Source organism: Colwellia sp. 6M3 (assembly GCF_014077595.1).
Classification (GTDB): Bacteria; Pseudomonadota; Gammaproteobacteria; order Enterobacterales; family Alteromonadaceae; genus Cognaticolwellia.
In genome coordinates, this window is record NZ_JACGWF010000009.1 from 1 (window position 1) to 57,671 (window position 57,671).

The 57,671-nt window shown below is 38.4% G+C and carries 52 protein-coding genes and 1 riboswitch (1 of these 53 running past the window's edge); of the genes, 26 read left to right on the top strand and 26 right to left on the bottom strand.

Features of this window, described 5'->3' with window-relative positions:
* Positions 1–86: 86 nt before the first annotated feature.
* The 5 genes from ilvA to ilvG form a co-directional block, all read right to left on the bottom strand.
* The gene (gene ilvA, locus H4J50_RS03525; RefSeq protein ID WP_204100696.1) at positions 87–1,664 is read right to left on the bottom strand and encodes a threonine ammonia-lyase, biosynthetic; all 1,578 of its coding nucleotides are present in this window, start codon (positions 1,662–1,664) and stop codon (positions 87–89) included.
* Positions 1,657–3,531, bottom strand: coding sequence for a dihydroxy-acid dehydratase (gene ilvD, locus H4J50_RS03530; protein ID WP_182254490.1), 1,875 nt, complete (start codon positions 3,529–3,531; stop codon positions 1,657–1,659). Before ilvD ends, ilvA begins: the two co-directional genes overlap by 8 nt.
* A 248-nt stretch (positions 3,532–3,779) precedes the next feature.
* A complete protein-coding gene (locus H4J50_RS03535; RefSeq protein ID WP_182254492.1) occupies positions 3,780–4,703 on the bottom strand; it encodes a branched-chain amino acid transaminase in 924 nt (307 codons plus the stop codon).
* Positions 4,704–4,794: 91 nt separating this feature from the next.
* Entirely contained in the window at positions 4,795–5,052 is a 258-nt protein-coding gene (ilvM, locus tag H4J50_RS03540; RefSeq protein ID WP_108457560.1) for an acetolactate synthase 2 small subunit, read from the bottom strand.
* Positions 5,053–6,717: an acetolactate synthase 2 catalytic subunit gene (ilvG, locus tag H4J50_RS03545; protein ID WP_108457559.1), complete on the bottom strand. Its 1,665-nt coding sequence runs from the start codon at positions 6,715–6,717 to the stop codon at positions 5,053–5,055.
* 521 nt (positions 6,718–7,238) lie between these two features.
* Between ilvG and H4J50_RS03550 the strand changes: the two genes are divergently transcribed.
* Positions 7,239–8,756 carry a YifB family Mg chelatase-like AAA ATPase gene (locus tag H4J50_RS03550; RefSeq protein WP_182254494.1) on the top strand — a complete coding sequence of 506 codons (1,518 nt, stop codon included), beginning with the start codon at positions 7,239–7,241 and terminating at the stop codon, positions 8,754–8,756.
* A gap of 25 nt (positions 8,757–8,781) precedes the next feature.
* Here the strand turns inward: H4J50_RS03550 and ilvY are convergent, their stop codons facing one another.
* The gene (gene ilvY, locus H4J50_RS03555) at positions 8,782–9,675 is read right to left on the bottom strand and encodes an HTH-type transcriptional activator IlvY (RefSeq protein WP_182254496.1); all 894 of its coding nucleotides are present in this window, start codon (positions 9,673–9,675) and stop codon (positions 8,782–8,784) included.
* 170 nt (positions 9,676–9,845) lie between these two features.
* Here ilvY and ilvC point away from each other — a divergent pair, with 170 nt between their 5' ends.
* The 9 genes from ilvC to H4J50_RS03600 all read left to right on the top strand — a co-directional run bounded on the left by ilvC (position 9,846) and on the right by H4J50_RS03600 (position 17,267).
* Entirely contained in the window at positions 9,846–11,330 is a 1,485-nt protein-coding gene (ilvC, locus tag H4J50_RS03560) for a ketol-acid reductoisomerase (RefSeq protein ID WP_108457557.1), read from the top strand.
* Between the two features lie 114 nt (positions 11,331–11,444).
* Positions 11,445–11,765, top strand: a complete 321-nt coding sequence (locus H4J50_RS03565) for a pyrimidine/purine nucleoside phosphorylase (RefSeq protein WP_182254498.1) — start codon at positions 11,445–11,447, stop codon at positions 11,763–11,765.
* 359 nt (positions 11,766–12,124) lie between these two features.
* Positions 12,125–13,558: an OmpA family protein gene (locus tag H4J50_RS03570; RefSeq protein WP_182254500.1), complete on the top strand. Its 1,434-nt coding sequence runs from the start codon at positions 12,125–12,127 to the stop codon at positions 13,556–13,558.
* Between the two features lie 59 nt (positions 13,559–13,617).
* The gene (locus tag H4J50_RS03575; RefSeq protein WP_108457554.1) at positions 13,618–13,896 is read left to right on the top strand and encodes a hypothetical protein; all 279 of its coding nucleotides are present in this window, start codon (positions 13,618–13,620) and stop codon (positions 13,894–13,896) included.
* Positions 13,896–14,801 (top strand): mechanosensitive ion channel family protein, encoded by a 906-nt coding sequence (locus tag H4J50_RS03580; RefSeq protein WP_108457553.1) that lies wholly within the window; start codon positions 13,896–13,898, stop codon positions 14,799–14,801. Before H4J50_RS03575 ends, H4J50_RS03580 begins: the two co-directional genes overlap by 1 nt.
* Before the next feature lie 7 nt (positions 14,802–14,808).
* Positions 14,809–15,399 (top strand): sigma-70 family RNA polymerase sigma factor, encoded by a 591-nt coding sequence (locus tag H4J50_RS03585; protein WP_108457552.1) that lies wholly within the window; start codon positions 14,809–14,811, stop codon positions 15,397–15,399.
* Positions 15,400–15,554: 155 nt separating this feature from the next.
* Positions 15,555–16,382 carry a glucosaminidase domain-containing protein gene (locus H4J50_RS03590; protein ID WP_182254502.1) on the top strand — a complete coding sequence of 276 codons (828 nt, stop codon included), beginning with the start codon at positions 15,555–15,557 and terminating at the stop codon, positions 16,380–16,382.
* 162 nt (positions 16,383–16,544) lie between these two features.
* Positions 16,545–16,736, top strand: a complete 192-nt coding sequence (locus H4J50_RS03595) for a lipopolysaccharide assembly protein LapA domain-containing protein (protein WP_108457550.1) — start codon at positions 16,545–16,547, stop codon at positions 16,734–16,736.
* Between the two features lie 21 nt (positions 16,737–16,757).
* Positions 16,758–17,267, top strand: coding sequence for a hypothetical protein (locus tag H4J50_RS03600; protein ID WP_182254504.1), 510 nt, complete (start codon positions 16,758–16,760; stop codon positions 17,265–17,267).
* Between the two features lie 61 nt (positions 17,268–17,328).
* Here H4J50_RS03600 and proB read toward each other — a convergent pair whose 3' ends face one another.
* Positions 17,329–18,426: a glutamate 5-kinase gene (gene proB, locus H4J50_RS03605; RefSeq protein ID WP_182254506.1), complete on the bottom strand. Its 1,098-nt coding sequence runs from the start codon at positions 18,424–18,426 to the stop codon at positions 17,329–17,331.
* Positions 18,427–18,870: 444 nt separating this feature from the next.
* On the opposite strand from proB, the gene H4J50_RS03610 reads away from it, so the two are divergent.
* On the top strand, positions 18,871–19,776 hold the full coding sequence (locus H4J50_RS03610; RefSeq protein ID WP_108457547.1) for an acyltransferase: 906 nt from the start codon (positions 18,871–18,873) through the stop codon (positions 19,774–19,776).
* Positions 19,776–21,041, top strand: coding sequence for a mechanosensitive ion channel family protein (locus H4J50_RS03615; protein WP_182254508.1), 1,266 nt, complete (start codon positions 19,776–19,778; stop codon positions 21,039–21,041). Before H4J50_RS03610 ends, H4J50_RS03615 begins: the two co-directional genes overlap by 1 nt.
* Here H4J50_RS03615 and tesB read toward each other — a convergent pair.
* A complete protein-coding gene (tesB, locus tag H4J50_RS03620; protein WP_108457545.1) occupies positions 21,025–21,882 on the bottom strand; it encodes an acyl-CoA thioesterase II in 858 nt (285 codons plus the stop codon). The genes H4J50_RS03615 and tesB overlap by 17 nt on opposite strands.
* Positions 21,883–22,137: 255 nt before the next feature.
* Here tesB and H4J50_RS03625 point away from each other — a divergent pair, with 255 nt between their 5' ends.
* On the top strand, positions 22,138–22,392 hold the full coding sequence (locus tag H4J50_RS03625; protein ID WP_108457544.1) for a hypothetical protein: 255 nt from the start codon (positions 22,138–22,140) through the stop codon (positions 22,390–22,392).
* 113 nt (positions 22,393–22,505) lie between these two features.
* On the opposite strand, the gene H4J50_RS03630 is transcribed toward H4J50_RS03625, so the two are convergent.
* Together H4J50_RS03630 and H4J50_RS03635 are read right to left on the bottom strand one after the other, a co-directional pair.
* Positions 22,506–24,338 carry a tetratricopeptide repeat protein gene (locus H4J50_RS03630; RefSeq protein ID WP_182254510.1) on the bottom strand — a complete coding sequence of 611 codons (1,833 nt, stop codon included), beginning with the start codon at positions 24,336–24,338 and terminating at the stop codon, positions 22,506–22,508.
* 342 nt (positions 24,339–24,680) lie between these two features.
* A riboswitch (cyclic di-GMP riboswitch) is annotated at positions 24,681–24,763 on the top strand.
* 95 nt (positions 24,764–24,858) lie between these two features.
* Positions 24,859–26,643, bottom strand: coding sequence for a DUF885 family protein (locus H4J50_RS03635; RefSeq protein ID WP_182254512.1), 1,785 nt, complete (start codon positions 26,641–26,643; stop codon positions 24,859–24,861).
* A gap of 222 nt (positions 26,644–26,865) precedes the next feature.
* Between H4J50_RS03635 and H4J50_RS03640 the strand changes: the two genes are divergently transcribed.
* The gene (locus H4J50_RS03640) at positions 26,866–27,879 is read left to right on the top strand and encodes a GGDEF domain-containing protein (RefSeq protein ID WP_182254514.1); all 1,014 of its coding nucleotides are present in this window, start codon (positions 26,866–26,868) and stop codon (positions 27,877–27,879) included.
* Here H4J50_RS03640 and H4J50_RS03645 read toward each other — a convergent pair.
* Together H4J50_RS03645 and H4J50_RS03650 are read right to left on the bottom strand one after the other, a co-directional pair.
* Complete coding sequence (locus H4J50_RS03645) at positions 27,876–28,343, bottom strand: DUF523 domain-containing protein (protein ID WP_108457540.1); 468 nt, start codon at positions 28,341–28,343, stop codon at positions 27,876–27,878. The genes H4J50_RS03640 and H4J50_RS03645 overlap by 4 nt on opposite strands.
* Positions 28,344–28,412: 69 nt before the next feature.
* Positions 28,413–28,724 carry a DUF3630 family protein gene (locus H4J50_RS03650; protein WP_108457539.1) on the bottom strand — a complete coding sequence of 104 codons (312 nt, stop codon included), beginning with the start codon at positions 28,722–28,724 and terminating at the stop codon, positions 28,413–28,415.
* 172 nt (positions 28,725–28,896) lie between these two features.
* Between H4J50_RS03650 and H4J50_RS03655 the strand changes: the two genes are divergently transcribed.
* Positions 28,897–29,196 (top strand): cytochrome c, encoded by a 300-nt coding sequence (locus H4J50_RS03655; protein WP_108457538.1) that lies wholly within the window; start codon positions 28,897–28,899, stop codon positions 29,194–29,196.
* A 60-nt stretch (positions 29,197–29,256) separates the two neighbouring features.
* On the opposite strand, the gene recQ is transcribed toward H4J50_RS03655, so the two are convergent.
* Entirely contained in the window at positions 29,257–31,056 is a 1,800-nt protein-coding gene (gene recQ / locus H4J50_RS03660; protein ID WP_108457537.1) for a DNA helicase RecQ, read from the bottom strand.
* A gap of 289 nt (positions 31,057–31,345) precedes the next feature.
* Between recQ and rarD the strand changes: the two genes are divergently transcribed.
* Entirely contained in the window at positions 31,346–32,257 is a 912-nt protein-coding gene (rarD, locus tag H4J50_RS03665) for an EamA family transporter RarD (protein WP_108457536.1), read from the top strand.
* Positions 32,258–32,321: 64 nt separating this feature from the next.
* Here rarD and uvrD read toward each other — a convergent pair whose 3' ends face one another.
* The 6 genes from uvrD to H4J50_RS03695 all read right to left on the bottom strand — a co-directional run bounded on the left by uvrD (position 32,322) and on the right by H4J50_RS03695 (position 38,355).
* A complete protein-coding gene (gene uvrD, locus H4J50_RS03670) occupies positions 32,322–34,496 on the bottom strand; it encodes a DNA helicase II (RefSeq protein ID WP_182254516.1) in 2,175 nt (724 codons plus the stop codon).
* Positions 34,497–34,638: 142 nt separating this feature from the next.
* On the bottom strand, positions 34,639–35,364 hold the full coding sequence (locus H4J50_RS03675) for an HAD-IA family hydrolase (protein WP_108457534.1): 726 nt from the start codon (positions 35,362–35,364) through the stop codon (positions 34,639–34,641).
* 11 nt (positions 35,365–35,375) lie between these two features.
* Complete coding sequence (locus H4J50_RS03680; protein ID WP_220466088.1) at positions 35,376–36,062, bottom strand: DUF484 family protein; 687 nt, start codon at positions 36,060–36,062, stop codon at positions 35,376–35,378.
* Positions 36,063–36,075: 13 nt separating this feature from the next.
* Complete coding sequence (dapF, locus tag H4J50_RS03685) at positions 36,076–36,906, bottom strand: diaminopimelate epimerase (RefSeq protein ID WP_108457533.1); 831 nt, start codon at positions 36,904–36,906, stop codon at positions 36,076–36,078.
* A 16-nt stretch (positions 36,907–36,922) separates the two neighbouring features.
* Complete coding sequence (gene lysA, locus H4J50_RS03690) at positions 36,923–38,173, bottom strand: diaminopimelate decarboxylase (protein ID WP_108457532.1); 1,251 nt, start codon at positions 38,171–38,173, stop codon at positions 36,923–36,925.
* An 11-nt stretch (positions 38,174–38,184) separates the two neighbouring features.
* Complete coding sequence (locus H4J50_RS03695; RefSeq protein ID WP_162533827.1) at positions 38,185–38,355, bottom strand: LPS translocon maturation chaperone LptM; 171 nt, start codon at positions 38,353–38,355, stop codon at positions 38,185–38,187.
* A gap of 110 nt (positions 38,356–38,465) precedes the next feature.
* On the opposite strand from H4J50_RS03695, the gene cyaY reads away from it, so the two are divergent.
* Genes cyaY through H4J50_RS03720 form a run of 5 tightly spaced genes read left to right on the top strand, consistent with a single transcriptional unit; the run spans position 38,466 to position 43,237 of the window.
* Positions 38,466–38,783 carry an iron donor protein CyaY gene (gene cyaY, locus H4J50_RS03700; RefSeq protein WP_108457530.1) on the top strand — a complete coding sequence of 106 codons (318 nt, stop codon included), beginning with the start codon at positions 38,466–38,468 and terminating at the stop codon, positions 38,781–38,783.
* 24 nt (positions 38,784–38,807) lie between these two features.
* On the top strand, positions 38,808–39,740 hold the full coding sequence (hemC, locus tag H4J50_RS03705) for a hydroxymethylbilane synthase (protein ID WP_182254518.1): 933 nt from the start codon (positions 38,808–38,810) through the stop codon (positions 39,738–39,740).
* Positions 39,727–40,500, top strand: coding sequence for a uroporphyrinogen-III synthase (locus tag H4J50_RS03710; RefSeq protein WP_182254520.1), 774 nt, complete (start codon positions 39,727–39,729; stop codon positions 40,498–40,500). Before hemC ends, H4J50_RS03710 begins: the two co-directional genes overlap by 14 nt.
* A gap of 50 nt (positions 40,501–40,550) precedes the next feature.
* The gene (locus H4J50_RS03715) at positions 40,551–42,041 is read left to right on the top strand and encodes a uroporphyrinogen-III C-methyltransferase (protein ID WP_182254522.1); all 1,491 of its coding nucleotides are present in this window, start codon (positions 40,551–40,553) and stop codon (positions 42,039–42,041) included.
* Positions 42,041–43,237, top strand: coding sequence for a heme biosynthesis HemY N-terminal domain-containing protein (locus H4J50_RS03720; RefSeq protein ID WP_182254524.1), 1,197 nt, complete (start codon positions 42,041–42,043; stop codon positions 43,235–43,237). Before H4J50_RS03715 ends, H4J50_RS03720 begins: the two co-directional genes overlap by 1 nt.
* 47 nt (positions 43,238–43,284) lie before the next feature.
* Here the strand turns inward: H4J50_RS03720 and arfA are convergent, their stop codons facing one another.
* Positions 43,285–43,488: an alternative ribosome rescue factor ArfA gene (gene arfA, locus H4J50_RS03725; RefSeq protein WP_182254526.1), complete on the bottom strand. Its 204-nt coding sequence runs from the start codon at positions 43,486–43,488 to the stop codon at positions 43,285–43,287.
* A gap of 166 nt (positions 43,489–43,654) precedes the next feature.
* Here arfA and H4J50_RS03730 point away from each other — a divergent pair, with 166 nt between their 5' ends.
* Positions 43,655–44,341: a DUF2982 domain-containing protein gene (locus tag H4J50_RS03730; RefSeq protein ID WP_182254528.1), complete on the top strand. Its 687-nt coding sequence runs from the start codon at positions 43,655–43,657 to the stop codon at positions 44,339–44,341.
* 56 nt (positions 44,342–44,397) lie between these two features.
* On the opposite strand, the gene H4J50_RS03735 is transcribed toward H4J50_RS03730, so the two are convergent.
* The 6 genes from H4J50_RS03735 to H4J50_RS03760 form a co-directional block, all read right to left on the bottom strand.
* Positions 44,398–45,030 carry a TetR/AcrR family transcriptional regulator gene (locus H4J50_RS03735; protein WP_182254530.1) on the bottom strand — a complete coding sequence of 211 codons (633 nt, stop codon included), beginning with the start codon at positions 45,028–45,030 and terminating at the stop codon, positions 44,398–44,400.
* Between the two features lie 90 nt (positions 45,031–45,120).
* The gene (locus H4J50_RS03740) at positions 45,121–48,240 is read right to left on the bottom strand and encodes an efflux RND transporter permease subunit (RefSeq protein ID WP_182254532.1); all 3,120 of its coding nucleotides are present in this window, start codon (positions 48,238–48,240) and stop codon (positions 45,121–45,123) included.
* An 11-nt stretch (positions 48,241–48,251) separates the two neighbouring features.
* The gene (locus H4J50_RS03745) at positions 48,252–49,439 is read right to left on the bottom strand and encodes an efflux RND transporter periplasmic adaptor subunit (protein WP_182254534.1); all 1,188 of its coding nucleotides are present in this window, start codon (positions 49,437–49,439) and stop codon (positions 48,252–48,254) included.
* Between the two features lie 400 nt (positions 49,440–49,839).
* On the bottom strand, positions 49,840–50,076 hold the full coding sequence (locus tag H4J50_RS03750) for an RNA-binding protein (protein ID WP_108457521.1): 237 nt from the start codon (positions 50,074–50,076) through the stop codon (positions 49,840–49,842).
* Between the two features lie 100 nt (positions 50,077–50,176).
* The gene (locus tag H4J50_RS03755) at positions 50,177–50,875 is read right to left on the bottom strand and encodes an exonuclease domain-containing protein (protein ID WP_108457520.1); all 699 of its coding nucleotides are present in this window, start codon (positions 50,873–50,875) and stop codon (positions 50,177–50,179) included.
* 15 nt (positions 50,876–50,890) lie between these two features.
* Entirely contained in the window at positions 50,891–52,738 is a 1,848-nt protein-coding gene (locus H4J50_RS03760; protein ID WP_182254536.1) for a putative nucleotidyltransferase substrate binding domain-containing protein, read from the bottom strand.
* Between the two features lie 316 nt (positions 52,739–53,054).
* Here H4J50_RS03760 and H4J50_RS03765 point away from each other — a divergent pair, with 316 nt between their 5' ends.
* From H4J50_RS03765 to H4J50_RS03780, 4 genes are all read left to right on the top strand, one after another.
* On the top strand, positions 53,055–53,306 hold the full coding sequence (locus tag H4J50_RS03765; RefSeq protein WP_108457518.1) for a DUF4212 domain-containing protein: 252 nt from the start codon (positions 53,055–53,057) through the stop codon (positions 53,304–53,306).
* Entirely contained in the window at positions 53,306–55,045 is a 1,740-nt protein-coding gene (locus H4J50_RS03770; protein WP_108457517.1) for a sodium:solute symporter family protein, read from the top strand. The genes H4J50_RS03765 and H4J50_RS03770 overlap by 1 nt, the downstream gene beginning before the upstream one ends.
* Positions 55,046–55,272: 227 nt before the next feature.
* On the top strand, positions 55,273–55,713 hold the full coding sequence (locus tag H4J50_RS03775; RefSeq protein ID WP_108457516.1) for a hypothetical protein: 441 nt from the start codon (positions 55,273–55,275) through the stop codon (positions 55,711–55,713).
* Positions 55,714–55,812: 99 nt separating this feature from the next.
* Positions 55,813–57,671, top strand: the 5' portion of a protein-coding gene (locus tag H4J50_RS03780) for a PAS domain-containing hybrid sensor histidine kinase/response regulator (protein WP_182254538.1). 1,582 nt of this gene lie beyond the right edge of the window; only the first 1,859 of its 3,441 coding nucleotides appear in the window; the start codon lies at positions 55,813–55,815; its stop codon lies beyond the right edge, outside the window.

The following is a 57,671-nucleotide window of genomic DNA, read 5'->3' on the forward strand; positions in this document are numbered from 1 at the left end:
CAATATAGGTTTTTTGATATAAAAAAAGCAGTTTTAATCATAAATTAAAACTGCTTAATGTCACAATAAGTAAGTATTTGGGGCGATTAGGTCAGAAACGCCTTATATGCTTCATTGTTGGTTTCTTCCTGGCATTCATAATCTAATGCTTTTAAATGCGTAAAGAAATCAACTTCTTGTGATTTTTTCACTTCAAAACCGGCCAATACTTGCCCAAAAGCTGCGCCATGGTTGCGATAATGGAACAAGGTAATATTGTAATGTTCACCAAGCGTATCTAAAAACTTCTCTAAAGCACCAGGGTATTCTGGAAATTGAAAACGAAAAATACGTTCTTGAGCAGACAATTCGTTTTTGCCGCCAATCATGTATCTAACATGCAGTTTAGCTAGTTCATTTTCTGTAAAATCAGTTAGCTGATAACTTTGTTGAAGGCTTTCGGTGAGTTTTTCTCGGTCATTAGCTTCACCACCAAGACGTACACCGACAAAAATATTAGCATTTTGTGTTTCGTTTGAAGCATCAGCATTATCAGCATAGCGATAATTAAACTCGGTTATCACACGCCCTGCCAGTGCTTTACAAAAGTTTCTAAAGCTGCCTTTTTCTTCCGGAATTTTAACCGCAAACACGGCTTCTTTCTGTTCGCCTAATTCACAACGCTCAGATATATAACGCAAGGTATGAAAGTTCATATTTGCGCCCGAAAGAATAGCTACTAGCGACTCATCACCTGGGCTACTTTGGCAATATTTTTGTAATCCCGCTAAGGATAAAGCACCCGCAGGTTCAGATATAACCCGTGTTTGCTCAAAAATATCTTTAATTGAGGTACATATTTCATCGGTAGTCACCGTGATAACTTCATCACAGTAATGTTTAATTAAGTCAAAGGTATGCTCACCGATACGTTTAACAGCCACACCGTCGGCAAATAAACCGACTTGTGCTAGATCGACTGGCTTACCCGCGGCTAAAGCCGCTTTTAAACAAGCTGAATCTTCCGCTTCAACACCAATCACTTTAATATGAGGCTGTAGTTGTTTTAGATAAACCGCCATACCCGCTAATAAACCGCCGCCGCCTACCGGAATAAACACAACATCTGTATGTGGACGTTGTTGTAATAATTCTTTAGCTACAGTGCCTTGACCTGCGATTACATCGCTATCATCAAATGGGTGGATAACGGTTTTATTTTCAGCTTGCGCATATTCCATCGACGCTTGCTGTGCCTCGTTAAAGCTTTTACCTATTAAGCGCACTTCTGCGCCATAACGCCTAACATTATCAACTTTAATGTCGGGTGTAGTAATGGGCATCACAATAGTCGCTTTTATGCCCAACTTATGTGCTGCTAAGGCTAAGCCTTGGGCATGATTACCCGCAGAAGCCGCTATAACACCATGCAAACATTGTTGTTCAGACAAATTAGCTAATTTGTTGTAAGCACCACGTAACTTAAAAGAATGTACAGGCTGCTGATCTTCACGCTTAAGAAAAATTTGATTACCTAACCGCGATGACAACTTTGTCATCGGTGTTAATGCGGTTTCAACAGCAACATCATAAACAGGCGCAAGTAATATTCTACGCAAGTAATCTAAAGCTTGCGCTTGAGTAGCCTGTTTTTGTATTAACGCTGCTTGTTCAGCATCAGTCATTGCTGTCACCATTGTAATTACCGTCAAGTAATTCACGATTACGCACAGCGCCTTTATCGGCACTAGTGGCTAGCATGGCGTAGTTTTTCAATGCGTAGCTGATTGGACGAACTCGATTAGTTGGCTTCCAAGCATCTTTACCTTTAGCATTCATAGCATCGCGACGTTGAGTTAGCTCTTCTTCACTTACCTTTAACTCAATAGAACGGTTAGGAATATCAATATGAATAATGTCGCCTTGCTCTACTAATGCAATAGTACCGCCACTGCCAGCTTCTGGAGAAACATGACCAATTGATAAACCTGAAGTACCTCCAGAAAATCGACCGTCAGTTAACAGCGCACAGGCTTTACCTAAGCCCATAGATTTTAAATAAGTGGTTGGATACAACATTTCTTGCATGCCAGGACCACCCTTAGGGCCTTCATAACGAATAACAACCACTTCGCCAGCCACTACTTTTTTATCTAAAATACCGGCTACGGCAGCGTCTTGGCTTTCAAATACGTGTGCAGGGCCAGTAAATACTAAGTTGTCGTCACTCACACCTGCGGTTTTAACCACACAACCATCAACCGCAATATTACCAGAAAGTACGGCTAAGCCACCTTCTAATGAAAAGGCATTTTCAATGCTGCGAATACAACCGTTTTCGCGATCGTCATCTAAGGTATCCCAACGGCAATCTTGACTGAATGCTTTAGTGGTACGAATACCGGCAGGGCCAGCACGGTAAAACTTTTTAACGTCTTCATCGTCAGTGACTTTAATATCATATTTAGCGATAACATCAGCCAAGGTGGTACCTAAAATATTCGGTACATCTGTTTTTAATAAATTAGCGCGTGATAATTCACCTAAAATGGCAATTACGCCGCCAGCACGGTGAACATCTTCCATGTGATATTCTGGCGTTGAAGGTGCCACTTTACATAATTGCGGCACAATGCGTGATAACTTATCCATGTCTTCCATGGTGTAATCAATTTCAGCTTCTTGCGCGGTTGCCAATAAATGTAAAATAGTATTGGTTGAACCACCCATAGCAATGTCTAAACACATAGCATTGTGTAAAGCATCTTTACTGGCAATATTGCGCGGTAAGGCTGACTCGTCATTGTCTTGATAGTAACGCTTGGTTAGCTTAACAATTTCTTTACCCGCTCTTAAGAATAACTGCTCACGATCAGCATGAGTCGCTAACATAGAACCGTTACCGGGTAGTGCTAAGCCTAACGCTTCGGCTAAACAGTTCATTGAGTTGGCGGTGAACATACCAGAACATGAACCACATGTAGGACAGGCTGAACGCTCAACTTGATCACTTTGCTCGTCAGACACTTTAGGGTCAGCGCCTTGGATCATGGCGTCAACTAAATCAAGCTTAATAATTTGGTCTGAAAGCTTAGTTTTACCAGCTTCCATTGGGCCACCAGAGACAAAAATTACCGGTATGTTTAGACGCATAGCCGCCATTAACATGCCAGGGGTAATTTTGTCACAGTTTGAAATACACACCATGGCATCAGCACAATGGGCATTGACCATGTATTCAACAGAATCGGCAATTAAATCACGCGACGGTAAGCTATAAAGCATGCCGCTATGACCCATGGCGATACCATCGTCTACCGCTATGGTGTTAAATTCTTTTGCGACACCACCGGCTTCTTCAATAGCGCCAGCAACCAATTGCCCCATGTCTTTTAAATGTACATGACCTGGCACAAATTGCGTAAATGAGTTTACGACAGCAATAATAGGTTTGCCGAAATCACCATCTGTCATACCCGTTGCACGCCATAGTGCTCGAGCGCCAGCCATATTACGGCCTTGAGTAGAAGTTGCAGATCTTAATTTTGGCATGACTTTAGTCCCTATAAATTGTGTATATTTGGTTCGTGTAAACCGTGATAAGTGTTAAAAACTATTTTAAAAATTTACTCGATAATAAGCTTTTAGAATAACATTTATACTTTTGTGATTAATGAACGCTAAGGTTGAAGAGCATTAGCTAATTCGACTCAATTCAAGGCTAAAAGTAAGCAAGATATTAGGTATTCAATACGTACTTTTAGCGAAAAATTGAGTGAACTAGTAATAAAATAGTGCGATTAAACTTCGTCTAACCAGCCTTCAGGCACTTCAGTAGTACCGTTAAAGATACCAAAAAATGCATCTTGAAGCGCTTTAGTAATAGGTCCACGCGAACCATCACCAACAGCAATACCGTCAACTGACTTCACTGGTACCACTTCAGTTGCTGTACCACACATGAAGAATTCATCTGCTAGGTATAAAGATTCGCGAGAAATTGATTCTTCACGTACTTCGTAACCCAATTGCTTAGCAAGGAAAAATACAGTGTCACGCGTTAAACCTTGTAAGATTGAAGCCGTGCCAGGAGGCGTATAAAGCACACCTTTTTTGATGAGAAATAAGTTTTGACCTGCGCCTTCACTTACCATGTTATTTATATCTAAAGCGACACCTTCAGCATAACCATGACGAGCAGCTTCAGTAGATATTAATTGTGATGATAAGTAGTTACCACCAGCTTTTGCTGCGGTTGGCATAGTGTTAGGTGCAAGACGGTTCCAACTTGAAACACCGACTTCTACACCGTTTTCAATAGCATCAGCACCTAAGTAAGCTTCCCAACTAAAGGCAGCAATCATTACATCGGCAACCGCGTCGATAGGTGGACGAAGACCCATACCAATATCACCTAAAAACACTAATGGACGTAAATAGGCTGATTTTAAGTTGTTTTTTGATACCGCATCTTTACAGGCTTGAACCACCTGCTCTTCGGTAAAAGGGATGTTCATGCGGTATATTTTTGCTGAATCGAATAAGCGCTTAATATGTTCTTCTAAACGGAAGATACAGGTGCCTTTATGGGTGTTATAAGCACGAATACCTTCAAATACTGACGAACCGTAGTGTAGGGCATGACTCATTACATGTACCGTAGCATTCTGCCACGGCATGAGTTCACCGTTAAACCAAATTAGTTCTGCGTTCACTTTAGCCATTTTCTATTCCTAAATTTTGTTGCGTATCAACCAGTTTTAAAACATTAACTGATGAAATTGTATTATGTATTGTCGTAAGTGTAACTCAGCATTATGCAATGCATTGCTGCGATGCTCTATTGTCTACTTTGACCTCTTTGATGTCGATCAGTTTATTAATTTGATCAACTAAAAGTTCAATAGGACGTTCACTTCTAACCATTAATTCAATCGTACCTATATTTGTGCCTGTATTTACTTTGGCATTCATACCACTGATTAAAAAACCACGATAACGTGTGACCTGTAAAATGCGCTCAAGTACCACTTGCTTATCATCCACTGATATCGTTAATTGATAATTATTCATTTAGGTACTCTCCATCATTTTATCGTTTGCCGTATTCGGTGGCACTAATGGCCATACGTTGTCTTGTGCATCAATTTTAACTTGTAATAAATAAGGACCATCGTGTTCTAGCATTTCTTCAATAGCAGCACTTACTTCTGACTTTTTCGTGATCATTTGAGCTTTAATATCAAAAGCATTAGCGAGCATAATAAAATCAGGGTTATCAGCTAAATCAGTTTCGCTTAATCGGCCATTGAAAAATAGGTCTTGCCATTGGCGAACCATACCGAGTTTGGCGTTATCTATTAGTACTATTTTAACCGGTAATTGAAAACGTTTAATGGTCGATAACTCTTGTACATTCATCATAAACGAGCCATCACCTGAAACCGCAATAATGCAGTCTGTTGGTCGACTGACTTGAGCACCAACGGCGGCAGGTACACCAAAGCCCATAGTACCCATGCCAGCACTCGTTAAGAAATTACTTGGGTCGTCAAATACCATGTGTTGTGCTGCCCACATTTGATGTTGTCCTACATCAGTAGTTACACAACTGTTTTTAGGCATTTTGTCACTAATTTCTTTTAAAACTGCTGGCGCAAAAATTGTGTCACCTGGGTGATTATAATCCCACGCATAATCTTGGTTCATCTGTAAACAAAACGCTCTCCAAGGCTCAATCGATAATGGAATAGCTAGCGCGGGTAAATTAACTTTTAAATCACCTAATATAGAGGCATCGGCAATGCGACGTTTGTTAATTTCAGCGGTATCAATATCAAAGTGGATTACTTTTGCATGTGGCGCGAATTCGTTAAGTTTACCAGTAACCCGGTCATCAAACCTGGCACCAACGGCGATTAATAAATCACATTCTTGTACGGCTAAATTAGAGGCTTTAGTGCCGTGCATACCTAACATACCCATATAATATTTATCTTCTGGGTCAATCGCGCCTAACCCTTTTAGTGTTGACACACAAGGTAGGCCTGTTATTTTGGCAAAGTCTCGTAATTCATCAATAGCATTGGCCATACCAACACCACCACCAACATATAAAATAGGCTTTTTCGCTTGGTTTAATAATGCAATAGCGTTGCCTACGTTGGCAGGAGGTAATTTAACTTTGTTTTGTAAATTAACTAAATCATCTACACAACCGTTAACGGCTGCAATTTGAATGTCTTTTGGAATATCAACCAACACCGGCCCTTGTCTACCTTCTAATGCAATGGCAAAAGCTTGGTGTAAAACGTCGGCTAAATCATCAATATTGGTTACCTGAAAAGAATGCTTAGTACACGCTAGAGATAAACCAAAAATGTCTATTTCTTGGAAAGCATCTGAACCCATCGCAGCAGTTGCTACTTGGCCGGTTATTGCTACCACTGGAATTGAATCAGCCAACGCATCTGCAAGACCTGTGATCAGGTTTGTAGCGCCAGGACCTGATGTTGCAAGGCAAACACCAACCTTGCCTGAAGCCCTTGCATAGCCTACAGCAGAGAAAGCAGCCCCTTGTTCATGGCGACACAAAAAATGCTCAACGCCACTATCATAAAGTGCATCATAAATCGGCATTATTGCGCCACCTGGGTAGCCAAACACATGTTCAACACCATGCTGTTCTAGCACGTTAAATAATAAGCTCGCGCCGGTTAATTTTTTTTCAGTTGTCATGTGTATATTTAACTTTTTAATAACATTTTATTCATAAACTATTCACTTTAATGAAAAGTATAAAATTTTAGTAATTAATAAGTATTCTCCAAAGGTTAATAATGTTTGTGCGCTGCGCGCTGTTTAATAATTTAATAACGACAAACCCCCCGGTCCTTGCGGAGCGGGGGGTTTGTTATTTTAAGATTTTTTATTTTCTTTAGCTCAACAAATTCCCCCGCGACGATTTAAGAATCACCACGATGAGGACGTTAATAATCACTAAGATAGAATTTTGCATATTTATTAATATTATCTGTAAGTTTATTAGTTTGAGCACTAAGAGTTTTCAGCCTATTTAAATTAGTACCATAGCTCTAATATCAAGCGCAAGTGGTTTGTTAGTGTTTTTTTAGATAAATAAAAATTCCTAGTTATAACCGCTACCTGATCTTATTAAACTTTGCGTGATTATTTTTCGCACAATAAGGTTTACTTAACTACACTTTTGTTTAGATATGTAAAAATAAAAATGGATTTTTATGACCTTAGCCTGTGTTTTTAGTCGAGCTCGCATTGGGCTCGAATCTCCCTTAGTTACCGTAGAAGTACACTTAGCCAATGGATTACCTGCATTCAACATTGTAGGTTTACCTGAAACCTCTGTTCGAGAAGCTAAAGATCGTGTGCGCAGTGCCATTATAAATTGTGGTTATGAGTTCCCTGCCAAACGCATTACTGTAAACCTAGCTCCTGCTGACTTGCCTAAAGAGGGAGGTCGCTTTGATCTGCCAATTGCCATTGGTATTCTTGCCGCCGCTGCCCAATTACCAGATACCGACTTAAATCAATATGAATTTGCTGGCGAGTTAGCCTTGTCGGGGGAGTTAAGATCCATTATTGGAGAAATTCCAATGGCAATGGCCTGTAAAGAAAGTGGCCGCACATTAGTGATACCCAGTGAAAACGCAGAACAAGCAAGTTGGGTTCAACAGGTAAAAATATTAAGCCTGTCACATTTAAGCCAGCTATTTCCTCATTTTTTGAAACAACAGAGCTTACCGCTCGTAGCGACAAGAACTTTGCAGGAATATGAAACCAAAAGCGAATATGACATTGCTGATGTTGTAGGGCAGCCGCTAGCCAAGCGTGCATTAGAGCTTGCGGCAAGTGGCCGACATAATTTACTTTTTATTGGTCCGCCAGGTACAGGTAAAACCATGCTGGCGAGTCGGTTACCGGGAATTTTACCGCCGATGACTGAGCAAGAAGCGTTATCGAGTGCGGCAATTCAATCTATTTGTCATAAAAACATTAGTCCTGAGTCTTGGCTAACACGCCCTTTTCGGGCTCCGCATCATACGGCCTCGTCAGCGGCACTAGTGGGTGGCGGTAGTCATCCTCAACCGGGTGAAATTTCACTGGCGCATAACGGTGTGCTTTTTCTTGATGAGTTACCAGAGTTTGAACGCAAAGTCCTCGATGTATTACGCGAACCACTAGAATCAGGAGAAGTGACTATTTCGCGGGCGCTGGTTAAACAAACTTTTCCGGCACAATTTCAGCTAGTGGCTGCAATGAATCCTAGCCCAACCGGATTTTATAATGATAAACGCAGTACACCTGAGCAAGTATTACGTTATCTTAATCGGCTTTCAGGGCCATTTTTAGATCGTATTGACATTCAGATTGAAGTAACCCGATTACCGCGCGGTATGTGGGCTAACGATAATGGCAAAGGTGAGTCGAGTCGCACCATTCAAAAAAGGGTCAGTATTTGTCATCAAAAACAAATATCACGTCAAGGCAAAGCCAATGCGCAACTCAGCAGTGCCGAAGTGAGAAGCTTCTGCCATTTAAACGCTGATGACAGTGAATTTCTAGAGCTTGCCATTGAAAAGCTTAATCTATCAACTAGAGCGCATCATAAAATACTTAAAATCGCGCGAACATTAGCTGACATGGAGTCGTTAGAGCACATAGAGCGAAAACATTTAATTGAAGCCCTGTCGTATCGGGCGATGGATAGAATATTGCGTCACTTAACAGACGCAATATGACCGCGGCTGTAATGTACTTTACAGACTACTGATCAGACTGATATGAATGAATTGCTTCAAAAAATGCCTGAATCAAAGGTTTATCTCTACTTTGATTCAAACAGCATACACCAAGATCGAACGGTTCAATTTCACCCACACCCTCTAGAAACTGAACTCGATCTTTAACGGGACTATTTTCAACCACCACGCGCGGCACAATACCAACTCCGCAACCTAAAGCTACCATGCTAACCAGTGCCTCATGTCCTGAAACCGTCGCGTAGATATTAGCTTTACCCTGTTGTTTTTTGCGAAACCAATATTCAAAACGTTTTCGTGCGGGACCGTGTTCAGGCAAAATAATGGGTATTTCAGACCAAATAAAGTCTTGCTGAATTTGTTGCTGAACTTGGCACACCATCGTAGGTGCGATCACTGAAACGGGTATTTTTGCCAAATGATGAAAGCTAAAAATTCTAGATAACTGTTCAGGTTTAGCTGCAATGGCAAGATCTACCGCTTGCTTTTCCACCTGCACTAACCCGTCTGCTGCGTCACCTGTCGTTAACATAATTTCAACCATTGGATGCTGCTGGCGAAAGCGCTCTAGCAACGGTGGCAAATGACTATACGCCGCAGTAACAGAACAATAAATATGCAGTTTTCCTTGCAGTTCCGCGTGCTTCTGGTTTAGCGAAAGTTGTAATAACTGCCATTGTTCAAGTTGTTGCTCAGCAAATTGGTAAAACTGTTTTCCTGCTTCGCTTAGCACAACGGTGCGATTATCGCGATGCAGTAATGGGTTACCTAATTCAATTTCCAGTCGTTGAATTACTCGACTTAACGTTGAAGGGCTAACATGATGAAGTTCTGCGGTTTTACCAAAATGCAGTGATTTGGCTAAATCGACAAACATCCGCAATGATTTTAATTCCACATTTTTTCCTAAATAGTTAGATTCAATCAAACTGTATTGCAAATTATGCAACACTGCAATGCAAATATATCATTTTAAGCAACGTTAAGTTTTCGCTATGATAGCGTCAAGGTCAACAAACTGACCACCTAACTAATTTCTTGGTCAACCACCAAGCACAGGAGAACAATATGTCTAACTATTTTAATACACTAAGTTTACGCGAAAAATTGGCGCAATTGGGTAAATGTCGCTTCATGCAGCGTGAGGAATTTAGTGACGGTTGTAATTTTATTAAAGGTTGGAATATCGTTATTGTTGGTTGTGGCGCTCAAGGCCTTAACCAAGGTTTAAACATGCGTGATTCTGGTTTAAACATCTCTTATGCTCTTCGTGATGCCGCTATCGCTGAAAAACGTCAATCGTATCAGTGGGCGACAGAAAATGGTTTTACTGTTGGCAACTATCAAGAATTAATTCCACAAGCAGATTTAGTATTAAACTTAACACCTGATAAGCAACATACTTCTGCGGTTAATGCGGTAATGCCATTAATGAAAGAAGGCTCTTCTTTAGCCTACTCACATGGTTTCAACATTGTTGAAGAAGGCATGCAAATTCGTTCTGATATCACAGTGGTTATGGTTGCACCAAAATGTCCAGGTACTGAAGTACGTGAAGAATACAAACGTGGCTTTGGTGTTCCAACACTTATCGCTGTTCACCCTGAAAATGATCCACAAGGTAATGGCTGGGCTATCGCTAAAGCCTACGCTTCAGCAACCGGTGGTGATCGTGCTGGTGTATTAGCGTCTTCATTCATTGCTGAAGTTAAGTCTGACTTAATGGGCGAGCAAACTATCCTTTGTGGTATGTTGCAAACTGCCGCGATTTTAGGCCACAAGCAATTATTGGCTCAAGGTGTTGATGCTGGCTATGCACGTAAATTATTACAATACGGCATCGAAGGTGTTACTGAAGGTTTAAAATACGGTGGCATTACCAACATGATGGACCGTTTATCAAACCCAGCTAAAATTAAAGCGTTTGATATGTCTCTTGAATTAAAAGAAATTTTACGTCCTTTATTTCAAAAGCACATGGATGACATCATCGAAGGTCGTTTCTCAGCTGGTATGATGGCTGATTGGAATAACAACGATGCTAACTTATTAAAATGGCGTGAAGAGACGGCTGAAACGTCTTTTGAAAAAGCACCTACTTGCGATACTGAAATTTCAGAGCAAGAATATTACGATAAAGGTATTTTCGTTGTTGCTATGGTTAAAGCCGGTGTTGAATTGGCCTTTGATGCAATGGTTGACTCTGGCATTATCAATGCTTCAGCTTACTATGAGTCGCTTCACGAAACGCCATTAATTGCTAACACCATTGCACGTAATATGCTTTACGAAATGAACGTGGTTATTTCAGATACAGCAGAATACGGTAACTACTTATTCTCACATGCAGCAGTTCCATTGTTAGAAGAATTTGCTAGCAAGTTAACTTTAGAAGAATTAGGCGAAGGCTTAAAGTCAACATCAAATGGTGTTGATAACGCGCGTTTAATTGAAGTAAACGAAGCAATTCGCAGCCATGGCGTTGAGTCAATTGGTAAAGAACTACGTGGCTACATGACAGATATGAAGCGTATCGTAGAAGCGAATGCTTAATAGCTAAAACTAGACAGTTTATTACAAGCGGTGTTGGCACATTTAGCTAGTACCGCTTTTTTTATATCTCACTTTTTATCGCGCAAGAATTGATTAAGTAAAAAAGGAAAACTCATGACAGAATTTAATAACGTCACTATCTCAACCGTAGCAAGTATATATTTTGATGGTAAAGTCACTAGCAGAAAAGTTACTTTTGCAGATGGTTCGTTCAAAACCTTAGGTATTATGATGCCGGGTGAATATACCTTTAAAACGGCTGAAAAAGAGTTGATGGAATTTCAACAAGGTATTGTTAGCGTGTTATTACCCGGCACTGATACTTGGCAAACTATAACGGCCAATCAATCTTTTTATGTTCCAGCCAACGCTTCTTTTGATATTAAAGTAAGTGAATTAGCTGATTACTGCTGTACTTATATCGCTGATAAATAATTAGAAATTACTAGTACGTTAAAATAATAAGTTACTTTTCAAGTAAACTTATTTTCATAGGCGCTATATATAATATATAGCGCCTATGAAGTTTGTAAAAGTTAACTGTATAACAACTAAAACATAGCTTCATGTCTGCATACCCTCACATATCGAACACCTACGATCGTTCAACGAATCTTATTTTTTAGTTCTCCTTTATATAAAACTAATACCTCAGATTCATAAAAATTACAGATTAATACATTAATTTGTGACTTTTTATCTCAACCTCTCGTCTATAGCTACAAACGTCATAATTGCCTTTCTTGAAAGGGTATTTTAATCAGTTATGTATTAGCTATATAAAGGACACCAAAATGAAAAAAACACTAATTGCCAGCGCACTGACTCTAGTATTAATAACAGGTTGTGCTTCTAACGTTACATTATCTGAAAATGAGATGATGAAAAAATTTCCAACCTTGAATCAAGCCGAGCAGCTTTTAGAAAAAGCGGATCAGGAAAATTTAGCATTTTATGCGCCAGAACAAATTAAGGCTGCACAACGTGCTTTTGACGATGCATTGAAGCAAGCTAAATCAGATAAAGATTCAACTGATATTACCGCGAAAGAAACCGTTGATAGAGTTAATGCTGCAATAGCACAATCAAACAAAGCAAAATACACTTTTGAAGAAGCGTTTGATGCTCGCCAAAAAGCACTGAGTGCTAATGCCGATAAGCTTGTACCTGAGCGCTTTAACGACGCTGAAAAACAGTTTAAGAAAATGCTTGCTTGGTTTGAGCTTGGTGAAGATGAACGAGCTAAACGTGATATCAATGAATTAAAAAACCAATACCTTGCTATTGAGCTTACGGCATTGAAAGCCAACATGTTAAGTGTTGCTAAAAATACGATCAATACAGCAGTAAAACAGGATTTAGATGATGTTGCGCCTATTTTATTTGCTCAAGCACAAGATGAGTATCAGCTAGCATTAAATACGTTAGAAGCTGATAGGTCTAATACCCAAAAAGCAAATGTGCATTCAAATCGTGCTATTTGGTTAATTCAGCGCGCTCAGGGTATTGCTGAAATGAATAAGTATTTTAAAGACGCTAATTTTACTGAAGAGCAAAAGCTTATTTGGTATCAAGAGCAGCTTGAGTATGCCTTATCGCCAATTACCACCAATTTACCTTTTAACGAGTTAAACAAAGAAGTTGTCGCTTTTGCTCATAAAACGTTAACGCAAACTAGTCAACGTACTGATAACCTCAGTAGCGAACTAATATCTTTAGAAGCGCGTGAATCTCGCTTAGCTCGAGATAAAGATGAAGCTATTTTGTCTGCGAAAATGGCGCTTGAAAAAGAGCAAAAAGAAAAACGTGAAGACAATGCAAGATTTGCTGGCGTACAGTCACTATTTAACGAAGAAGAAGCGGCCGTTTACAGACAATTAGATAATGTCTTAATTCGTGCTCAAGGTTTTTCTTTTAAACCTGGTAGTAGCGAAATTGAATCATCTAACTTTACTTTATTAAATAAAATTAATGATGCTATAAGCCGCTTTCCTAATTCTAAAATTTTGGTGTCAGGTCACACTGACTCAACCGGTAGCGCAGAGCTAAACCTTGCACTGTCTAAAAACAGAGCAAGAACTGTGGCTGATTTTATGAGTCAAGTGGGTAACATTGATGTTAATCGCATACAGTCAAATGGCTTTGGTAAAGAGAAACCTGTTGCCTCTAATGAAACTGTTGAAGGCCGTGCGCAAAATAGACGTGTAGAGATTTTAATTATTAACTAGTAAGTAACTGAGATGCTGTTTTCATTAACCGCATCTCTTTTTATTTCTGGAGAGCAAAAATGAGTTTTGACGAAGACAAATTGAGAACTATGTGGCAAGAGAATACGCCTCAATCTGATGAAGATAAAGCATTGAAGAAGGTGTTATCAACATCGGCAAATATAACAGCGGTTAAAGATGTATCTGGACTTTTTGTCGGTTGGATTTGGGTATTATTTCTTGGCTTTGGAGCTTCTATGTACTCTGCAAAACGAAAACTTGAACTACACAATCAACAAAAACAAATATTATTAAATCAAAAATCATTAAAAAACAATAATAACACCGGAGAATTATAATGAACTTAGATGTGTGGACACAATCATTCAGTAATGCACTGTCTGGCTTTTGGACTGAAATAGCAGGTTTTTTACCGAACCTAATTGCCACCATAATTGTTATCTATATTGGTTTATTTATATCTAAAATAATTACAAAGTGGGTGGCTAAAATTTTAGAAAAACTTGGTTTTGATAAACTATGTCAAAAACTAAGTGTCGACAAAGCAATTAAAACCTTGGGTGTAAAGTTAACCCCATCTGAAATGATTGGCAAACTACTCTATGTGTTTTTTGTACTGATTATACTTGTGGCTGGCGCAGACACTTTAGGTTTAGATAGATTCTCGGCAATTCTTGATGAATTTGTACTCTACTTACCTAAACTTTTAGGTGCTGTGGTTATTACACTTATAGGTTTATTTATTGCGAACCTAGTGAAAACTCAAGTTGAAAGTTCGCTTGATAGTTTAGGCGTTGAATATGGTGCAGCAGCAGGGCGTGTTCTGCAATTATTGGTGCTGTTTATTACTTTTTCACTAGTTACAGGTCAACTTGAATTAGAAATGGCATTGCTTAATACCATTTTCACTGTCCTTATTGCTAGCTTAGGTATCGCACTCGCTTTAGCTTTAGGCTTAGGTACTAAAACTATCGCCAACAGTATTGTTTCTGGTATTTATGCAAGAGAGCAGTTATCGCCAGGTGATGAAGTTGAATTTGATGGTTTTGTCGGTAATGTTGTCTCAGTATCAACGGTCAATACGTTAATTGAAAATAAAGCAGGTAAGCGTTTAAGTATTCCAAATCAAGATCTGCTAACTGAAAAGTATCTTACTACAAAAATGAGTGAGTTAGCTAAGCCGAGTAAAGCGGCTAAAGCCAGTAAAACAGCTAAGATAAGTAAAACAACCAAAGAAAAGTGAGAACATAATGACCATATCAGAGGGCGAAAATAATCGTGTCTCTGATCGCTTGTCTCAAGAAGATGATGCTGAGCTTGTGCGGATTGCACGACTGCAACTTCCTTATGTGACAACGGCCTACGAAGTGCTTTTTCATCGGTATCATAAAAAACTCATACAAGTTTGTTATCGATATTTAGGCTCAACACAAGAAGCAGAAGAGGCGGTAAATGACACTATGCTAAATGTGTTTAACAGCCTCGCTAAATTTGAAGACCGTGCCAGTTTTAAAACATGGATTTATCGAATTGCACACAACCAAGCTTTAACTCGGCTTAGGAAGAAGCAACTTGATTTAGTTGACCTTGATGAAGCTGAACATGTAGCAGTTGATGACACACAAAATAGCTTAACAGCGGGTGAAGAAGGTATTGATCACCTGTTAGCGCAATTGAGTCTAGAAGAACGCTCAATTGTTGTGTTTCGTATTGCAGGTGATCTTGATTTTGGCGATATAGCTTTGGTAGTTGAGGAGAAATTAAGCACCGTAAAAATGCGCTATAAACGTGCATTAGAAAAAATGGCTGTCAGTGCTCGTTCTGAGGATCAAGACAAGTAAATCACACAAAGTATTTTGAAGTGTTAAGTGCTTACATCAAGGTTATTTTGCATTTTTTACTGTAAAATTTAGCGTTGTAATCTTTTAAATAAAAAAAATCACAACGCTAATCAAATGATATAATACTCAATGTTAAATCAACCTTAGGGCTCGGCATGCAAAGTAAGATCAAATTGAAAATCCCCGTTTTATTTTTATGTGCACTTTTTATTTTTGTGCTCTTAGGCAGTATTATTTCGGGTGACCATTCAGCGCTATTACCTAAAGCTGAAGCAAAGGTTAACGCAAGCATGAAAAGCTTGCCGGATTTTTCTAAAATTAAGGATGTAAAAGAAAAAAAGGAAGCTTTTTTTGCAACCTTATATCCTATTATTCAAGCCGAAAACAATCACGTATTACAATTAAGAAAACTCATTAATATGCTCAAAAGTGTTCCTGTAGCCAAACTAAATGCTAAACAGCAAGCTTGGTTACTTAACATTTCAAAAAACTATAAATTAGAAAATGAGTACATTGATAACGACACCTTCGAAGAGCTGCTTAAAAGAGTTGACTACGTTCCACCATCATTAGCCTTAACTCAAGCAGCTATAGAGTCTGGTTGGGGAACGTCACGGTTTGCAAAACAAGGTAATAATTTATTCGGTCAATGGTGCTTTTCGCAAGGGTGCGGCATGGTGCCTTCGTTAAGAGAATCAGGCAAAGGGCATGAAGTTGCCAAATTTGATTCTATTAACATGGCTGTTCGTAGTTATATTTTAAACTTAAACACTCATGAGTCTTATAAAGCATTAAGGGAAAATCGCGCACTTTTACGTAAAAAAGAAGCGTCGTTTACAGGGGCTACCTTAGCAGAAACGTTGACTGAATATTCTGAAGAAGGTCATCATTATGTCTCAAAACTCACTGAATTTATTCAACAAAACAAACTTCAACGATTCACTACCGCATTTGAAAATACCTTTGATGATATTACAGACTAATCTAGTTTACATTTAAGCAGTGTGGAATTAGTGTAAGTTTTTTAATTTAGATGTGACTTTTGTTTGTTTCACTGCATCTAAAGAGAGTAATAATACCTCAAAACCTTTTAGCCATACTTTGCTCTAAAAGGTACATTTAAAAACTAATATTAGGAGTCAGTAATGAGTAAGTTACATAGATATTTTATTTTAATATTATCAATTCTCTGCTTGGTTATTGTGTTACAGAATATGGCGACCGTGAGTATTTCATTCCTGTTTTGGGATTTTGCCATGCCGCGAGCTATTTTAATTGCTTTGATGTTAGTAATAGGGCTACTTATTGGTCTTATTTTAAAGAGTAATCGCGAGTAAATTTTAAATAGGGTGGTAGTAATGACTAGAAAAATATTCGTACTAATTTTTGCCAGTATAGTCTTTAGCCAGCAAGCCTTTGCTTTAGGTTTAACGATGTCAGAGCGTCAACTTAATAGTATTTTGAGCTTAAGGTTCCCAATAGTTGAAACATACATGGAATATAGGCTAGAAGCTTCAAAGCCTTATTTAGCGCTCTATGCCGCCACTCAATCAGTTGCTATTACCGCGCGTATAAATGTTATTAATAATGGCCATAAACTTACTGCTGATGCGACATTTAAGGGGCAAATTATTTTTGATAAAGCAACAAACGCTTTGAAAGTGAGTAATCCATTAATTACCCAATTTGAAGTGATAGATAATACCTTTCCAAAATCTGAGAAATCTATTAATACAATCAAAAATACGATTGGACAACATTTACCTATCTCAGTATTGATTGATTTTGATCACATTAGTAATGATTTATTTCAATTTACACCCTCCAGCTTATCGATAGTAGAAGATGGTTTAAGAGTGGAATTTTAGTTAAGAGTTTTAATGCGGTTATTTGTTTAACGATAAACCCATAATCGCATTAACTCAGCTATTATAACATCACCATATCGTCACGATGCATAACCACTTTACTTGGACAACAGCCAAGTAAAGCTGAAATTTCATCACTTTTACAGCCCTTAATTCGTTTAAGATCACGGGTGTTATATTGGCTAATACCTTTGGCAATATGTTCACTGTTTTTAGCGTCATAAATATCAATACAATCGCCTACTTTAAAATCTCCGGATACATCAGTGACTCCTGAGGGAAGTAAAGAAGCGCCTTTATTTTTTAAGGCACTCACGGCGCCAATATCTAATAACACGCGACCATTGCTTTTTAAGGTATATTTTAGCCAATGTTTACGTGCTCGTGTTGCACTTTCTTTAGCAACAAAGTGAGTCCCTGGGTTTTCGCCTTGCAAAATCTTCTCAAAAACTTCACCACGACTACCATTTAAAATATAGGTTTCGATACCATTTTCTACTGCTTTTTCTGCTGCTTGAATTTTTGTTTTCATACCACCAGTCGCAATATGATTATTCGTAGCCCCTGCCATGGCATAAACTGATTCATCTATTTTGTCTATTACTGGTATTAACTTAGCTTGTGGATTTTTACGTGGATCTTCTTCAAAAACACCGTCTACATCACTTAAAATGAATAAGCTATCGGCTTCGCTGACTACCGCAACTAATGCTGCTAAATTATCATTGTCACCTACTTTTAATTCTTCAGTTGCTACCGTATCATTTTCGTTAACAATAGGAATAACGCCATTTTCTAGTAATATTCTTAAGGTGTTTTTAATACTAATGTAACGTTGGCGGTCTTTTAAATCACCATGGGTGATTAGCAGTTGGCTGCAAGGCACATCAAAAAATCGTTGCCAATTAGCCATCATCTTCATTTGCCCAACCGACGCCATTGCTTGTTTTGTTGGAATTGAAGGGTTGGATGATCCGTGAGCAATTAAGCCCCTACCAGCAGCAACACTACCAGAAGAGACCAAAATAACTTCCTTGCCTGCTTGTTGGCATTGAGTAATAAAACGCGCAATGGCTAGTATATACTTACCGCTGCAGCCTTGAGCATCAGGTGAAACTAATGCACTGCCAACTTTTATTACCACACGATTAAAATTCATGACAACCCCTCTATTTTCTATTAGTTAAGATTGCCTCGAAACACAGGTGTTTTGCAATAAAATTTTGCAATTACATTAGACTTGTTTACTATTTTCTAATGGTTTATGGAATTAGTGCACTTAAGCTAATATTTAACTATGTTAATAATGTATTTTAATCAAATTATACGCAGGGCAATAAATTTATGGTGCGTTTTTATCCATATTACTTTTGCCTTGCAGTAACTTATATCGTTGAATTCTCAATTTATAATGCTACGTAAAACACATCATAAATTATGCTTTCATGACTTTCGTTGCAGTTTATCACTGCACTTCAAATAAATGCTTTTAGTTCTAACCATTATTAGCTTGGTAATTTTTTAACGATTTTTACTGAAAATATGTGCGAAACCCATTAATATTATATCCAGTAATTTAGTTCCTAAATTTTTGGTTATTTATATGCTACATTTTTTACCTGGCCCTATTATTGGCTGTTTTTCAGTTATTTTGTATATTGTTAACACTATACTTTGGCTAGTGCCAATACTGATATTTTCATTATTAAAAGCCATTGGCCCTATTCCTTTATGGCAAAAATTCTTTAGCTATTTACTCGATCAAATGGCCAGCAACTGGGTGCTTTTTAATACTTTTATTCAAAAGTTATTCACCAAAACAAAAATTAATGCGTCAGGTCTTGAAAAACTTAAGATGAAAGACTGGTATTTGGTGATTAGTAATCATCAAAGCTGGACCGATATTTTAGTTTTGCAACGCGTTTTTCACGGTAAAATTCCATTCTTGAAATTTTTTCTCAAAAGAGAATTAATATATGTGCCTTTACTTGGCTTGGCTTGGTGGGCGCTCGACTTTCCTTTCATGAAGCGTTATAGCCAACACTTTTTAAAGAAAAATCCACATTTAAAAGGTAAAGACATCGAAACAACCAAAAAAGCCTGTGAAAAATTTAAACATAAGCCAGTTAGTGTCATGAACTTTATTGAAGGTACTCGCTTTACAGAAGAAAAACATAATAAGCAAAACTCGCCCTTCCAAAGGTTGCTCAAGCCTAAAGCGGGTGGAATTGGTTTTGTGCTACAAGCAATGAAAGGTAATTTAAGTAAAGTGGTTAATGTCACGATTTACTACCCTGATGGTGAACCCAATTTTTTAGACTTTCTGTCAGGAAAAATAAAACGAGTAAACATTGCGATTGAAACACAAGACATTGGCGACTCGCTAAAAGGCGACTATGTTAATGACCGTGCTTATAAAATACAGTTTCAAAAGTGGGTTAATCAACTTTGGTTAGATAAAGATAAAAAAATGCTTCAGCTTGAAGAGCAAGCAAATAAGGATAATTAATGCAGGAAATAATCAATTCTTGGTTAACCGCGCAAGGCGTACATGAATCATATTTAACCTTAAGTTCGGTGTTAATTGCTTGTTTGTTTATTTTTATGTTGTGCAGCATTAGTTTTTATATCGCGAAAAACTATGTACTGGTGTTGATTCATAAATTAACCAAAGCCTCAAAAAACACCTGGGATGATGTGCTTTTTGATCATCAAGTTTTTTCACGTATTTCGCTGTTAATTCCTTTTATATTATTGTTATTACTGACGCCACTTTTGTTAGATGAAAGCTCATTACTCGCTACGGTATTGATAGTTTTCGCTAAAATAGGCCTATGTTTTCAGATAGCACGTACGATTAGCTCAGTACTGAATGTTATTAATAAGCTATATAGGCAAACTGCCAGTGAACGTTATTTACCACTGAATTCGACATTACAGGTGATTAAGCTTGTGGTTTATTTAGTGGCAACGATATTGGCTGTTTCGCAAATTTTAGATCGCTCACCACTTTATTTACTGAGTGGCTTAGGAGCTTTAACAGCCGTACTTATTTTAGTGTTTCAAGATACTATTAAAGGCTTGGTTGCTAGTATTCAAATATCGGCTAATAAAATGGTTGCGCCTGGTGATTGGATTGAATTACCCAAATATGGTGCTGATGGCGATGTTATCGAAATAGGGCTAAATACCGTAAAAGTTAAAAACTTTGATAATACCATCACAACTGTGCCTACTTATGCCTTAACTAGTGGTTCATTTAAAAATTGGCGTGGCATGCTGAGCTCAGGTGGCCGAAGAATTAAACGTGCAATTGTCATTGATGTCGGCAGTATTCGATTTTATAACCAAGCGCAATTGGACACACTGACATCAGTAACCTTGATCACTGATTACCTTGTGGCCAAGAAAGCCGAAATTTTAAAGCAAACGGGTGAATTAGTTATCGATAGTGCTATTACAGCTTCAACTATCAATACAAGGCAGTTAACCAATATTGGGACCTTCAGGGCTTATATAACCGCTTATTTAAAGCAACATCCTAAAGTGCATCATGATATGACCTGCATGGTAAGACAATTACCAGCAAATGAGGTTGGTTTGCCATTAGAGTTATACTTTTTCAGTAGTGATCAAAATTGGGTGAATTATGAAACCATACAAGCAGATATTTTTGATCATTTATATGCCGCAGCGCCACTTTTTGGCTTAAGAGTATTTCAGCACCCAAGTGGCTATGACTGGCAAAAGGCGACAACTAACGCTGACGCATAACACCTTCTTGCATTGTAGAGGCGACCAATAAACCTTCTTGGTTAAATATTTGTCCTTTTACTAAACCTCGACCGCTGCTAGCTGACGGGCTTTCAATACAGTAAAGCAGCCATTCGTCTATACGAAATGGTCGATGAAACCACATTGAATGGTCTATTGTCGCCAGTTGAAAGTTTGGTTGCCAATAACTAACCCCATGCGGAAATAAAGCCGTAGGCAAAAAAGAAAAATCAGAAGTATAGGCTAATAAATAAGTATGAATACGAAGGTCATCAGGTAACGTGCCATTTGCCTTTATCCACATTTGACATTTAGCTTCAGTTTTTTCAGGTTTTAACCAGTTGTACTGAACTACAGGGCGAGTTTCTATTGGTTTTTCAGATAAAAACTTTCCACGAATCTCTTCTGGTATCGCTTCTTGATTATCAAAAATGAAATCTGTGTATGACTTTAACTCTTCTGGACCAGGGACTAAGGGCATAACATCTTGGTGATCAAACCCTTGCTCGTGTTGTTGAAACGAAGCGGTCATGTAAAAAATCGCCTGACCATTTTGAATCGCGTTTACCCGACGAGTATTGAAGCTTTTGCCATCTCGAATGTTTTCAACCTGATAAACCACAGGCTTGCTGGCATCTCCAGGTCTTAAAAAATACGAATGTAAAGAATGTACATTATGAGTTTCAGCAACGGTTTCTTGGGCAGCCGACAATGCTTGGCCCATTACTTGGCCACCAAACAATGCTCTAAAGCCTAAATCTTGACTTTCACCTCGGTAAATACCTTGCTCTATTATTTCTAATTTTAAAAGTGCTGAAAGATCATCCAATACTTGACTCATAAAAACTTTACCCTCTTTAACTATGACAAATCTTATTTATTATAACCTGCTATTACACTTAGAATAACGAAATAAGCTTTTAAATATCCTGATTATAAAAATATGCACAATAGCAAACTGGCTAACCAGCAGAATTTATTTATAAAAATTTGAATCTTAATAGTTGATCTTAGCAATGATCTACGATATGTTTCAACAATAAAACGTATACTATGGATATGTAATACGTATTACTAACGTGATAAAGAGGCCATCGTGCACGCAGTTCTTGAACGAGAAGTATTACTAGAAAGACGACAATATACCGCAGAGCAATCTAATTTGTGGGACAAACTGTCGCTTGCGCAAAAATTTGCGACTAGCAGTTTGACACAGTTTGGTTATGATCTTTGTTTTATTCGCAACAGCAAAGCAGGTAATATTGCAATTTTGTTGTGTGACAGTAATGCAGCTACAATCTCTGATGACGGCGAAATTAATACATCACCAAACCTCACTGTTAGACTTTAATTCCAATTTTGATATAAAAAAGCCGCTTCATAAGCGGCTTTTTTATTGCTATTTTTTCTACTGAATACCAAGCGACGATAAATAATTTCACTAAGATAAACCCCCCTCCTCTATTATTCACTATCAGCGCATTCACTCAGGCGAGAAAGAAATACGTAGGGATCAATATCCTGAATACTGGGTGAGTCAACCGCGAAAACAACCTTGACTGAGAAGTCTCCTAAATTAGCAAAAAAACGGGTATTTATTGCCTGTTTTATTCGATCAAACTTTATTAGTGCTTGCTCAATATTTTGATGTGGACATAAGAATAAATATTCGCCAGTACTTATGATGCCGGCATAGTCTTCTTCATCAATATTTTCATTAATGATAATGGCCAAAACTTTACTGACATCAGCTAGAATCTTGCGATTAAAGCGAAAGCTTAGCTCTTGCCAATTTTCTATCTTTAAGTAAATGATAGATATGTCATATTGATATTTTCTGGCAATTTTATACTGTTGTTGGTACCAACGTTTAGTTTGTACTGGCTGTGCTAATTGGTTTTGCGGTAACTCTATTTCATCGTAACTGAGGTTAAGTTTTAGCCGATGAGCTTGAAAGCGACAAAAAATTATAAAAATAGCACTACAGCTTAAAAGTGAAGCAAGGAGAATAATGAGCATTTTTTGTTGGGCATATTTTTCGTTGAACTCTAAACTTAGCTGGCTTTGATCAGCCAAATTTAAAGCAAGTTTCTTAGCTTTATCGCTTGTTGATATTGCGGCAGTAGCAAATGAATCTTTTACACTGACGTTGGGGTACAACCCTTGATATAAGGATAAATAATGGCTCTGATTTTTGATAGCCTGTGGCAAGTTGTTTTTTGCTTTATAGTAGTCGGTTAATAGTAAATACAATTCTATTTGTTGTGGTGAAAGCACAATGTTTTTAGCTAGTGATTGTGCTGAAATTAACATTGCTTCGGCTTCTATTTGTTCTCCTAAAGCAAACATCACTTTTACTAAGCTAATTTTAGTCGAGAGCTTAACACGTACTAAATTGTATTGATTAAATACTATCTGTGCGTTCATTAAACGAGCTTTTGCTGGTTTAAGTTGTTGTTGTTCATATAATACTTGTCCTAAGCCAAGTTCGGCATAGGCTGCGTGAATTACGAGTTTATATTGTTTGGCAAACTGTAGTGACTGCCAAAAAGCATTGTAAGCATCATCATATTGTTGCAGTTGGAAGTAAGCATTCGCTACTAAATGGTAACTGTGGGCAATGCCTTCGGTTCTCGCCATATCGATGCGTAGTTTTATTACATTGTTGAGCAGTTCAACAGCATTGTCATATTCTGATAAATAAAAATGTGCTTGGGCAATAGTTTCTAGCAATGTTATTTGATCAACATTTGTTTGGTTTTGACTGAGTAAAGTTTCAACCTTGTTGAGCGTTTTTACCGCCAGATCGTATTCAGCGCTTAAGGCATAAGCTACGACAGAATAGGCAAGTGCTTGTAAATGATAGTTCATATCATTTGCTTGTTCAGCCAACCATGCCGCGCTTTGAGAGGTATCTTTTAGCTGAATATAGTTACCTTGTGCATAATAACCTCGTGCAATTTTTAACATTAAGTCCAGTTGTAATTCGACATCTATTTTGTCAATTTCACTACCGTATTGTGCAAATTGGAATGCCACGAGTAAGTTGCCTTGATTAAAAGCCACATCCGATAAAAGAGAGAAGGCCTTCGCGACAATATTTGAACTGAACTGATCTCTATTGTTGACTACGGCTTGTGCGGTATCGACAACATCTTGTGCAAGCAATAACTCTTTCCTCAGAAGATAATAATCGTTTATTGCTTCGCGTGTGTTAACGCCACTATTAGTGTCGTTCGCTTGAGCACAAAGTGATATGAACATACTTATTAAAACAACTAGCAGTATTCGATTCATTGAGCGTTAACTTCCATTGGTAGATTGGGGGACGCTTACTATTTTTACTTTAGGCGTATTGTATCGAAAAGTGTTCAGTTCACTACGAGATTTTTACATTTTTCAGGAAGTATTTTATCAATTTACCTTATTAACTCGACTACTTGTTATCACTCTAAGTAGTCATTTAGCCGATATGGAGAGATTTAACGTTAATCTAAACATAATTCGTATTAAAGTATAATGGTATAAATGACTAATAAGTTGTTAATATTCATTAATTTAAATTATCTTTTTATGGCTAAGATTAATAATGGTTTACAAATAGAATACATTACTTATAATCGTAGATGAGCTTTTTAAGCTCAACAAGGGCAAATCCAGTGAAAATTGGAGACGCAAAGTTACCGATCTAAGGGGCAACCTACGATAGCGGAACTGCAAAATTTAGATATAGTGGGGGCTTATCTTAATTTACCGGTTCTCCATCGTAATCTCTGGTAACTTTGCGTGCCTTCCTTTGTTTTCTCGTTAATCCCTATTATTTCGTTTCTGCTTTCAGTGCTTTATCTTGAGCTTTTTTCTTTTCAACATAGTCAAAAATAACCGCTTCTAACATTGATAATGGCATAGAGCCATTTTTTAGAATTTGATCATGAAACTCTCGTAAATCAAACGATGTTCCTAAGTTTTTCTCAGCATGAAGACGTAACTTTTTGATGGTTAGTTCACCCATTTTATAAGATAAGGCTTGTCCTGGCCAAGAGATGTAACGATCAATTTCAGTTTTTACATTATGCAGTGACAGTGCCGTATTATTGGCTAAATAGTCCATAGCACGTTCTCGGCTCCAACCTTTAGCGTGCATGCCAGTATCAACAACTAATCGGCAGGCTCGCCACATTTCATAGGTTAAGCGGCCAAAGTCGCTGTAAGGACTTTGATAAAAACCAGCTTCTTTACCTAAATATTCTGAGTAGAGTCCCCAACCTTCGCCAAAAGCAGAAATATAAGTGCTAGTTCTAAACTTAGGTACATTCTCCATTTCTCGGGCAATAGAGCTTTGTAAGTGATGACCGGGTACCGCTTCGTGCAACGTTAATGCTTCTAAAACATATAACGGTCGACGGTCTAGTCGATACGTATTAACCCAATAATTACCCGGTTGGTCATCTCGCGAGGGACCAGAGTATCGCCCTGTTGTATATTTAGGCGCAATATTTGCGGGTACTTCTATAACGCCGTACGGGGTACGTGGCAAGGTTTTGAATAGTTTGGGTAATTGGGCATCCATTTTTTTGGCGATGAAGGACGCTTCTTTTAATAAACCTTCAGGGCTTGTGGCATAGAATTGTTTATCAGTACGTAAAAAATGAACAAAATCTGCAAAGCTTCCGGTAAAGTTAAGTTGTTCAATAATGGTGTCCATTTCAAGCCTAATGCGTTTTACTTCAGCCAAGCCCGTGTTATGCACTTCATCAACAGAAATCGGTAAGGTTGTATAGTGTTGTAACCGGTTAACATAATAGCTGTCGCCGTTTGGTAAAGAATTAGCCGCTATGTTGGCTCTCGCATTGGGTTGATATCGATTGACCATGAAATCATAATATTGCTGGTAACTCGGCATCAAAACTTCAGCAATAGTTTTCATGGCTTGTTCTTTAAGTTGAGCTTTCAGCTGTGGAGTAAAGTATGCCGGCAACGTTAAAAATGGCTGATAATAGGTACTTGAGCTAGCGTCAGTTTTTATAAATGCTTTAATCGACTCTTCAAAGCCTTCTAAGACAATTTTTGGTTGGGTAATGCCTGAAGCTATTCCTTGATCCATCCAATACATTTGTTGAGAAAAGTATCGTGGTAACGCATTCAATCGTGCAATATAATCGCGGTAATCTTGTTCGGTTTTAAAGCTAACTTGGCTTTTAATTCTGCTAATCCAGACATGAAATCCTGATTCAGCAGTTAATGGCATGTAGTGTTCTTTGTTAGTATAACTATCTAGTTCATTTTTTATGCTATAGGACAAAACTGAATGATTAATAGCTTCTGTCTGATTGAGCTTGTTACTATTTATTGCTAATAATCTTTGGTAAATAACGGCCAATATTTTATGTTGTTTTTGTAAGTTTTGTGGAGATAAGTCAGGTAATCGGCTATTAGTATCGCCGGAAATATCTTGATTAAAAGGACTTTGATGGTCTTTAAAGTGTTGATAATCTGTAATGATTTGTTCGAGATTATGGCTGATTAAAGCGGTAGGAGTTTTGGTCGACTGACAAGCCATAACCAATAGAACAACAAACATAGTGATTGAAAGAACTTTCATTACAAATCTCAAAAATTAATTTTATAAAAATACCCACTTATTTAATCACCATAACAAATCAAAACTATTTATAAAGCAAAGTTTACAGTTAAAGATTAATTTTGTTATTAAATCGGCATTGTTGTCGTTGTTTATACATTTTAGCATGGTACTTTTACTAAAATTACTGGACAATAACCCATCCGCTGATTGTCGTAAGAACATAAATGAAAAGTTGGCATAGTGCAGTATCATGATTCAATAGCACAAGCTGAACAAAAAATGCACGCCGCCATAAAACAATTGCAGTTATGGCATATAGCCGCGACTCCAATTAATTATGCGGTAAGCTACGGTTACCTTAATAAGCATTCAAAAAGTCTTAACTCTGAACTCGAAAAGCAATTAGCGTCAAAAAAGAAACTAGATAACTTTTTCTTAGAAGAAATGTATCGTCAATATATTTTAGGACAAAGTTCTTTTAGAGGGGAGTTAATTGACGATCTCGATGAAGTATTGGTTGATTTGCAAACTAATAACGAACAGTCATCACTGAATACAAAACGTTTAGTGACTGAATTAGACGAGAATATTGCCAACTTAAAGTCTACTGACAGAAGTGAAATATTTAACGCCATTAAACAGATACGTATCACGACTCAGCGATTTAAACTTGAGCAAGAGAAGCTTGCTAAACAGCTTCAATCTTCACAAAAATCTACTGAGACATTGCGCTCTGAGTTAGACGATGTGAAAAAAGAAATTTACTTAGATCCACTCACCGGTCTATTTAACCTTAAAGCGATGAATCAACATTTAGAGCTTTGGCTTTCTGATGATCCCGCTAAGCAAGTTTCTGCAATCGTAATTAATATTGATCAGTTTGCTAAGATGAATGAAAGTTTAGGCCCATTAATCAGCGATGTATTACTGACAAAAATTGCTAATAAAGTGAGCAGTTATGTCGGTGAAAGTGGCTTACCTGTTAGATCTGCTGGAGATGAATTTTTGATTTTGCTGCCAGATGTAAAGCGTATTGTTGCCGGAGAAGTAGCTGAGAAAATACGGCAGAGTGTTGAAAAATTAAGGTTTATTACCAGTAAATCAGGCACTAGATTACCACAAATGACGTTGAGTATTGGTGTGAGTGATTATAATGTTGCAACCAGTGCTAATAATATCATTAGCCAAACACGGGCATTAATAAACAATAACGCTAATATTCGAACTAATCACGTGAGTATTGCTAATAATTAATTTGCGCCTATTTCAGATATTAATAGCGCTAAGTTTTTTTCTGAAAATACCTTCACCCCGTTTGATCTCAATAATGCACTGGTAATACCTTGCCCTGCAATTTTCTGTTGGCTAAATTGACCATTATAAATACTCGTGCTGCCACAGGATGGACTTGATTCTTTCATCAGCGCATATTGAATATTATATTTTTGACAAAGTAATAATGCTTTATTTGCTCCTTTTTCAAATTCATCTGTAACATCATCACCTGTAATTGTTTTAACTTGAATGCTATCACCAACCATTTTTAGTTCTGCAGGAGGCCTTGGCGTACTTAATCCTCCGGCTAATTCAGGGCAGATAACCACTAAGCGATTTTCTGCTTGCCAGCGTAACAATGTAGTATTAACTAATAAGTTATCCCCACCGTCGTACCTCACTTTATTACCTAAAAAGCAGCTACTAATAAGTATCTTTTCCATCAACTTTACCTGTTTAAACTATAAAATTTTTAATATGACTTTAATGATCAGTAGTAAGTTAACGTTATTTTATTTGATTAATAAAAGCTGTTTAACACCTTCTAAATCGTCTTTATCTTGTTCAGTAGCGCACTCTATCCAGCAAGCATGACTATACTCTTCAAAGTTTAGTAAAAACACACTGTTAGCAATTTTGATTCTCAAACAATAAAGATCAGCGCCCTCTAATACCTCTAGCGTTTGTGCCGATGTTACCTGTAGCACATAATCAATAACCGCCGTTTTATCATCCATTGTCCATTCAACATTAAAAAAGATCTGAAGTGTAGTTAAACTAATTTCTTCAAGGTTAATGATTTCTATATTATTTTCTTTGAGCATACCGTTTCTTCTTCATGATAATTAATGGTTGAAAACATATACTGATGCAGTAATGCGATAGATTAATTTTTATCCTAGCGCGAAGCTAAAAAAAGCAACGACAACAGTAATTTTTTTACATATAATCAAGTGAGGATCCCTTAAAATTATTTACCAAAGAGAGATATTATCTATGAAAAAACTTACTTTAGCCGTTGCTGCTACTGTTATGATGGCTTCACCAGCATTCGCTGGCGACGCAGCTGCCGGTAAAGCAAAATCTGCTATGTGTGCAGCTTGTCACGGTGCTGCTGGTATTTCTGCTGTTCCTATGTACCCAAATCTTGCTGGTCAAAAAGAAGCTTACCTTGCAAAGCAATTAAAAGATTTTAAATCGGGTAACCGTAAAGATCCAGTAATGGCACCTATGGCAATGGCATTATCTGATGAAGACGTTGCGAACATCGCGGCATACTACGCAAGCCTTAAATAACCTTACCGTTATGTTAAAAAAAGCGCTATTAAGCGCTTTTTTTGTCTTTAAAATTAACACTTAACTCTGATGTTGTTTAATCAAAGATAAAAAAGGCTCGCCATAGCGGGCAAGTTTGGTGTCGCCAATACCACTAACATTGAGCATTTGTCTGGAAGTCGTTGGTTTTACCCTTGCCAATTCAGAGAGAGTGGCATCGTTAAAAACAATAAACGGCGCAATATCTTCAAGTTTAGCAATTTCTTTGCGTAACAATCTTAACTTAGCAAATAAAACTCTATCATAGGCTTTTTCACGTTTATTACTTTGCCAGTAACTCGCTTTTTGCAAACGAGGTGCGGCTAACATTAAGGGGTGTTTACCTTTTAATATATCTCCAGCGGCTTGGGTTAGACACAAGTTTGACTGGGCAGCAATATCTTGTTGTAGATAGCCTAAATGAATTAACTGTCGTACGATTGAAAACCAATAGCTCGGTGTTTTGTCTCTGCCAATGCCAAAAGTTGATACTTTATCATGACCAAGTTGGGTCATTTTAGTATTGAGCTCTGCGCGTAAAACCGCAATAACATACTCAACATCACCACTTTCTTCAATTCGATATACGCACGAAAGTACTTTTTGTGCAGCTTGTGTCGCATCAAACTGGCTTGGAGGATCTAAGCAAATATCACAATTACCACAGCTTTTTTCAGTAAACTCAGCAAAGTAATTTAAAACAACTCTGCGACGACATGTTTGTGCATCAATAAAACCACGCATCGCCTGAAAACGCTGAAGCTCTACATTAACTCGTTGTTCGTTTTCACCTTCACTAATGCGTTTGTTAATGCGTTCAGCGTCTTTTTCGTCATAAAGGAAAAGTGCTTCTGCTGGCAAGCCATCACGGCCTGCACGACCTATTTCTTGATAATAAGATTCGACTGTTTTTGGTGGTTCATAATGAATAACAAAACGCACATTTGATTTGTTAATACCGAGACCAAAAGCAATTGTAGCTACTACAATTTGCAGATCATCTTTGGCGAATTTATCTTGAATAATATTACGAATTTCAGACTCTAAACCGGCATGATACGCTGAGCAATTGATACCCGTTTCAGCTAAACGTTTTGCTAGTTTTTCTACTTGCCAGCGGCTATTGCAATAAATAATGCCGCATTCATCTTTACGTTTTTTTATATAACCAATAACTTGCTGCTCACCCTGATACTTTTCTGCCAAGGTAAAACGAATATTGGGTCGATCAAAACTATCAAGATGAATATAAGGATCGTTTAATGCCAATTGTTGCAGGATATCGCGTCGAGTGGTGACATCTGCCGTTGCGGTTAATGCCATCACAGGTACGTGCGGAAAGTTTTGTTTAAGTAAATGTAATTGCGTGTATGCAGGGCGAAAGTCATGACCCCATTGTGATATACAATGCGCTTCATCAATTGCAAAAAGGCTAATATTGAGCTGAGATAAGCCCTGGATAAAGTAATAATTTTTCAGTCGCTCTGGGGCAACATAGAGTAATTTAATTTTACCTTGACCTAAACGACTAAAAATATCGTTGATGGTCTCGGTATCAAGTGACGAATTAACAAACGCAGCAGAAATACCTTGTCGAACTAAACCGTCAACTTGATCTTTCATTAAGGCTATCAGGGGGGAAACTACAATTGTAACACCGGGCATAATGGTTGCTGGTAATTGAAAGCACATCGACTTTCCGCCACCCGTCGGCATTAACACTAAGCTATCTCGTCCCTGAAGAGCATGATTGATGATTTCTTCTTGGCCAGGGCGAAACGCCTGATAACCAAAGTGATGTTTCAGAGATTCAGTTAATGTTGTAGGAGAAATGGCTTGCAACAGGAAGTCTTATTTAATTAAATCAGCCGACATTTTACAGTAGTAAAGGCGTTGTGCGGAGGTTTATTTTTATTTTTACCGTGAATTTCTTATTATGAATAAAACTCAGTCTGATTATTAAGGTAAACACAGGTATTTTACGTAAGATGAAAGAGTAGCTTTGCCCTGTAAAAGTGCATGGTTAATGAATCTTATATTGCTTAATACTTTTAACTTGTCGATAGGTTGTTCAATTGAATAATGATATTATGTCGATACTTTAGCTCACCTTAGCCAGCAAGTTTATTCCATGCCAACAATTGAAAAAGACGCACTTCGTGGCGGTATTATTTTCGCGATTAGTGCTTATACAATGTGGGGGATTGCCCCATTATATTTTAGACTCATTGACCATATCAATGCCGATGAAATTCTTGTACATCGCGTCGTTTGGTCGACAATTTTATTGACATTAATTGTTTTACTGACCAAACGATGGGGCAATTTTATTGCCACTATTACACAACCCAAGATAGTTATGCAGTTAACCATATCTGCAACTTTTTTAGCGGTAAATTGGTTTATGTTTATTTGGGCTGTTAACAATGATCATTTGCTCGATGCTAGCTTAGGATATTACATAAACCCACTATTTAGTGTTGCATTAGGCGTAGTGTTTTTAGGCGAACGTTTAAGATTTTGGCAGTTATTTGCAGTTGGCTTGGCATTTATTGGCGTGCTCATTCAACTTATAATGATTGGCTCGTTGCCGATAATATCATTAGCGTTAGCCGCTACTTTTGGTACCTATGGTTTATTGCGTAAAAAAATGCCTTTAGATTCATTCGTAGGACTTTTAATAGAGTCACTTATGATGCTACCTATCGCCTTAATTTATTGGTTGTTTTTTCTACAAACCACTACAACTAATATGTTTGAAAATACGATGTCATTAAATACATTATTAATTTGTACCGGCATTGTTACTACCGCACCTTTATTATGTTTTAGTGCTGCGACCAAACGTATGACGCTGACAGCGCTGGGTTTTTTCCAATATATAGGCCCAAGTATTATGTTTGTTTTAGCAACTTTTTATTATGAAGAGCCGCTTTATTTTGCTAAATTAATTACATTTGCATGTATCTGGACCGCATTAGCAATATTTAGTTTTGATTCAGTAAAAGCTAGGCGTAAAGCAGCTAAAATAGCGGTAATATAGCGAGGTAAGTTAACAAAGCGAGTTAGGTTAACTCGCTTTGTTATTCGTATGAAGAGTCTAATTCCTAAAGCTTCTCTAAATTAGCATAAGCAACAACTAGCCATTTACAGCCTACATCTGCAAAGTTCACTTGAATACGACTTTGAGGACCGCTGCCTTCGTAATTTAATACCACGCCGTCACCAAATTTAGTATGACGAACATTTTCACCCAATTTAAAACCTGAGTTGCCAAAGGTTTCAAGGGTTAGCGCAGAAGAAAATTTACCTGTGGTTCTTGGCTTGCTAACTTGGCTTTGCATACGAATTTCTTCGGTACAAGTGTCAGGTAGCTCTCTTAAAAAACGACTCGCTTTATGATGTTTTTCTTGGCCATACAATCGACGACTTTCTGCATGACATAAATAGAGCTTTTGCATTGCTCGTGTCATGCCAACATAACATAAACGCCTTTCTTCTTCTAAGCGGCTAAGGTCTTCAACTGACTGCTGAGAAGGGAACATGCCCTCTTCTAATCCAGCAATAAAGACTAATGGAAACTCAAGCCCTTTAGCTGAATGCATGGTCATAAGCTGCACAGCAGATTCATAATCATCGGCTTGTGATTCACCAGACTCCAAGGCAGCATGGGTTAAAAATGACGTCAGTGGGCTTTGCTCTTCTGCCAGTTCAGGGTCAACTTCAAAGGTTTGACAAGCAGTAACTAACTCATTTAAGTTTTCAATACGGGCTTCAGCACGTTCGCCTTTTTCCGCTTGATACATAGCTTTTAAGCCAGAATGTTGAATAACATAGTTAGCTTGTTGGTCGAGGTTTAGGTGACTTGAGTCATCTTCTAACTGATCAATAACATTGATGAACTGCTGAATAACTTTCGCACTGCGACCTTTTAGCTCTTCGTTTTTCACCATGTGCTGACAAGCTTGCCACAAGGTGCTTTCCAAACTTCGTGCAGCGTCACGCACTAAACTTAGGGTTTGATTGCCAATGCCACGTGTTGGGGTATTAATAACACGTTCAAATGCTGCATCATCGTCTCTGTTATTGAGTAAACGTAAATAAGCGAGTGCGTCTTTAATTTCTTGACGTTCAAAAAATCGTAAACCGCCATAAATACGGTAAGGCAATTTCGCTTGAATTAAGGCTTCTTCCATTAAACGAGATTGGGCATTACTTCGGTATAAAATAGCGACATCATCTAATGAGCCTTTTTTATTTTTCCAGTCTGTAATACGTCCGGCAATAAAGCGCGCTTCATCTATTTCGTTAAATGCGGTGTAGATAGATATTTTTTCGCCTGCATCGTCTTCGGTCCATAGGTCTTTACCAAGACGATTATTATTGTTGCCAATTAACTGATTAGCAGCATTGAGAATATTGGCGGTAGAACGGTAATTTTGCTCGAGCTTAATGGTTTTAGCACCATCAAAGTCTTGTAAAAAACGTTGAATATTTTCAATTTTAGCCCCACGCCAGCCATAGATAGATTGGTCATCATCACCTACGATCATGACATTGCCACTTTTCTTGCCTAACAGGTTCAACCAAGCATACTGAATCGCATTGGTATCTTGAAATTCATCTACGAGTACATGCGAAAAACGTTGCTGGTAATGAGCTAATAACTCTGGATTATTTAACCAAAGCTCATGAGCACGCAATAATAGTTCAGCAAAATCGACTAAGCCTGCACGATCACAAGTATCTTGATAAACACGATAAACTTTAACAAATGTTTCTTCTGTTACGTCATGTTGAGCATCAATATGGTGAGGGCGCAAACCTTCATCTTTTTTACCATTGATATACCAAAGAAATTGTTTTGGCGGCCAACGCTTTTCGTCTAATTCTAATGAGCGTACAATACGCTTAACCATACGAAGTTGATCGTCAGAATCAAGTACTTGGAAGGCTTGAGGTAGCTTTGCTTCTTGAAAGTGCATACGTAATAAACGATGTGCTAAACCATGGAAAGTACCTACCCACATTCCGTGCACATTGCCATCAACGGTTTGTTCAACTCGGGCACGCATTTCTGCCGCGGCTTTATTGGTAAAAGTAACCGCTAAAATGCTATGAGGAGATGCATGCTCAACTTTCATCAGCCAAGCAATACGTTGTACTAAAACACGTGTTTTACCACTGCCAGCACCAGCAAGTACCAACATATTTTGTAGGGGTGCGGCGACTACATCGCGTTGTTTATCGTTTAACGATTCAAGTAATTCAGAAACATCCATAGCAAGGTAAAATCAAAAGCAAAATTATGCCGCTATCATAACAAGTTCAGCACTATTTTGATAACGCTATCCGTTGCCTAAGCTAATGAATACATTCAGATGCAGATAAATGTTTAATCGTTAAATAAGTAAATACAATTATTTACGTAAAAATATGGGTAAGTTGCTCTAGGTGATCAAGGGCAAGTGTAGGAAGAACTTTCAGAGGTTTACCCACTTGGTATGGGTTTAGCCAGACGGTTTGGCAGCCAGCATTTATTGCGCCAAAAACATCATTTTTTCCACAATCGCCGACATGGAGTAATTGCTTAGGACTAATTTTTAGTACCTTGCATGCTTTATCAAACATATCACGATCAGGTTTTAATTTATTATCAGTTGAGGCATTAAAGTGTGCACTAAAGTATTTAGCGATCCCTATTTTATCGGTATCTACATTGCCATTAGTTATCGCGACTAAAGGCACTTTGCTTTTGAGAAAGCTAAGGAAATCATGGGTATGTTGTGGCAAAGAGAAGTTACTGCGTTGCTCAACAAAATAACCTAATGCTGAATCAGCGACTGACTGTGCTTCGGCGCTAGTCAAACCTAATGAAAGCGCGCCAAGGTAGTAGCTTTTTTCTCTTAATAAGCTGATGTCGTGCTTTAAGGCGGGTGAATGCGCAATAACTTGTTGGCGAAAAGGCCACCAAAAGCTGATATCAAAGCCGTATAAATTACTATCAAGACCATAATCGCTGAAAATGCTTTTAAAATAGGCGATCATCTTAGTATCGGTAGCCAACATAATTGGGTGGTTACTGTACAAGGTATCATCTAAATCAAAGCTAATGGCATGAAAAGGATGTAGACGGCGATAAAATCTCACGGTGTTTTAGCCTAAAATAGTTGCTGATGTAAAAGCTTAGCGATCAATTTTTTAAATTGGCTCAATAACAAAGTATCCATACGAGGATCAAAATGCTCAGCATCTTGGCTACTAATTGCGAGAAAACCAATATCTTCTTGGTTGTGGGTAAGTCTTACCAAAACCACTGAACCTGCGTTAGCTTCACCAAAAATTAAGGCTTGTTCACTTTGCTGTAAACGGCCAAAATAGTAGTCATCTTTACTTAATCTATTTTCAATTATTTCAGCACAATCATTGTCAATTAAAGTACTGTGGCTAACTTGAGTTGGCTGAATTAACCATAATTTCAATGCATCTAACGACAACAATTGTGTAGTTGCTTGGTGTAAGCAATCAAGCAATTCAACGGCGGTAGTACAATCAAGTAAACGTAAATAGAGATCACTGTATAAAGCAAACAGTTGTTCGTTTTGATTAGCAATAACCATTAACTGGGTAATTTCTTCTTCTAAATTGTGAATTTTTTGTCGCTGTTGAGATAATTGACGCTCCACCAAAGAAATAGTGCCACGTTGATGATCGGGCAGTCTTAAACTTGTAACTAAGTCAGCTTGACGATTAAAAAACTCAGGATTTTCTTGCAGATAGCTTACGATTAACTCGTCAGTTAACTTTATTTCGTCATCAGAGATTAGGTTTTGATCATTTATTTGCATAGGTTTATCTTGTTTATAGGTTTATTTGCCCGTCGAATACGTGCACGGCGGGACCTGTCATTTTTACTGAGTTACCGGGGCCTTTCCAAAATATTTTTAATTGTCCGCCGGGTAAATCAACCAATACTTGTCTATTAAGCTTCTTTTGCATGTGACCAACCACCACAGCAGCACAAGCGCCACTGCCGCAAGCTAGAGTTTCAGCAGCACCACGTTCATATACGCGTAATTTAATGTATTCGGGTGAAACTACTTCCATAAAGCTGATATTCGCTTGTTGAGGAAAACGCTCATGAAATGATAATGCTTTACCTAAAGTTTCTACTGGTGCTTCTTTGACGTTATCTACCGTTAATACACAATGTGGATTACCCAAAGATACAACGCCACAAAGCACGGTTTCTTCTTCGCTTCGCAGAATATAAGTACCTTCTGCTTTTTGCGCTGTAAATGGAATTTTCGGCGGCTCAAATTGTGGTACCGGCATATTGACCGAAACATTACCGTCACGCTCAACAAACAAGGTCATTTTACCTGATTGTGTTGAAACTTTAATTTTATGCTTATTGGTTAAGCCTTTTAAACGGACAAATTTTGCAAAACAACGCGCGCCATTGCCACATTGGCCAACTTCACTGCCGTCAGCATTAAATATGCGATAGTGAAAATCTAAATCAGGATCATACGGAGGCTCAACGACCAGAACTTGGTCAAAGCCAACGCCAAAATTTCGGTCGGCAAGTTGTTTAATTTGCTCACTCGACAAGTAAACATTTTGCGTTACATTATCGAGCACGAGAAAATCATTACCTAAACCGTGCATTTTAGAAAAATTTACTAACATTTACGCTAATCTTCCACTATGAAGGTAATATGCTTTCACCTTGCCATAACTGGCTTAAGGTTTCGCGTTTTCTGATTAAATAACTCTCACTACCGTCAACCATTACTTCAGCTGCTCGTGGTCGACTATTGTAATTTGAGCTCATGGTAAAACCGTAAGCTCCAGCACTGCGAATAGCTAACAGGTCACCGGCACGTATGGCTAAACTTCTATCTTTACCGAGAAAGTCACCGGTTTCACAGATTGGCCCAACAACATCATATTGAGCGCTAGCAACATCATCGCGTTGCTCAACAGGAATAATAGCTTGCCATGCTTGGTATAACGCAGGTCTGATCAAATCATTCATTGCGGCATCTACAATAGCGAAATTACGTTCTTCACTCTCTTTTAGGTATTCTACTTCAGTGACCAAAATACCGGCATTTGCCATTACTGCTCGACCCGGCTCATAAATGAGTTTGATATCACGACCCAGCAATTTTTGTGCAATAGCCTCAGCATACTCTTTTGGGTGAGGCGGCGTTTCATTGTCGTAACAAACGCCCAAGCCACCACCAACATCAATATGTGATAGCGCAATACCATGCTCGGTTAACTCATCAACTAACTTTAATACTCGATCAAGTGCGTCTAAAAAGGGGGCAACCTCAGTGAGTTGTGACCCTATATGACAATCAACACCTTGAATATTAATGTGTGATAACGTTGCAGCATATTGATATAGCGCAGGAGCGTGTTCAATACTGATACCAAATTTATTTTCTTTTAAGCCAGTTGAAATATAAGGATGAGTGCCTGCATCAACGTCTGGATTAACCCTTAACGATATTGGCGCCACTTTATTCAAACTTTGGGCTACGGTTTGTATACGATCTAATTCGGCCGATGACTCAACATTAAAACAGTAAATATCTAAATTAAGTGCATAAGCTATTTCTTCTGAGGTTTTCCCTACACCAGAAAAAACCACTTTTTTGGGATCGCCGCCTGCTTCAAGCACGCGCATTAACTCACCCTTAGAAACAATATCAAAACCTGAACCTAATCTCGCCATAACATTTAATACCGCAATATTGCTATTAGCTTTTACGGCATAACAAACAAGATGTGGTCGCTCTCCAGCCGCTTGATCAAAGGCATGCCAATGGCGCTCAATGGTAGCTCGAGAATAAATATAGAGTGGTGTGCCATACTGCTTAGCTAACTCAGTGACCTGACATTGCTCGGCGTATAATGAATGTTGTTTACGATTGAAAAAGTCCAATGCCGTTATTCCTAAAGTTCTAAATTAGATTTATCACTGTTTTTATCAATTTCTTCACTTGTTTTAGGCAAGTTCTCTTGCTGTTGCTCAGGAGTTTGGTATAAAGGACCTTTAATGCCACAGCCTGTTAAGATTACTAAACTAATCAAACTGAAGAAAATAATTACAATTTGTTTACGCATAATTGATTTATTCGATTTTTTTCCCATGATAGACGTTTTATAATCCCTTGACCAACAATTACCAAGCAAAGAGTAAACAATCTTAATGCGCAGGTAGAAAGGAATAGTTAATGAATGATAGTCAATACAATATAGCCGCTGAAAATATTTTACTTGCGGTAGAAGAAGCCATTGAAGATTGCGGTTGCGATATCGATTATGAGGGTGTTGGCGGAATGTTAACCCTGACCTTTAAAAATGCCAGTAAAATTATCATTAACAAACAAGCACCCTTACATGAAATTTGGGTCGCAACAAAATTTAATGGCCATCATTTTCATTTCGAAAATGACCAATGGTTTGATAAGCGCGGTGGCGGAGAGCTATGGCAATTTTTATCTAACGCGGTCAGTAAACAAGCAGAAGAAGCCATCGTGCTCACTGCGTAATAAATATTAATTAAGGTAATTGAAATGACCCCACAAACTGTACGTATTGCAACCCGAAAAAGCGCGTTAGCGTTGTGGCAAGCAGAATATGTTAAGGCGCAACTTGAGCACTTTCATCCAGGTATCAATGTGGAATTAGTGCCAATGACGACCAAAGGAGACATTATTCTCGATACACCACTAGCAAAAGTGGGTGGTAAAGGCCTGTTTGTTAAAGAACTTGAAGTCGCGATGTTAGAAAATCGAGCGGATATTGCCGTACATTCAATGAAAGATGTGCCGGTCGAGTTTCCTGAAGGTTTAGGGCTAGAAATTATCTGTCCACGTGAAGATCCGCGTGATGCGTTTGTGTCTAATTCTATCAATAGCCTAGCCGACTTACCGCAAGGTGCGATTGTCGGTACTTCAAGCTTACGTCGTCAATGTCAAATTAAAGCGATGCGTCCAGATCTAGATATTCGCGACCTGCGTGGTAACGTTAACACACGCCTTAAAAAACTCGATAATGGTGAGTACGACGCTATTATTTTAGCCGCCGCTGGGTTAATACGATTAGAAATGCCAGAGCGCATTCGAGAATATATTGCCCCAGAAGTTATGTTACCAGCTAATGGTCAAGGGGCTGTGGGTATTGAGTGTCGAAATGAAGATACAACAATAAAAACATTATTGGCACCACTTGCCTGTGAAGAAACCCGCATTCGCGTTATTGCAGAGCGAGCGATGAACCGCGCGCTTGAAGGCGGTTGTCAGGTGCCTATTGGTAGTTATGCTGTGCTTGAAGGTCAAGAAATATATTTACGCGGCTTAGTGGGCGCTATTGATGGCAGCGAAATATTAACCAGCGAAGTTCGCGGCAGCATTAACGACGCAGAACAATTAGGTTACCAGTTAGCCCAAAGCCTTTTGGCGAAAGGTGCTGATAAAATTCTTCGTCACGTGTATGAACAATCATAAGCTCAATGTATTAATAACGCGCCCCGAAAAAGCAGGGCGCGAACTACAAACTTGCCTTGAAAAACAAGGCTACCGTAGTTACTGTCAGCCATTTTTTGACTATCAAAATACGGCAAGTCTTGAACAATTACATATACTGCAAAAGCAGCTAATACGCCCTATCATTATTTTTATTAGCGTAGCCGCTGTTGAGTTTGCGCATAAATTAATGCCAATACCTTCATGGTCTGCACAGGCTGTAATTGCTGTGGGTAGTGCAACCCAGCAGGCATTAACAAGGTTAGGTATAAAAGCTATGGTGCCTGATAAACACGATAGTGATGGTGTACTAGCACTATTACCGCTGCTTAGTGTAAAAGATAAAAGTGTGATTATTGTACGTGGTGACGGTGGCCGAGAACTTATCGCTGATGCTTTGCGTCTTCGTGGTGCGGCTGTTCATTATTTAGAAAGTTATCGACGTGTTTGGCGAAATTACCCACAAAAATTCATCAAAACATGGCATCAGCAAGAGATAAATTGTATCTTAATCACTAGTAACGCTTTGCTAGAATTCATAGTAAACTTAATTAACGGTGAAGATCGTTATTGGCAAGAGCAATGTTTATGGATAGTCGCTAGCCAAAGAATTGCTGATAACGCAAAAAAAATGGGCATTGTGCGAGTAATAAATGCTAATGGCGCCAATACTACAGCCATTATAAGTGCCCTCGATTGTGGAGTTAACTTAGCTACAGCAAGTGAGATAAACCGTATTTAAGTCAAAAAATTCAGTGTGCGCATTACCAACATGTAAGATAGGATCAGTTCATGAGCGATAAAAAACAACCCAAGCAATCGAAATCTGATGATAAAACTTCAGCTGCTAGCAGTAATGTTGAGAAGCAAGCAGGTTTATCTGCTTCTATTAAAATCAGTACACCGAATGACGTGTCATCAGAAAAACCTGATACTGTCGATACTAACGAAAAATCGTTAAATAAAGAAACGACTGCACAAAGTAAAAGTCAGACTGAACCATCCTCGAACAAAAATAATGAAAAGAGCGCTACTCCTTTGAAAAATTCTGCCTCCACTACATCAAGCAAACCGGTATCTGCGGGTACTAAAACACCCACTGATAAAAGTACGGTTGTAAAATCCAAGAAAAATAAAATTTCTAAAATTGCTGTATTCGCATTAATTATTGCGCTGCTTGCTATTTTGGCCAGCGCTGGGCACTTTTATTGGAATGAACAACAAAAGGCTCAATATAGTCAACAGCTTAGTGATCTTGTAGAGCGAAAGCTTATTGAAAATCAACAAAAAATAGCACAACAGCTGGCAATTAATACAGAAAGTGTTAACCAGAAAATTATCCAGCAACTCTCCCAAAATAAACGTAACAGTACTAACGAAATTAGTGCATTAGATAGTAAAGTTGAACAAATAAGCCGTATCGAAAGTAGTAACCAAAATGCTATTGCTCAAGTACAACAGAAGCTTGCTAGCTTGGGACAACAACAACCGAGCGATTGGCTGCTACAAGAAGCAGAATATCTGATTAGAGTCGCATCAAGAAGTTTATGGTTAGAAAAAACACCTCGTACTGCCGTGAGTTTACTCCTAGATGCTGAGTTGCGTATTCAAGAGTTAAACGATCCGCAATTTTTATCGCTTCGCCAAACTATTCAGCAAGATATTGCCCAATTAAAGTTGCTGCCTACACTAGCAACCGATGATGTTATTTTAAAGCTGATGGTACTTGATCAACAAGTTAAACAATTACCAATGGCGCTATTTGAAATACCAGAAATTTATCAAACTGAAAGCTCGCTTGAACTAACTGATAATGCGACAGATTGGCGTGAAAACTTAGCGAAAACATGGCGTAAATTTACTGATGAATTTTTCACAGTAACGCGCAGAACAGGCAATATTGAACCGCTAATGTCACCTCAATTTCAGCAAAACTTGCGTGAAAATTTAAGCCTTAAAGTACAAACAGCTGTTTGGGCTGCGAGTAAATCAAATAGCAAGATTTACCTGCAATCGCTCAGCGCCACTGAACGCTGGATTAATGAATATTTTGATTTAACAAAAATTGAAAACCAACATTTCCTTGATACGATTAACACGTTAAAAACAGCGACTATTAATGTCGACTATCCAAATAAACTTGCGTCACTGCAAGCTATTCGACAAGTATTGTCAGATAAAGAGTCTTCAGCAGTACGTATTCTAGAGAGCAGTAGTAACGTTGAAATACCGACAGTATCTGAAGATCAGCCATCAAGTGCTGAGCAAAGTGAGGACTTATAATGAAACGGCTTTTATTATTGTTGATTTTATTTCTTACGGTTGTTGTTGTAACGCCTATTTTAATTGGTGAAAAAGGCTATATTCTAATTTCTATTGGCGATTCAGCGATTGAAACTACAGTCATTACTGCAATTATATCGTTAGCATTGTGCTTTTTCGCCTTGGCACTTACCTTTAAATTTTTTCGTGGTGGAGTTAACTTTAGCTTTAAAGCTTGGAACAAAATTGCATTTGCCAGTCGCCGAAAAGCACTTAAAGACTTTAACAAAGGTATAGCCGCTTATGTATTAGGTGATTATAAACAAGCCGAGCATTTATTAGCTAAGTCTGCGGAAGGTTCAACGTTTGAGCTTATTGCTTATCTTGTTGCGGCTGATGCAGCACAAAAACAAGCGTTGAAACCAAACACAGACCATTATTTAGGCCTGCTCGACAAAACGGCCAATACTTTTAAAGATGCTGGATTAGAAGCGGTTTTAATTAAAATTAAATTACTTATGGGTCAGAAAAATTATCCACTAGCTCGTACGGTTATTGATGAGCATCACAAGCATATTGGACATGACGCCAGGTTACTTAAGTTAGAAATAGAGTTAAGTATCGTTGAGCAGCGATTTGATTATGTGATCAAGCAGCTTAATACGGCTCAAAAACAAAAATCTATCAGCTCAGACACTATCACGCTGTGGCAACAGCAAGCTTTTTACGGTGCTTTTAATGACCAGATAAAGCAACATGATAGCACTGCATTGGTAGAATATTGGCAGCAACTGCCGAAGAAAACCAGGCAATCTGAAACCGTGGTTATTACCTATTGCCAAGTGTTGGCCGAAAATCAAATTAATGAACCTTTAGCCAAAATATTATTACCTATTATCAAGAAAGGTAATGCGGTAAGTCTGTTAAAGGCGATAAGAACATTGCCAATTACGCACGATGATAATCTTATGGCTGCGGCGCAAAAACACCTACATAGTGAGCCTAGTAATGCACTGTGGTTATCATTAGTTGCACATTTTGCTGCCGCTGCTCAGCAATGGCAGTTAGCAGAAAAAGCCTTTAATAGCTTGGTTAGCCTTGAAGAAAAGTCATACGACAAAATTGATTTACTGGTTTTTTCACAAGTACTTGAGCAACAAGGTCAACTAGACAAAGCTAATCAAGCACTGCGAAAAATTCACACGTTAACTTGTTAATAAATAAAGCCTAAAGCCCTATTTAATCACGATTACATCCCTATGGATTAAACCGCTATTAAATAGGACTCTTGTCCTTTATGCTTTTGAGTTCTTTGATAAGCGCCTTTACCTTTTTTGGCGATAATAACTTGTTGCTTAAACAGCTTAGATGTTACCACTGCTGCTAAGAAGTTATCTTTAATTACCCCTCTACCTAACTCACAACCACCTTGATTTTTTTGGTGTTTATCTACTTTATGCTTTTTCATTTTCTTTACCTTTTTTGTTGTTTATTGAATACTATTAACGATAAATTTATTGCTTCGTATCGAAAACGCGCAGAGTATATACTAAACAAAAAAATATGCACAAATATTAAATTCAGTTATTAATATAGTTTTAAATACCTATCGAATTAACTATCGTGAAACCAAAATGACAAATAGTAATACCACAATAAAAATTAAAGCTATAGCCCGTCATCATGGATTATTTATTACCTTATCGGGGGTTGTTGCGTTAATTATTTTAGTGGGATTTGGTCATTATTATTGGCACCAAGCCCGCTTTGTGCTGATGTTTATGGTGCTCACTTGTTTAGTGACTATTTTTATTGGGTTACTAAAACAAGCTGAACCAAACCACAGCTTAATATTGGCACCTGAAACACTAACCTTTCATCATCGCCATGGACTTTGGCAACTTTGCTGGCAGCAAATTAGAAGTATACATAGCGTAACCAATACCGTGGGTATCGAGCGACAAGAGCTGAATTATGTCGGTATCAAACTGATGTCATTAGACATTATTGCAGGCAGTATATCGTTACGGTTAGCCAATCGCATGATCCATGAACAAAAGCCACTTATTCAATATTGCATTCACCAGCAATTAATAACCATTGAGCAAGGAGTTTTAAATTTTGAACCGTATATTTTAACAAGTGGTGAAGTCATAAAAGGTCCTTTGGCAGGCTTTCTACATCATTGTGACATATTGCATCAAGCACTTGGCGCGCATTTATTTATTTCTGCCAGTAATCTCAACGGCTCAATTGATGACTTTGTATTTTTAGCAAAAAATTACTTAACGAATGCTAAACAGTCACCTGTATCAAGTTAGTTTGCATTCGTTAAAATGGACTTTAGGCGTTATCGGTTTGTAAACGTTTTATTAGATTACAAGTCTGATGAACCTTGATGTTCAAATGGCATAAGTAAGGTTCTCATGGCTGGACGAAGTGCTATTAATACATTTTCTTCAGTAAGCTCTGGGTACAATACTTTTCTCAGTAATAATCCTGTCATCATTGAGAAAATTACATTAATTCGGCTTTCAAGTTCTTGCTCTGAATGATTTTTTAATACGCTTTTTTCGCTGATCAGTAACTTTCTCATGCGCTCTCTTGCCTGTGTATCTGCGTCCCGTAAGAGCATTTCTACTTTGCTGTTTCTGCTTGCTTCGGCCATCATATCTAATCTGACCACACATGAGCCGGTATCCATGTGACGCTTTACACCCATATTTAAACCATCAATAAGCGCAGTAAGTACGTCGCTAGGATGATCCTCAAACTGTTGGAAGATAGAGAACATCTCTGCCATATCTTTTTCGATAATACTTTCAATGATGGCTTCTTTACTGTCGAAGTAATTATAGATATGACCAGCACTCATACCCGCAGTTCGAGATATTTCTGCCATGCCAGCACCGTGATAACCTTTACGACGAAAACAATCAGCCGCAGCGCTCAATACTTGCTCCCTTCGCGCATGAGCGAGGGCCGGATCTGAGTGTTTTTTGATTTTCATATAAATTTCCATTATCGAGCCTGTTGGCTCGATAAAATATGCCTTTTAGTGCTATTTAAGCTGACTTTTTAAATCTTGTGTTCATCGCGTTTATTTAGCTGCTTTAGTTTTTCCAGGAAAAACTCGTCGCACTAACACGAAAAACACGGGTACAAAAATAACCACTAATATTGATGATGCAAGCGTACCGCCAATAATTGAAATACCGAGCGCATTTTGTGCACCCGAGCCAGCACTCGAGGCAATAGCTAAGGGTAAAACACCACAAATAAAGGCCATTGAAGTCATCAAAATAGGACGTAAGCGAAGACGAACAGCGGCAATTGCCGACTCAACAAGGCCGAGCCCTTCATCCATTTTATGAATGGCAAATTCAACAATTAATATCGCATTTTTAGACGCGAGCCCTATGGTGGTTAACAAACCTACTTGCAAGTAGATGTCGTTTGATAGTCCACCACCAAAAGCCGCCATAATTGCACCAAATATACCTAAAGGTACAATCAACATAACGGCAAAAGGCACCGACCAACTTTCATATAACGCTGCTAAACACAAAAATACAAACAATAATGAAAGGCCGTATAAAAGTGGTGCTTGTCCGCCGCTAGAGCGTTCTTGGAATGAAATTCCTGTCCACTCAGAAGCAAAGCCTTGTGGTAGTTGATTAACTAATCTCTCCATTTCGTCCATTGCTTGTCCGGTACTGTAACCGGGCGCTGCACTGCCTTGAATTTCCATTGAAGAAAAGCCATTATATCGTTCTAGGCGTGGAGAGCCATATGACCAAAATGAGCTGGCAAATGCAGAGAAGGGTACCATGTCGCCATTATTGTTTCGTACATACCATTTGTTGAGATCTTCAGGCACCATACGAGACTCGGAAATACCTTGTAGGTAGACTTTTTTAACACGACCACGGTCAATAAAGTCATTGACATAACTACTGCCCCAAGCGGTTGAAAGGGTAATGTTAATATCACTTTGTGATACGCCAAGGGCTTCTGCTTTTGCTAGGTCAATATCTAATTGTAGCTCTGGCATGTCTTCTTGTCCGTTCGGACGTACACCCGCTAAAACTTTACTTTGACTTGCTAAACCTAACAATTGATTTCGTGCACTTAATAACGCATCGTGGCCAAGACCCACCCGGTCCTGTAAAAACATATTAAAACCGTTTGCAGTACCTAACTCAACGATAGCTGGCGGTGGAAAAGCAAAGACAAAGGCTTCTTTAATAGTTGAGAAAAACTGCATACCTTTACCCGCTACAGCTCCAACGGATAGATCATCACGTTGTCGCTCATCCCAATGTCTTAAGCTGACAAAGCCAATAGCTGAGTTTTGCCCTGAGCCCGCAAAACTAAAGCCTGTTACGGTGAATATACCTTTAACGGCTTCTGATTGGTCGTTCAAGTAATGATTTTCGACTTTTTTAACCACTTCTAAAGTTTCTTGGGTGGTCGAGCCAGCCGGCAACATAACTTGGTTAAATAAAATACCTTGATCTTCATCAGGCAGAAATGCCGTAGGTAAGCTTGAGAAAACATACACCATGCCGCCAACGATAACGGCATAAATAAGTAGGTAGCGTTTAGAGTGGCGGATCATTCTACTTACAAAGCTTTGCGCACCTTGATTGGTTTTTTCAAACCCGCGGTTAAAACCAGAAAAAAACTTACCGATTAAAGTACTGTTATCATGAACATGGCTTGGTTTTAATAAAGTAGCACAAAGTGCGGGTGTTAATATCAAGGCAACTAATACCGACAAGCCCATCGCAGAGACTAGCGTAATAGAGAATTGTCGATAAATAACCCCGGTAGAGCCACTAAAAAATGCCATCGGAATAAATACGGCTGACAGCACCATAGCAATACCGACCAAAGCGCCCTTAATTTCATCCATTGATTTTCGTGTAGCTTCAAGCGCTGATAGCTTTTCTTCACTCATGAGCCGCTCAACATTTTCAACGACAACAATAGCGTCATCAACCAGTAAGCCTATAGCTAACACCATCGCAAACATAGTTAGCGTATTAATTGAGTAACCAAAAACGTATAAAATACCAACGGTACCAAGTAATACCACTGGCACTGCAATAGTAGGGATGAGTGTCGCACGAAAGTTTTGTAGAAATAGATACATAACTACAAACACTAAAACAACCGCTTCAATTAGAGTATGAACTACTTTTTCGATCGATAAAGATACAAACGGAGTGGTGTCGTACGGGACGACAGATACTAAGCCTTGTGGGAAAAACGGTTGCAGTTCTGCGAGCGCATCTTTTACGCCTTGCGCGGTATCAAGTGCATTGGCACCACTGGCCAATTTAACACCTAAACCCGATGCAGGGTTGCCATTAAAACGTGCAACAACACCGTAGTTTTCGCCGCCAAGCTCAACTTTTGCCACATCTTCTAAACGAACAACAGAGCCATCGCTATTTGTTTTGACAAAAATATTTTTAAATTGTTCAGGGGTTTGCAAACGACTTTGTGCGGTAACAGTGGCATTAAGTTGTTGCCCTGCAATGGCTGGCATTCCGCCTAGCTGTCCGGCAGAAACTTGTGCATTTTGTGCTCTTATTGCGGCACTAATGTCAGCAGGCGTTAATTTAAAATTTTGTAATTTAGCCGGGTCTAACCAAATACGCATCGCATATTGTGAGCCAAACAGTTGCACTTCACCGACACCATCAACACGAGAGACAATATCTTGTACATTTGATGACACATAATCACCAATATCAATATTGTTCATGCTGCCGTCTTGCGATACAAAACCAACAACCAATAAAAAGTTACGAGCAGATTTCGCCACTACAACACCTTGGCGTTGTACTTCTTCTGGTAGTAATGGTGTTGCCGTTGCTAATTTATTTTGTACTTGAACTTGTGCAATATCAGGGTTGGTATCCGCACTAAAGGTCAACGTAAGGGTTGCTGAACCACTTGATTCAGACGTTGACGACATATAAAGCAAACCATCAAGGCCTTTCATTTTTTGTTCAATAACTTGGGTAACAGAGTCTTCCAGTGTTTGTGCAGACGCTCCTGGGTAATTAGCTGAAATACTAATGGCAGGTGGTGCAATTGATGGATACTGCGCAATAGGTAAATTTTTAATCGCTAAAATTCCCGCGAGCATAACTACAATAGCAAGTACCCAAGCGAATATAGGTCGATCGATAAAAAATCGTGACATTGAATGCTCCGTTATTGCGCTTTGTTGATAGAAGAGGGGTCAGGCGATTTTACTTGGGTTGGAGTAACTAAAGCTCCCGGACGAATTTTTTGTAAGCCTTCAATAATTAATTTATCGCCAGCTGCTACGCCATGAGTAACGAGCCAGTTTGAACCCACGGCTCTATCAACTTGTAAAACACGGCTTTCTACTTTGTTATCTTTATTCACGATCATCGCTGTTGGCTCGCCTTTTGTATTACGACTAACACCTCGATGTGGCACTAAAATGGCGTCACTTTTAACCCCCTCAATGATGGAAGCACGAGCATACATACCGGGCAATAATAACTTTTCTGGATTAGGGAATTGAGCGCGTAATGTTACTGAACCTGTGCTTGGGTCAACGGTAACTTCAGAGAATTGCAATACACCTTTATGAGGGTAAATAGAACCATCTTCCATGGTCAACTCAACATCGGTTTGGTTTGTAGGATCAACTGTTAACGCACCAGAAGCTAATGCTTTTTTAAGTTTTGTGAGCTCATTACTCGATTGTGTTAAATCAACATAAATAGGGTCGAGCTGGGTAACTGTTGCCAGTGCTGTCGTTTGATTGACACTCACTAAGGCGCCAACGGTGACATTTGATTTACTTATTTGGCCGCTGATAGGAGATGAAACGTGGCTATAATCAAGATTGATTTGTGCTGTTTGAAGTTGTGCTTTAGCCGTAAGTAATGCGGCCGTTGCTTGTTTGTATGCTGCATCTGCTTCATCAAAGTCTAATTGACTTACCGCTTTAATTTTTAGCAGTTCACTATAACGAGTAGCTTTGGATTTACTGCTAGCAATACTTGCTTTAGCACTGGCTACTGCCGCTTCGCTAGCGGCTAACTCAGCTTTGAAAGTGGCGGGATTAATTTGATAAAGTGATTGCCCTTGCTCGACTCGCTTACCTTCAATAAATAAACGCGATTGAACAATGCCACTAACTTGAGGACGAATTTCAGCAATTTGAAAAGCATTAATACGCCCAGGTAATTCTTTTTTGAGCGTTAGCGCTTGGCTTTTTAATGTAATAACACCAACGGGAACCGCTTGAGGTCCAGTAGCTCCTGACTGATCAGCCGCTTGAACAGTTACTTGTTCACAACCCGATAAAGCAACAATACTCATGAGGGTCGAAATTACAAATAATGCGATGCGAGAACGCTGCATGTTAAATACCTTTAATGTTAAATATAAACTGTAGAGTGAACGATCATTCTAAGTGAAAAGTTTTTATTTATATATTGAATTAGTTGTTTTTTACAAAACATTACACTTATGAAACAAAGGTAACATTACTGACAATAAAATTAGCTTTCACAGTTTGTAATAACGCGATTTAAGCAGTTGTCGATATTAGAAAAAATTGAATTTTAATGAGAATGAACTGGAAGTTTTTTTGGTCATCAATGAAGTTTATTACTCCTTTGAGACAAGCGTTTTAGGGAGGATGGTTTATAAACTCAAATAACTCAAATTATTGAAATAACATATGTTGTGAGCACTGTTTTTTTAGTTAAAACAAAAAAACCAGCCTAATGCTGGTTTTAATTTTTATCAAAGCGATAAACTATTGTGCGAGTTTAACGCGAATTTTGTTATTGGCAATTTTGGTTTCATGCAGGTTTGATAAAGCGACTTTAGCTTCTTTTTCATTTGGCATTTCAACAAAACCAAAACCTTTTGATTTAGCCGTTTCTTGGTCTAAAACTAAAGTGCATTCAGTCACAGTGCCGTGAGCAGAAAATAAAATACGGAGTTCTTGTTCGGTTGTTGAACGAGAAAGATTGCGAACTAAAAGTTTCATAATGGACCATTAATGTGTGATTACGAGCGCAATTATCTCACAGTTTGGCAACAGATTAACTTATTTTCTGCATTTGGCTAAAATAAATATATTGATATGGTTATAAAATTAATTGCTGTAGTGACATATCTTCATTACGTTCGCTAATTTGTGCCAACAGTAATTCAGCTGTGGCAATAGCATCGTTTAGCGCATTATGAGCATAGTGATTAGGCAGTTGGTAGCTGGCGCGTAAAGCTGAAAGTCTCAATTGCGATGGATCGTAAGCGACATCGCGTTTATCTAGCCTTTTTTTCGCCACCACTAACGTGTCTATCATCGGAAATGGCGGCGCCATACCATAAAGTTCTATGCAAGCTTGTTGTAAAAACTGACGCTCAATACGAGCAAAGTGAACGAGCATAACTTTGCCTGCGAGTCGTTTCAGTAATTGTTCTACTACCTCTGCAAGCGGTTGCCCTTGATCTTTTTGGTCATCAGTTATTTGATGTATGGTGACATTATCTGCTTTTAAACTGCCTTGAGTTTGAATAATTTGATGATAACTCGTGCCAAGTTTAATTTGTCTATGATTTAACTCCACACAACCCACACTGAGCAGTTTATCTTGTATCGCGTCTAACCCTGTTGTTTCAAAATCGACCGCTAATATGGGGGTTTGATCAAAGGGAGTATGCAGTAGAGGGAAAGGGACACTGAGAAACTCATGCAATGGTCCTTTGGGTGCACGCGCTAGCATACGTTTTCGTTGTGCTTCGTAGCCGATTAGCCAACGCGTTAGTGGGTGATGATTCAACATGATAAATGGTTATCGCTAATAAGTGGATTGACGGCTGTCTTGCAAGGTTTTTATCACTTTAAAGGCATCTTTTAAGTGCTCCCTTTCGAGTTTCGAAATATCTTTTGGTGATAAGTAATTATTGGGTTGTTGGCCTAATTGCAATTTTTTCGCTTGGTGCATCATACGTAGCATACTTAAAAATTCATATGCATCGATGAGGTTTGCTGCAGATGATTTCGATAATGAAGGCGTTCCAGCGGCCTGCTTTAAGCGCTCTATGGTATTAACCGTTGCAATGCCTTCAGATAACGCATAAATACGCGCGAGATCAACAATTGGAGCAATACCGTTATGCTTTAAATCTAGCGTAGCTTTATTTTCGCCATTTTGTATAAGCACAAAATCTCGAAAAAAGCCTAAAGGTGGCCTTAAGTTGAGGGCATTACGTGATAAATGTGCGATAAATAAAGTGCTACGTTTTGTTGTTTGTAACATTTTTGTTTTTACCTGCTCCAGTAATCGGCTGTCACCATAAACGGTGGTTAAGTCGAAAAAAGTGCTGCAATGCATTAATGCTTTTGGCTCTGGTGTATTAATCCATTGAGCAAAATATTGTGACCATTGTTTTTGCGTTTGGCACCATTGTGGATTTGTTGCCATGACATTACCAGGGCAATAAATAAAACCACAAGCGGCTAAGCCATCAGACACAAAAGTAGCAAGATCTTTAAACCAAAGATTATGTTCTGGTTTTAAATCGTTAGAAATGATCAAGGCATTGTCTTGATCTGAGTGGGCAAATTGTTCTTGTCGTGCTTGTGAGCCTGCAGCTAACCAAGCGTAAGGTACAGGAGGTGGACCTAATAATTTTTCGGCCATTTCTATTAAGCGAATGGTAAATGCCATGGTAATGGCGCTGATACTTTTACCAACATGATCAGCGGTAGTGCCTAATTTTGCCATGCGAATTTGTAGTTTAGGGATCATGCTACTGATTTCGGTAAGCTCGCCAACCGATGTTGCTTTATGAATAACGCTGGTAATGTTAACGGCATTCTGCCCTTCATTATTCATTAAGTCAGTTACGGTCACCATGCCTTTAAGTTGATTACTTTCGGTCACGGGTAAATGATGAATATGCTTTTGTGTCATTTTCATTAATGCATCGTAAGCGGTGCTATTAATATCTATAGTGGTCATATCATCAGTCATAATTGCACTGACGGGTTGCTCAATACTAAGTCCTTGTGCCACACATCGACGACGAATGTCTTTATCGGTCACTATTCCTAATGGTTGATCATTATGGCTGATGACTAGGCAAGAAAAATTTTGTTCGGTCATCAATATAGCGGCTTGCTGAATGCTGGCGTCAGGGCTAATTATAACTACAGGGCTGTGATAAAAATTGGCAATCGAGCTATTAAGTAAAGACGAGTTTAATATAGCGTCTTCATTTACTTGCAACATTTTTTTATTAAGTCGCTGCTCTGATGTTTGCTGAAAAAAGGCGGTTACGTCAGGATACTCATTAACTAACTGTAGGAAGTTATGATAATTAATGCTGTAGAGTAAAGTATCCTCATCTGAGATGACATGTTGGGTACTAGGGCCATTGTGACTAAAGCAAAAAACCGAACAAATATCCCCTTCACTAAATTTAGCCAATAGTTTGTTATCTGCACTGAAGTAACTTAAGGCACCTTTTCTCAATATGTAAATGTTTTCTTCTACAATGCCTTGTGGTGGCAGTGTTTGACCACGACGAACATAACTAATACTGATCTCTTTTACTATTTGCTCAATGATGTCACTCGGCAATAAGTCCATAGGAGGAATCGCTTGAATAAATTCGCTGATTTCGCTTAATGCTGAGTCCATAACAATATCTCTAGTGAGTACACTCACTACATTTAGGGGAATTATGCGACTTAAGTCAACAGTTTCAACTATGTTCTAGACTAAAGTTTAATATGAGCGCCGAAATAATATTGCTAGTGTGTAACTTAGAGTAGGTTAAGTATTCATTTATCCAATGTTGGTTTTACCAGCGGGTCGAATTAATAGTCAACCTCTCTTAAACAACAGGTGATACCAATTGAAAGATAATCAATTTGGTATATAGCGTATAAAAATCATAAAACGCTGTCCTTTTAAACTATTTAGGTTTAATAGGAATAATTGCTAGGAGAGAATGATGGAAGGTAAAGCAACATATTGGTCAGAGAATCTGCGCCTAATATTTATATGTCTTGCTATCTGGTTCGTGGTTTCATTTGGTTTTGGTTTGCTTCTTGTCGAGCCATTAAATGCAATACGTCTAGGTGGGTACAAACTAGGTTTCTGGTTTGCACAACAGGGTTCAATTTACACATTTGTCGGTTTAGTTTTTTGGTATACCAAAAAAATGAACGACCTTGATAAAAAATATAACGTGGAGGAATCATAATGGAAGAGTTAAAACTCTATACATACATAGCTGTATTCGGTTCTTTTGCCGTTTATTTCGGTATAGCTTGGTGGGCTCGTGCGGGCTCAACTAGTGACTTTTATGTTGCTGGTGGTGGTGTAACGCCAATGCAAAATGGTATGGCGATTGGTGCCGATTGGATGAGTGCTGCGTCATTTATTTCCATGGCGGGTATGATCTCATTCTTAGGTTACGGGGGCTCTGTATTCCTAATGGGTTGGACCGGTGGTTATGTATTATTAGCCATGCTACTTGCACCTTACATGCGTAAGCACGGTAAATTCACCGTACCTGAATTTATTTTTGACCGTTATTATTCAAAAACAGCACGTGTTGTTGCGGTAGTTTGTTTAATCATCGCGTCATTAACTTACATCATCGGTCAAATGAAAGGTGTAGGTGTTGCTTTCTCTCGCTTCTTAGAAGTTGATTATGATTTAGGTCTTTACATCGGTATGTTCGTTGTTTGGGTTTATGCTGTATTAGGTGGTATGAAAGGTATTACTTACACGCAAATCGCTCAGTACGTAGTATTGATTTTTGCTTACACCATTCCAGCGGTATTTATTTCATTACAGTTAACAGGTAACCCAATTCCACAACTAGGTTTAGGTTCTACGTTAGCCGACGGTAGTGGTGTTTACTTACTTGATAAATTAGACTTAGTTGTTACTGAGTTAGGCTTTAAAGAGTACACCACTGACAACATGGGTGGTTCAGTAAACATGTTCGCTTACACCTTGTCTCTGATGATTGGTACTGCAGGTTTACCTCACGTTATTATGCGCTTCTTCACTGTTCCTTCAGTTAAAGCAGCACGTCAATCTGCAGGTTACGCTTTAGTATTCATTGCATTGTTATACACAGTTGCTCCAGCAGTTGGTGCTATGGCTCGTCTTAACTTAATGAACACTATTGAACCAGCAGCTGGTCAAAACCTTGAATACGCTGAGCGTCCTCAATGGTTTAAAGATTGGGAAAATACGGGTCTATTGCAATACGAAGAAAAAAATGGCGATGGTAAAATTCAATACACTGCTGATCCTGCAACTAATGAAATGATTAAAGTTGACCGTGACATCATGGTATTGGCTAACCCAGCAATCGCTAATTTACCAAACTGGGTAATTGCTTTAGTTGCTGCTGGTGGTTTAGCTGCTGCATTATCTACTGCAGCCGGTTTATTATTAGCGATATCATCCTCAATTTCTCATGATTTAATGAAAGGTATATTAACGCCTGACTTAACTGAGAAAAATGAGTTATTAGCCGGTCGAATTGTCATGACTATATCGGTGATGGTGGCTGGTTGGCTTGGTTTAAATCCGCCTGGTTTTGCCGCTGGTACGGTTGCACTAGCCTTTGGTTTAGCTGCATCGTCAATATTCCCAGCGCTAATGATGGGTATATTCGCTAAGAAAATGAGCGGTACTGCAGCAGTTTCAGGTATGATCGCAGGTATCGGTGTAACTATGCTGTATGTATTCCAGCATAAAGGCATCATGTTTATTCCTGGTACTTCATTCCTAGGTGACATGGGTCCTAACTGGTTCTTCGGAATTTCACCAAATGCCTTTGGTTCAGTAGGTGCTCTTGTTAACTTTGCAGTAGCTTTCGCTATGTTGAAAGTAACAGGTCCAGCACCAGCTCATATCCAACAAATGGTTGATAATATGCGTACGCCTGCTGGTGGCGTATCGGCAGCACATGATCACTAAATAGTTTTAACTACTTATTGATTAATAAGCTAAAAGCCCTATTTAATTTCTATAAATAGGGCTTTTTATTTTGTCATTAAGATATAATGATTAAATACAGATTGCCTCAGCAGAATGACGAAGTTAAGCCATTCCACAAAAATAAGTACTCAATGATTGCGCAGGAAAAACTAGTAAGTTCAAAAATTCTTATGCGGATTGGTACAATATAAATTGCAGGATACTTTATGAATAAGCACACTAAAACAGCTATTATAGTAGCCCCTATCCTTACTATTTTAGGCTTTGCATTAGCTGACTTATGGGAAGAAAATAGCGCTAATCAAATGCGCGCATTTAAATTGGTTCCCTATGGTCATTGTGATGTTATCAATCAAAAATGTATTTTGAAATCAGGTGAATTTGAAGTCAATATATATGATGAAGCAGGCATGACAACATTAAATTCTACTTTTCCGCTTGATAGCGCAACATTCTTTGTAGTAGATAAAGACAATAAAGCGAGTGCTTACCCACTTGGTATGATTGACAGCCCTTATTATTGGATGAGTCCAACGCCATTACGTAATACCATTAGCCGCAAGGGCGATAAGCAAAAATTACGGGTTATTGCTAATATTAAAGGCGGGCAATATATTGCCGAATTTTACACTCAAACGGTAAATTAGCATTACAGTTTACGTTATGAGTTTAAGTTTAATGACATATGTGAATAAATTCATATAATCATATAATCAAACACTTAATATAAGTTATAGAGAAATTAGATGTTTCCAAATTGGCAATTAGCGGGCTTAAGTTTTGCTTATATAGGTTTGCTGTTTTTTATTGCCTATGTTGGAGATAAGTATCGACATAAATTACTGCGTAAAAGCCAAGCGGTAATTTATGCATTAACTCTTGGCGTTTATTGTACGTCTTGGAGTTTTTTAGGCACACCAGGACAGGCTTCAAATAACTTTATTTCACATTTGCCGATATATTTAGGGCCGATACTGCTCTTCATTTTTGCATGGCCATTTATACAACGCATTATTCGTGTGAGTTTAAAATTAAACCTCACCTCAATTGCTGATTTATTAGCTGCACGTTTTGGTAAGTCGCATAATTTAGCGATTTTAGTCACCATTGTGGCGCTAATTGGCACTATGCCTTACATCGCGCTGCAATTAAAAGCGATTGTCTACACGTTTCAACAGTTACAGGCAGAGCAAAGCTTAGCGAACTGGCACTTTGGCCTTGTGGTAAGTTTGGTCTTAGCAGGTTTTACCATCGTATTTGGTGTTCGAAATATCGATGTAACTGAGCGACACCCCGGGGTGATGTTAGCGATAGCTTTTGAGTCTTTAGTTAAGTTGTTCGCCTTTATCGCCGTTGGTATTTTTGTTACCTATGTATTATTTGACTCGCCAATGGAGATTTGGCGTCGTTCATCTGCAAGCCTGCAGTTGGATCAACAGTTGAATTTTCCAAATGTTATGTCAATGTTTGCCATGCTCGTGATCACTATGGCAGCATTTTTATCTTTACCTCGCCAATTTCAAGTGATGGTGGTTGAACTAAAAGATGAAAAAGATACTTGGCTTAGTCGACGCATTTTTCCTCTTTATTTATTAATTTTTGCGATCTTTGCTGTACCGCTTGGTTTAGCTGGACATTTATTGCTAGGAGATACTGTACCGTCTGATGCTTATGTCTTATTCTTACCTTGGTATCAACAGCAACCTTGGCTAACGCTGTTTACATTCTTGGGCGCAATTTCTGCCGCAAGTTCTATGGTGATTATTTCTTCTATTGCGTTGAGCACCATGCTCAGTAATGAAATCGTTTTTCCTTGGTTATATCGGGCAAATAAAAATCATGATACGGATTATGACAAATTCCGTTTGCGGTTATTAACCATTCGTAAAATTTTAGTCTTATTTGTTATTTTATTAGGTTATGGCGTATTTTTAATGGCATCGCCAGATACCTTAAGTTCTTTAGGTGAAATAGCATTTGGCGCATTTGCTCAATTAACACCGGCATTAGTGGCTGCTTTTTATTGGCGCCGAGCAACATTAACGGCCGTTTATGGTGGTATTGTTATTGGCTTTTCTGCTTGGCTTATACTGAATTTTATTCCCCAATTTGGCATTTATCCACACCCGTTTGAAGGGGGATTTTTACCCGCTAATTCAATGGCGAGCTTGTTATCACTTTCTGCCAATATTATTGCTATGTGGTTACTATCTCATGTGAGTCGCCAAAGCGTACAAGAGCGTATGCAAGCCTCTTTATTTATGGAGTACCAAGCACCAAAAGCGTTAAAATTACAACGTAATAAACAAATTAACTATCAAGAGTTGGAGCTCTTGGTTTCACGATTTGTTGGTGAGAAAAAAACCATCATTAGCTTTAAACAATTCCAACGCTCAATAGACAAAGCACAAATGAGTAATGTTGCTTATAACCAGAAGTTGTTGCAACACACTGAAAATACTTTGGCGAGTGTTATGGGGGCGTCGTCAGCGCGTTTAGTATTGTCTTCGGCATTAGAAGGGCGTGATATTGCCTTAGATGAAATAGCCGTGCTAGTGGAAGAAGCTTCAAGCCAACGCCAACAATATAGTCAAGATTTATTACA

What these genes read in the sequence shown, in the direction of transcription:
- ilvA (WP_204100696.1), bottom strand. Translation starts at nt 1,664, where the DNA reads ATGACTGATGCTGAACAAGCAGCGTTAATACAAAAACAGGCTACTCAA.
- ilvD (WP_182254490.1), bottom strand. Translation starts at nt 3,531, where the DNA reads ATGCCAAAATTAAGATCTGCAACTTCTACTCAAGGCCGTAATATGGCT.
- H4J50_RS03535 (WP_182254492.1), bottom strand. Translation starts at nt 4,703, where the DNA reads ATGGCTAAAGTGAACGCAGAACTAATTTGGTTTAACGGTGAACTCATG.
- ilvM (WP_108457560.1), bottom strand. Translation starts at nt 5,052, where the DNA reads ATGAATAATTATCAATTAACGATATCAGTGGATGATAAGCAAGTGGTA.
- ilvG (WP_108457559.1), bottom strand. Translation starts at nt 6,717, where the DNA reads ATGACAACTGAAAAAAAATTAACCGGCGCGAGCTTATTATTTAACGTG.
- H4J50_RS03550 (WP_182254494.1), top strand. Translation starts at nt 7,239, where the DNA reads ATGACCTTAGCCTGTGTTTTTAGTCGAGCTCGCATTGGGCTCGAATCT.
- ilvC (WP_108457557.1), top strand. Translation starts at nt 9,846, where the DNA reads ATGTCTAACTATTTTAATACACTAAGTTTACGCGAAAAATTGGCGCAA.
- H4J50_RS03565 (WP_182254498.1), top strand. Translation starts at nt 11,445, where the DNA reads ATGACAGAATTTAATAACGTCACTATCTCAACCGTAGCAAGTATATAT.
- H4J50_RS03570 (WP_182254500.1), top strand. Translation starts at nt 12,125, where the DNA reads ATGAAAAAAACACTAATTGCCAGCGCACTGACTCTAGTATTAATAACA.
- H4J50_RS03575 (WP_108457554.1), top strand. Translation starts at nt 13,618, where the DNA reads ATGAGTTTTGACGAAGACAAATTGAGAACTATGTGGCAAGAGAATACG.
- H4J50_RS03580 (WP_108457553.1), top strand. Translation starts at nt 13,896, where the DNA reads ATGAACTTAGATGTGTGGACACAATCATTCAGTAATGCACTGTCTGGC.
- H4J50_RS03585 (WP_108457552.1), top strand. Translation starts at nt 14,809, where the DNA reads ATGACCATATCAGAGGGCGAAAATAATCGTGTCTCTGATCGCTTGTCT.
- H4J50_RS03590 (WP_182254502.1), top strand. Translation starts at nt 15,555, where the DNA reads ATGCAAAGTAAGATCAAATTGAAAATCCCCGTTTTATTTTTATGTGCA.
- H4J50_RS03595 (WP_108457550.1), top strand. Translation starts at nt 16,545, where the DNA reads ATGAGTAAGTTACATAGATATTTTATTTTAATATTATCAATTCTCTGC.
- H4J50_RS03600 (WP_182254504.1), top strand. Translation starts at nt 16,758, where the DNA reads ATGACTAGAAAAATATTCGTACTAATTTTTGCCAGTATAGTCTTTAGC.
- proB (WP_182254506.1), bottom strand. Translation starts at nt 18,426, where the DNA reads ATGAATTTTAATCGTGTGGTAATAAAAGTTGGCAGTGCATTAGTTTCA.
- H4J50_RS03610 (WP_108457547.1), top strand. Translation starts at nt 18,871, where the DNA reads ATGCTACATTTTTTACCTGGCCCTATTATTGGCTGTTTTTCAGTTATT.
- H4J50_RS03615 (WP_182254508.1), top strand. Translation starts at nt 19,776, where the DNA reads ATGCAGGAAATAATCAATTCTTGGTTAACCGCGCAAGGCGTACATGAA.
- tesB (WP_108457545.1), bottom strand. Translation starts at nt 21,882, where the DNA reads ATGAGTCAAGTATTGGATGATCTTTCAGCACTTTTAAAATTAGAAATA.
- H4J50_RS03630 (WP_182254510.1), bottom strand. Translation starts at nt 24,338, where the DNA reads ATGAATCGAATACTGCTAGTTGTTTTAATAAGTATGTTCATATCACTT.
- H4J50_RS03635 (WP_182254512.1), bottom strand. Translation starts at nt 26,643, where the DNA reads ATGAAAGTTCTTTCAATCACTATGTTTGTTGTTCTATTGGTTATGGCT.
- H4J50_RS03645 (WP_108457540.1), bottom strand. Translation starts at nt 28,343, where the DNA reads ATGGAAAAGATACTTATTAGTAGCTGCTTTTTAGGTAATAAAGTGAGG.
- H4J50_RS03650 (WP_108457539.1), bottom strand. Translation starts at nt 28,724, where the DNA reads ATGCTCAAAGAAAATAATATAGAAATCATTAACCTTGAAGAAATTAGT.
- H4J50_RS03655 (WP_108457538.1), top strand. Translation starts at nt 28,897, where the DNA reads ATGAAAAAACTTACTTTAGCCGTTGCTGCTACTGTTATGATGGCTTCA.
- rarD (WP_108457536.1), top strand. Translation starts at nt 31,346, where the DNA reads ATGCCAACAATTGAAAAAGACGCACTTCGTGGCGGTATTATTTTCGCG.
- uvrD (WP_182254516.1), bottom strand. Translation starts at nt 34,496, where the DNA reads ATGGATGTTTCTGAATTACTTGAATCGTTAAACGATAAACAACGCGAT.
- H4J50_RS03680 (WP_220466088.1), bottom strand. Translation starts at nt 36,062, where the DNA reads ATGCAAATAAATGATCAAAACCTAATCTCTGATGACGAAATAAAGTTA.
- dapF (WP_108457533.1), bottom strand. Translation starts at nt 36,906, where the DNA reads ATGTTAGTAAATTTTTCTAAAATGCACGGTTTAGGTAATGATTTTCTC.
- H4J50_RS03695 (WP_162533827.1), bottom strand. Translation starts at nt 38,355, where the DNA reads ATGCGTAAACAAATTGTAATTATTTTCTTCAGTTTGATTAGTTTAGTA.
- cyaY (WP_108457530.1), top strand. Translation starts at nt 38,466, where the DNA reads ATGAATGATAGTCAATACAATATAGCCGCTGAAAATATTTTACTTGCG.
- hemC (WP_182254518.1), top strand. Translation starts at nt 38,808, where the DNA reads ATGACCCCACAAACTGTACGTATTGCAACCCGAAAAAGCGCGTTAGCG.
- H4J50_RS03710 (WP_182254520.1), top strand. Translation starts at nt 39,727, where the DNA reads ATGAACAATCATAAGCTCAATGTATTAATAACGCGCCCCGAAAAAGCA.
- H4J50_RS03715 (WP_182254522.1), top strand. Translation starts at nt 40,551, where the DNA reads ATGAGCGATAAAAAACAACCCAAGCAATCGAAATCTGATGATAAAACT.
- H4J50_RS03720 (WP_182254524.1), top strand. Translation starts at nt 42,041, where the DNA reads ATGAAACGGCTTTTATTATTGTTGATTTTATTTCTTACGGTTGTTGTT.
- arfA (WP_182254526.1), bottom strand. Translation starts at nt 43,488, where the DNA reads ATGAAAAAGCATAAAGTAGATAAACACCAAAAAAATCAAGGTGGTTGT.
- H4J50_RS03730 (WP_182254528.1), top strand. Translation starts at nt 43,655, where the DNA reads ATGACAAATAGTAATACCACAATAAAAATTAAAGCTATAGCCCGTCAT.
- H4J50_RS03735 (WP_182254530.1), bottom strand. Translation starts at nt 45,030, where the DNA reads ATGAAAATCAAAAAACACTCAGATCCGGCCCTCGCTCATGCGCGAAGG.
- H4J50_RS03740 (WP_182254532.1), bottom strand. Translation starts at nt 48,240, where the DNA reads ATGTCACGATTTTTTATCGATCGACCTATATTCGCTTGGGTACTTGCT.
- H4J50_RS03745 (WP_182254534.1), bottom strand. Translation starts at nt 49,439, where the DNA reads ATGCAGCGTTCTCGCATCGCATTATTTGTAATTTCGACCCTCATGAGT.
- H4J50_RS03750 (WP_108457521.1), bottom strand. Translation starts at nt 50,076, where the DNA reads ATGAAACTTTTAGTTCGCAATCTTTCTCGTTCAACAACCGAACAAGAA.
- H4J50_RS03755 (WP_108457520.1), bottom strand. Translation starts at nt 50,875, where the DNA reads ATGTTGAATCATCACCCACTAACGCGTTGGCTAATCGGCTACGAAGCA.
- H4J50_RS03760 (WP_182254536.1), bottom strand. Translation starts at nt 52,738, where the DNA reads ATGGACTCAGCATTAAGCGAAATCAGCGAATTTATTCAAGCGATTCCT.
- H4J50_RS03765 (WP_108457518.1), top strand. Translation starts at nt 53,055, where the DNA reads ATGGAAGGTAAAGCAACATATTGGTCAGAGAATCTGCGCCTAATATTT.
- H4J50_RS03770 (WP_108457517.1), top strand. Translation starts at nt 53,306, where the DNA reads ATGGAAGAGTTAAAACTCTATACATACATAGCTGTATTCGGTTCTTTT.
- H4J50_RS03775 (WP_108457516.1), top strand. Translation starts at nt 55,273, where the DNA reads ATGAATAAGCACACTAAAACAGCTATTATAGTAGCCCCTATCCTTACT.